Origin of the sequence: Halomonas marinisediminis (assembly GCF_004347715.1) — a bacterium.
Classification (GTDB): Bacteria; Pseudomonadota; Gammaproteobacteria; order Pseudomonadales; family Halomonadaceae; genus Halomonas; species Halomonas icarae.
In genome coordinates this window covers 1-56,939 of the sequence record NZ_SLTR01000010.1, presented here as the reverse complement: position 1 = coordinate 56,939, position 56,939 = coordinate 1, and the positions used below count along the sequence as shown (strand labels likewise).

At 64.7% G+C, this 56,939-nt stretch carries 51 protein-coding genes (1 of these 51 running past the window's edge); 23 read left to right on the top strand and 28 right to left on the bottom strand.

The window, feature by feature from the left end; translation table 11 throughout:
• Both pgl and zwf read right to left on the bottom strand, forming a co-directional pair.
• Nucleotides 1-213, bottom strand: partial view of a 6-phosphogluconolactonase gene (gene pgl, locus E0702_RS09035; RefSeq protein WP_132043014.1) — the start only. Its footprint begins 459 nt before the window's first position; the window shows 213 of its 672 coding nt (coding positions 1-213); the start codon lies at nucleotides 211-213; its stop codon lies beyond the left edge, outside the window.
• 2 nt (nucleotides 214-215) lie between these two features.
• Nucleotides 216-1,709 (bottom strand): glucose-6-phosphate dehydrogenase, encoded by a 1,494-nt coding sequence (gene zwf / locus E0702_RS09030; protein ID WP_132043012.1) that lies wholly within the window; start codon nucleotides 1,707-1,709, stop codon nucleotides 216-218.
• A gap of 227 nt (nucleotides 1,710-1,936) precedes the next feature.
• On the opposite strand from zwf, the gene E0702_RS09025 reads away from it, so the two are divergent.
• Nucleotides 1,937-2,797 carry a MurR/RpiR family transcriptional regulator gene (locus E0702_RS09025; protein ID WP_132043010.1) on the top strand — a complete coding sequence of 287 codons (861 nt, stop codon included), beginning with the start codon at nucleotides 1,937-1,939 and terminating at the stop codon, nucleotides 2,795-2,797.
• 96 nt (nucleotides 2,798-2,893) lie between these two features.
• Here the strand turns inward: E0702_RS09025 and E0702_RS09020 are convergent, their stop codons facing one another.
• The 7 genes from E0702_RS09020 to E0702_RS08990 all read right to left on the bottom strand — a co-directional run bounded on the left by E0702_RS09020 (nucleotide 2,894) and on the right by E0702_RS08990 (nucleotide 11,135).
• A complete protein-coding gene (locus E0702_RS09020) occupies nucleotides 2,894-4,492 on the bottom strand; it encodes a solute:sodium symporter family transporter (protein WP_132043008.1) in 1,599 nt (532 codons plus the stop codon).
• A gap of 220 nt (nucleotides 4,493-4,712) precedes the next feature.
• Nucleotides 4,713-5,087, bottom strand: coding sequence for a RidA family protein (locus E0702_RS09015; RefSeq protein ID WP_132043006.1), 375 nt, complete (start codon nucleotides 5,085-5,087; stop codon nucleotides 4,713-4,715).
• Nucleotides 5,088-5,130: 43 nt separating this feature from the next.
• Nucleotides 5,131-5,985 (bottom strand): universal stress protein, encoded by an 855-nt coding sequence (locus E0702_RS09010; protein ID WP_132043004.1) that lies wholly within the window; start codon nucleotides 5,983-5,985, stop codon nucleotides 5,131-5,133.
• 73 nt (nucleotides 5,986-6,058) lie between these two features.
• Complete coding sequence (locus E0702_RS09005) at nucleotides 6,059-7,546, bottom strand: SulP family inorganic anion transporter (RefSeq protein ID WP_132043002.1); 1,488 nt, start codon at nucleotides 7,544-7,546, stop codon at nucleotides 6,059-6,061.
• A gap of 262 nt (nucleotides 7,547-7,808) precedes the next feature.
• A complete protein-coding gene (locus E0702_RS09000; RefSeq protein WP_132043127.1) occupies nucleotides 7,809-8,687 on the bottom strand; it encodes a DMT family transporter in 879 nt (292 codons plus the stop codon).
• 104 nt (nucleotides 8,688-8,791) lie between these two features.
• Complete coding sequence (locus tag E0702_RS08995; protein ID WP_132043000.1) at nucleotides 8,792-9,598, bottom strand: slipin family protein; 807 nt, start codon at nucleotides 9,596-9,598, stop codon at nucleotides 8,792-8,794.
• 58 nt (nucleotides 9,599-9,656) lie between these two features.
• On the bottom strand, nucleotides 9,657-11,135 hold the full coding sequence (locus E0702_RS08990; RefSeq protein ID WP_132042998.1) for an NfeD family protein: 1,479 nt from the start codon (nucleotides 11,133-11,135) through the stop codon (nucleotides 9,657-9,659).
• A gap of 246 nt (nucleotides 11,136-11,381) precedes the next feature.
• On the opposite strand from E0702_RS08990, the gene E0702_RS08985 reads away from it, so the two are divergent.
• Entirely contained in the window at nucleotides 11,382-13,415 is a 2,034-nt protein-coding gene (locus tag E0702_RS08985; RefSeq protein ID WP_132042996.1) for a sensor domain-containing diguanylate cyclase, read from the top strand.
• 90 nt (nucleotides 13,416-13,505) lie between these two features.
• On the opposite strand, the gene E0702_RS08980 is transcribed toward E0702_RS08985, so the two are convergent.
• Nucleotides 13,506-14,213 carry a hypothetical protein gene (locus E0702_RS08980; protein ID WP_132042994.1) on the bottom strand — a complete coding sequence of 236 codons (708 nt, stop codon included), beginning with the start codon at nucleotides 14,211-14,213 and terminating at the stop codon, nucleotides 13,506-13,508.
• Nucleotides 14,214-14,430: 217 nt separating this feature from the next.
• Between E0702_RS08980 and E0702_RS08975 the strand changes: the two genes are divergently transcribed.
• Genes E0702_RS08975 through E0702_RS08960 form a run of 4 tightly spaced genes read left to right on the top strand, consistent with a single transcriptional unit; the run spans nucleotide 14,431 to nucleotide 19,157 of the window.
• Entirely contained in the window at nucleotides 14,431-15,534 is a 1,104-nt protein-coding gene (locus tag E0702_RS08975; protein ID WP_132042993.1) for a phosphotransferase family protein, read from the top strand.
• A 2-nt stretch (nucleotides 15,535-15,536) separates the two neighbouring features.
• Nucleotides 15,537-16,808 (top strand): ABC transporter substrate-binding protein, encoded by a 1,272-nt coding sequence (locus E0702_RS08970; protein ID WP_132042991.1) that lies wholly within the window; start codon nucleotides 15,537-15,539, stop codon nucleotides 16,806-16,808.
• Between the two features lie 37 nt (nucleotides 16,809-16,845).
• Nucleotides 16,846-18,525: an ABC transporter permease gene (locus E0702_RS08965; RefSeq protein ID WP_202597196.1), complete on the top strand. Its 1,680-nt coding sequence runs from the start codon at nucleotides 16,846-16,848 to the stop codon at nucleotides 18,523-18,525.
• Nucleotides 18,526-18,527: 2 nt separating this feature from the next.
• Complete coding sequence (locus E0702_RS08960) at nucleotides 18,528-19,157, top strand: ATP-binding cassette domain-containing protein (RefSeq protein ID WP_132042989.1); 630 nt, start codon at nucleotides 18,528-18,530, stop codon at nucleotides 19,155-19,157.
• On the opposite strand, the gene E0702_RS08955 is transcribed toward E0702_RS08960, so the two are convergent.
• A complete protein-coding gene (locus tag E0702_RS08955; RefSeq protein ID WP_132042987.1) occupies nucleotides 19,144-19,983 on the bottom strand; it encodes a sterol desaturase family protein in 840 nt (279 codons plus the stop codon). The two genes, E0702_RS08960 and E0702_RS08955, sit on opposite strands and share 14 nt — an antisense overlap.
• Nucleotides 19,976-22,171, bottom strand: coding sequence for an FAD-dependent oxidoreductase (locus E0702_RS08950; protein ID WP_132042985.1), 2,196 nt, complete (start codon nucleotides 22,169-22,171; stop codon nucleotides 19,976-19,978). The genes E0702_RS08955 and E0702_RS08950 overlap by 8 nt, the downstream gene beginning before the upstream one ends.
• 121 nt (nucleotides 22,172-22,292) lie before the next feature.
• On the opposite strand from E0702_RS08950, the gene E0702_RS08945 reads away from it, so the two are divergent.
• Nucleotides 22,293-22,982 carry a TIGR04283 family arsenosugar biosynthesis glycosyltransferase gene (locus tag E0702_RS08945; protein ID WP_205741912.1) on the top strand — a complete coding sequence of 230 codons (690 nt, stop codon included), beginning with the start codon at nucleotides 22,293-22,295 and terminating at the stop codon, nucleotides 22,980-22,982.
• Complete coding sequence (locus E0702_RS08940) at nucleotides 22,972-23,628, top strand: TIGR04282 family arsenosugar biosynthesis glycosyltransferase (RefSeq protein WP_132042981.1); 657 nt, start codon at nucleotides 22,972-22,974, stop codon at nucleotides 23,626-23,628. The genes E0702_RS08945 and E0702_RS08940 overlap by 11 nt, the downstream gene beginning before the upstream one ends.
• Here E0702_RS08940 and E0702_RS08935 read toward each other — a convergent pair.
• Nucleotides 23,589-24,362, bottom strand: a complete 774-nt coding sequence (locus E0702_RS08935) for a lipo-like protein (RefSeq protein ID WP_132042979.1) — start codon at nucleotides 24,360-24,362, stop codon at nucleotides 23,589-23,591. The genes E0702_RS08940 and E0702_RS08935 overlap by 40 nt on opposite strands.
• Nucleotides 24,363-24,592: 230 nt before the next feature.
• Here E0702_RS08935 and E0702_RS08930 point away from each other — a divergent pair, with 230 nt between their 5' ends.
• Together E0702_RS08930 and E0702_RS20060 are read left to right on the top strand one after the other, a co-directional pair.
• Nucleotides 24,593-25,207, top strand: a complete 615-nt coding sequence (locus E0702_RS08930) for a sigma-70 family RNA polymerase sigma factor (protein ID WP_132042977.1) — start codon at nucleotides 24,593-24,595, stop codon at nucleotides 25,205-25,207.
• Nucleotides 25,168-25,392, top strand: coding sequence for a zf-HC2 domain-containing protein (locus E0702_RS20060; RefSeq protein ID WP_306766909.1), 225 nt, complete (start codon nucleotides 25,168-25,170; stop codon nucleotides 25,390-25,392). Before E0702_RS08930 ends, E0702_RS20060 begins: the two co-directional genes overlap by 40 nt.
• A 264-nt stretch (nucleotides 25,393-25,656) precedes the next feature.
• Here the strand turns inward: E0702_RS20060 and E0702_RS08920 are convergent, their stop codons facing one another.
• From E0702_RS08920 to E0702_RS08910, 3 genes are all read right to left on the bottom strand, one after another.
• Nucleotides 25,657-26,277: a DinB family protein gene (locus tag E0702_RS08920; protein WP_132042973.1), complete on the bottom strand. Its 621-nt coding sequence runs from the start codon at nucleotides 26,275-26,277 to the stop codon at nucleotides 25,657-25,659.
• Between the two features lie 74 nt (nucleotides 26,278-26,351).
• Nucleotides 26,352-26,696, bottom strand: coding sequence for a hypothetical protein (locus E0702_RS08915; protein ID WP_132042971.1), 345 nt, complete (start codon nucleotides 26,694-26,696; stop codon nucleotides 26,352-26,354).
• A gap of 111 nt (nucleotides 26,697-26,807) precedes the next feature.
• Nucleotides 26,808-29,168, bottom strand: a complete 2,361-nt coding sequence (locus E0702_RS08910; RefSeq protein WP_165927511.1) for an amylase — start codon at nucleotides 29,166-29,168, stop codon at nucleotides 26,808-26,810.
• 255 nt (nucleotides 29,169-29,423) lie between these two features.
• Between E0702_RS08910 and E0702_RS08905 the strand changes: the two genes are divergently transcribed.
• Nucleotides 29,424-30,380: a sulfurtransferase gene (locus E0702_RS08905; RefSeq protein WP_165927510.1), complete on the top strand. Its 957-nt coding sequence runs from the start codon at nucleotides 29,424-29,426 to the stop codon at nucleotides 30,378-30,380.
• A 113-nt stretch (nucleotides 30,381-30,493) separates the two neighbouring features.
• On the opposite strand, the gene E0702_RS08900 is transcribed toward E0702_RS08905, so the two are convergent.
• The 10 genes from E0702_RS08900 to doeA all read right to left on the bottom strand — a co-directional run bounded on the left by E0702_RS08900 (nucleotide 30,494) and on the right by doeA (nucleotide 44,033).
• Nucleotides 30,494-31,177 (bottom strand): haloacid dehalogenase type II, encoded by a 684-nt coding sequence (locus E0702_RS08900; protein WP_132042967.1) that lies wholly within the window; start codon nucleotides 31,175-31,177, stop codon nucleotides 30,494-30,496.
• A gap of 159 nt (nucleotides 31,178-31,336) precedes the next feature.
• Nucleotides 31,337-32,764 carry an aspartate aminotransferase family protein gene (locus E0702_RS08895; protein ID WP_132042965.1) on the bottom strand — a complete coding sequence of 476 codons (1,428 nt, stop codon included), beginning with the start codon at nucleotides 32,762-32,764 and terminating at the stop codon, nucleotides 31,337-31,339.
• Nucleotides 32,765-32,844: 80 nt separating this feature from the next.
• Complete coding sequence (locus tag E0702_RS08890) at nucleotides 32,845-34,344, bottom strand: NAD-dependent succinate-semialdehyde dehydrogenase (protein WP_205741911.1); 1,500 nt, start codon at nucleotides 34,342-34,344, stop codon at nucleotides 32,845-32,847.
• A gap of 349 nt (nucleotides 34,345-34,693) precedes the next feature.
• Entirely contained in the window at nucleotides 34,694-37,477 is a 2,784-nt protein-coding gene (locus E0702_RS08885; RefSeq protein ID WP_132042963.1) for an aminotransferase class I/II-fold pyridoxal phosphate-dependent enzyme, read from the bottom strand.
• Between the two features lie 79 nt (nucleotides 37,478-37,556).
• On the bottom strand, nucleotides 37,557-38,555 hold the full coding sequence (locus E0702_RS08880) for a C45 family autoproteolytic acyltransferase/hydolase (protein WP_237561958.1): 999 nt from the start codon (nucleotides 38,553-38,555) through the stop codon (nucleotides 37,557-37,559).
• 47 nt (nucleotides 38,556-38,602) lie between these two features.
• The gene (locus E0702_RS08875; protein ID WP_132042961.1) at nucleotides 38,603-40,075 is read right to left on the bottom strand and encodes a biotin carboxylase; all 1,473 of its coding nucleotides are present in this window, start codon (nucleotides 40,073-40,075) and stop codon (nucleotides 38,603-38,605) included.
• 35 nt (nucleotides 40,076-40,110) lie between these two features.
• Entirely contained in the window at nucleotides 40,111-40,980 is an 870-nt protein-coding gene (locus E0702_RS08870; RefSeq protein ID WP_132042959.1) for a carbon-nitrogen hydrolase family protein, read from the bottom strand.
• 202 nt (nucleotides 40,981-41,182) lie between these two features.
• Nucleotides 41,183-41,656: an Lrp/AsnC family transcriptional regulator gene (locus tag E0702_RS08865; protein WP_132042957.1), complete on the bottom strand. Its 474-nt coding sequence runs from the start codon at nucleotides 41,654-41,656 to the stop codon at nucleotides 41,183-41,185.
• A 16-nt stretch (nucleotides 41,657-41,672) separates the two neighbouring features.
• A complete protein-coding gene (doeB, locus tag E0702_RS08860) occupies nucleotides 41,673-42,686 on the bottom strand; it encodes a N(2)-acetyl-L-2,4-diaminobutanoate deacetylase DoeB (protein WP_132042955.1) in 1,014 nt (337 codons plus the stop codon).
• 147 nt (nucleotides 42,687-42,833) lie between these two features.
• A complete protein-coding gene (gene doeA, locus E0702_RS08855; protein WP_132042953.1) occupies nucleotides 42,834-44,033 on the bottom strand; it encodes an ectoine hydrolase DoeA in 1,200 nt (399 codons plus the stop codon).
• A gap of 269 nt (nucleotides 44,034-44,302) precedes the next feature.
• On the opposite strand from doeA, the gene E0702_RS08850 reads away from it, so the two are divergent.
• The 9 genes from E0702_RS08850 (at nucleotide 44,303) to E0702_RS08810 (ending at nucleotide 53,049) form a co-directional block, all read left to right on the top strand.
• Nucleotides 44,303-45,238: a 2-hydroxyacid dehydrogenase gene (locus E0702_RS08850; RefSeq protein ID WP_132042951.1), complete on the top strand. Its 936-nt coding sequence runs from the start codon at nucleotides 44,303-44,305 to the stop codon at nucleotides 45,236-45,238.
• A 110-nt stretch (nucleotides 45,239-45,348) separates the two neighbouring features.
• Nucleotides 45,349-45,912: a nicotinamidase gene (locus tag E0702_RS08845; RefSeq protein WP_132042950.1), complete on the top strand. Its 564-nt coding sequence runs from the start codon at nucleotides 45,349-45,351 to the stop codon at nucleotides 45,910-45,912.
• Nucleotides 45,909-47,255 carry a nicotinate phosphoribosyltransferase gene (locus E0702_RS08840; protein WP_132042948.1) on the top strand — a complete coding sequence of 449 codons (1,347 nt, stop codon included), beginning with the start codon at nucleotides 45,909-45,911 and terminating at the stop codon, nucleotides 47,253-47,255. The genes E0702_RS08845 and E0702_RS08840 overlap by 4 nt, the downstream gene beginning before the upstream one ends.
• Nucleotides 47,256-47,381: 126 nt before the next feature.
• Nucleotides 47,382-48,125 carry a hypothetical protein gene (locus tag E0702_RS08835; RefSeq protein WP_240721703.1) on the top strand — a complete coding sequence of 248 codons (744 nt, stop codon included), beginning with the start codon at nucleotides 47,382-47,384 and terminating at the stop codon, nucleotides 48,123-48,125.
• A gap of 97 nt (nucleotides 48,126-48,222) precedes the next feature.
• Nucleotides 48,223-49,149, top strand: coding sequence for a lysine exporter LysO family protein (locus tag E0702_RS08830; protein WP_132042946.1), 927 nt, complete (start codon nucleotides 48,223-48,225; stop codon nucleotides 49,147-49,149).
• Nucleotides 49,150-49,241: 92 nt separating this feature from the next.
• Nucleotides 49,242-50,678, top strand: coding sequence for an ATP-binding protein (locus E0702_RS08825; RefSeq protein WP_132042944.1), 1,437 nt, complete (start codon nucleotides 49,242-49,244; stop codon nucleotides 50,676-50,678).
• Complete coding sequence (locus E0702_RS08820; protein WP_132042942.1) at nucleotides 50,675-51,388, top strand: response regulator; 714 nt, start codon at nucleotides 50,675-50,677, stop codon at nucleotides 51,386-51,388. Before E0702_RS08825 ends, E0702_RS08820 begins: the two co-directional genes overlap by 4 nt.
• Nucleotides 51,389-51,480: 92 nt before the next feature.
• On the top strand, nucleotides 51,481-52,167 hold the full coding sequence (locus tag E0702_RS08815; RefSeq protein ID WP_132042940.1) for a hypothetical protein: 687 nt from the start codon (nucleotides 51,481-51,483) through the stop codon (nucleotides 52,165-52,167).
• Nucleotides 52,168-52,287: 120 nt separating this feature from the next.
• Nucleotides 52,288-53,049, top strand: coding sequence for a DUF1499 domain-containing protein (locus E0702_RS08810; protein ID WP_132042938.1), 762 nt, complete (start codon nucleotides 52,288-52,290; stop codon nucleotides 53,047-53,049).
• A gap of 53 nt (nucleotides 53,050-53,102) precedes the next feature.
• Here E0702_RS08810 and E0702_RS08805 read toward each other — a convergent pair whose 3' ends face one another.
• Nucleotides 53,103-53,555 carry a hypothetical protein gene (locus E0702_RS08805; protein WP_132042936.1) on the bottom strand — a complete coding sequence of 151 codons (453 nt, stop codon included), beginning with the start codon at nucleotides 53,553-53,555 and terminating at the stop codon, nucleotides 53,103-53,105.
• A gap of 253 nt (nucleotides 53,556-53,808) precedes the next feature.
• On the opposite strand from E0702_RS08805, the gene dauA reads away from it, so the two are divergent.
• The 3 genes from dauA (at nucleotide 53,809) to E0702_RS08790 (ending at nucleotide 56,700) form a co-directional block, all read left to right on the top strand.
• Nucleotides 53,809-55,551 (top strand): C4-dicarboxylic acid transporter DauA, encoded by a 1,743-nt coding sequence (dauA, locus tag E0702_RS08800; RefSeq protein WP_132042934.1) that lies wholly within the window; start codon nucleotides 53,809-53,811, stop codon nucleotides 55,549-55,551.
• 93 nt (nucleotides 55,552-55,644) lie between these two features.
• Nucleotides 55,645-56,160, top strand: coding sequence for a TlpA disulfide reductase family protein (locus tag E0702_RS08795; RefSeq protein WP_132042932.1), 516 nt, complete (start codon nucleotides 55,645-55,647; stop codon nucleotides 56,158-56,160).
• A gap of 51 nt (nucleotides 56,161-56,211) precedes the next feature.
• Nucleotides 56,212-56,700 (top strand): CreA family protein, encoded by a 489-nt coding sequence (locus tag E0702_RS08790; RefSeq protein ID WP_132042930.1) that lies wholly within the window; start codon nucleotides 56,212-56,214, stop codon nucleotides 56,698-56,700.
• Nucleotides 56,701-56,777: 77 nt separating this feature from the next.
• Here E0702_RS08790 and E0702_RS08785 read toward each other — a convergent pair.
• On the bottom strand, nucleotides 56,778-56,939 hold a 162-nt coding region (locus E0702_RS08785), incomplete at its 5' end, for an aldehyde dehydrogenase family protein (protein WP_132041242.1).

Genomic DNA, 56,939 nt, shown 5'->3' with positions numbered 1-56,939 from the left:
CTCGCCCACCCAGCGTTCGTCGGCCAGGGTAACCTGGACCCGCTCCCAGGGTAGCCGGCAGGCGGCCAGCGCGGTGAAAAACGGTACCGGCGTCGAGCCACCGGAGACCACCAGCAGGGCGTGGTCATGGTGCTCAAGATCGGCGCGCAGGGCCTCGGCCACCGCCTCGGCCAGCTGCCGGGCAAGCTGTTCACGTGGAGAAACGTTCGTCATGTTCAATAATCCTCATACCAGCTGCGGCCATCCTGGGTGATCATGGCGATGGACGCGACGGGTCCCCAGGAGCCAGCTGGATAGCGGCGAGGCGGCTCGTCCCGGTCTTTCCAGGCAGCGTTCAGGCTGTCACACCACCGCCAGGCGTACTCCACCTCATCGCGACGCACGAAGAGATACTGCTGCCCCTTCATCACCTCGAGCAGCAGTCGCTCATACGCATCGGGAATCCGCGTCTTGGGAAAGGCGCTGTTGAAGTCCAGGTGTAGGGGGCCACGTCGCAGCCGCATGCCCTTGTCCAGGCCACTGTCCTTGGTCAGCACCTCCAGGGCAATCCCCTCCTCGGGCTGCAGGCGGATCACCAGCTTGTTGGCGGCGAGATCACGCTGGTCCGGATCGAAGATATAGTGAGGTTGCTGGCGGAAGTGGATCACGATCTGCGAGAGCTTCTCGGGCATGCGCTTGCCGGTGCGCAGATAGAAGGGCACCCCGGCCCAGCGCCAGTTGGCAACGCCGGTCTTCATGGCCACGAAGGACTCGGTATGGCTCTCGGTATTGGCGCCCTCCTCTTCCAGGTAGCCGGGCACGCTCCTGCCGTCGATGGTGCCGGCGATGTACTGGCCGCGCACCACGTCACGCCCCAGCATGTCGTCGGTGAAGGGCTTGAGCGCCTTGAGTACCTTGACCTTCTCATCGCGGATGGCGTCGGCATCCAGGTTCGCCGGAGGATCCATGGCGATCAGGCAGACCAGCTGCAGCAGGTGGTTCTGGACCATGTCACGCAGCTGGCCGGCATCATCGAAGTAGCCCCAGCGCCCCTCGATACCGACCTGCTCGGCCACGGTGATCTCCACATGCGAAATATGGTTCTGATTCCACTGGGTGCCGAACAGCGGGTTGGCGAAACGCAGCGCGATCAGGTTCTGCACCGTCTCCTTGCCCAGGTAGTGGTCGATACGATAGATGCGGGATTCGGGAAAAACGGCGCCGATGGCGTCGTTGATCTCGGCAGAAGAGGCCAGGTCGTAGCCGATCGGCTTCTCGACCACCACGCGTGACTCGTCATCGAGGCAGCCGGTGGACTCGAGGTGCCGGCAGATATCGCCGTAGATCCTGGCGGCCACCGAGAGATAGACCACCATCGGCCGCTCGGCACCCTGACGCCATTCATGGATGGCGGCATAACCCTCGGGGTGGGTAAAGTTGAGCTGCAGGAAATCGAGACGCGCCAGAAAACGCTCCAGGGCCTCACGATCAAGCTCCTCGGCCTTGACGCGGGTCTTCAGCGTCTTTTCGACCTGCGCTCGAAAGCTGTCCCGGTCATGCTCCTGTCGGGCCAGCCCCAGCAGACGAGTGGCGGGATCCAGCAGCCCTTCACGCTCCAGATGAAACAGTGACGGAAACAGCTTGCGTTGGGCCAGGTCGCCGAGTGCGCCGAACAGCGCCAGATCAATTTCGGTGCTGATCGCCTCCCCGACTTGGTTGTGTCGACTCATCCCCACCCCCTTTCGTTAACTTACAAAAAAAATACGCACACGGCGCAGAAAAAGCAAGCACCAATAGTAATCTTACAAAAACAAATAGCTCGTAGGCCACCTCTTGTGGCCTAACACCGGGAGGGCGAGCTAGGATAGCCACCACCATGTAGTTAAATCACCACATTTTCCACCATCGCGCCAACTCGCGGCCGCGCGCCGCCCCAGCACGGAGAGCTCGCCCCCCCATGGCCCGTCACGACCTGATCGATCGCATCCGACAGCGCCTCGAGGAACTCAACCGCTCCGAACGCAAGGTCGCCGACGTGATTCTCGCCGACCCGGCGGCCGCTACCGGCATGAGCATCGCTACCCTCGCACAGGCCGCGTCCGTCAGCGAACCCACCGTCAATCGCTTTTGCCGCAGTTTCGACGCCAAGGGCTATCCAGACTTCAAGATCAAGCTGGCCCAGAGCCTGGCCAGAGGCACTCCCTATGTCAGCCAGGCGGTAGAGCCCGACGACAACGCCGCCGACTACACCCAGAAGATCTTCGGGGCCACCATCGCCGCCCTGGATGCGGCGCGTCGCCAGACCGACGTCACCCGCATCGAGCGCGTGGTCGATTTCCTGATACAGGCCAAGCAGGTTCACTTCTTCGGCCTGGGCGCTTCGGGTGCCGTGGCCCAGGATGCTCAGCACAAGTTCTTCCGCTTCAACCTGCCGGTCACTGCCTATATCGACGTGCTGATGCAGCGCATGGTGGCCTCCACCTGCCATACCGGGGATGTCGTGGTGGTCATCTCCTGGACCGGCCGCACCCGCGAGCTTGTCGACATTGCCAGGCTGGCACGCGAGAACGGCGCCGTGGTGCTGGGCATCACCGCGCCAAACTCCCCCCTGGCCCGGGAGTGCAGCGAGACCCTGGAGGTCGCGACCCCCGAGGATACCGACTACTACATGCCCATGACCTCGAGAATGATCCAGCTGGCACTGATCGATGTGCTGGCCACCGGGGTCACCCTGCGTCGCGGTGAAGACTTCCTCGGCCACCTAAAGAAAATCAAGGATAGCCTTCAGGATACCCGCTACCCCGGTAGCGACGACTGACCCCCATCGACGCAACGCCGCCCCACCGAGCTTCGGCGGGGCGGCGCTTGTCTCTGACAGCAGAGGGGGATCAGCAGAAGGATGCTGGCTTGCGTCTTATACGCCGGCGAAGGCCGCGTAGATCACCACCACCAGCACCACTAGCACGATCCCCACGGGCACGGCTCCCTTCCAGGGTGTCAGGTCCACTGCTTTCACGTCCTCATGTACCCAGGCGGTGTCACGTGGACGCAGCTTGCCAATCAACAGCATCATCGCCACCAGCAGCACAAAGACCAGAGTCACGAAGTGGAACTCATGCATGATCACGGGCAACTTGTTGAAGGGCGGCACGAAGTAGCCGGCGGCGATCAGCAGACAGCCCCCGATCAGCGCAATCTTGGCTGCCATGGGCGGAACCCGACGGGTAAGTAGGCCTACCAGCACCACCGCCAGGATGGGGATAAAGTAGATGGCATTCATCTTCTGCAGATAGCCGAACAGGCTCTCCTGCCCCGCCAGCAACGGCGCGATGATCATGGTCACTACCGCCATGACCCAGCCGAACACCTTGCCCGACTTGACCACCTGCTCCTCGCTGGCCTCCTTGTTGAGCACCCCCTTGTAGATCCCCAGACTGAAGATGGTCGTGGTGCTGTTGAGTGCCGAGTTGAACGACGAGAGGATGGCACCCACCATCACCGCGGCGAAGAAGCCCGTCAGGTATGGCGGCAGTACATTGAACACCAGCTGGCCATAGGCCTCATCGGCGCGCACCCCCTGATCGGCGTAGAGGTGATAGGCGATGATCCCCGGCAGCACCAGGTAGAGCGGCCCCAGAAGCTTGAAGAAGCCGGTCAGCAACACGCCCTTCTGGCCCTCCGCGAGGTTCTTGGCCGCAAAGGTGCGCTGGATGATCTGCTGGTTGGTCGTCCAGTAGAAGACATTGATCAGAAATACCCCGGTAAACAGGGTAAGGAAAGGCACCTGCTGGTCGGCGCTACCGATGGAGTTGAGCTTCTCCGGATTGCTTGCCTTGAGGGTATTCCAGCCCTCCAGCACGCCACTGCCATCACTGACCGCCTGAAGGCCGAAATAGACGATCACGAAGCCACCAACGAGCAGCCCCACGCCATTGATGGTGTCGGAAACCGCAACGGTACGCAGCCCACCGAACAGCGCATAGACGGCGCCGATGATGCCCACGATCCAGACGGTCAGCCACAGCAGCAGGGTGGGCGACTGAATGCCGGTAAGCCCCTGCAGATCGAGCATGCCCTGCAGTCCCATGGCCCCTGAATAGAGGATGATGGGCAGCAGGATCACCGCATAGGCGATCAGGAAGATGATGTTGGTGATCAGCTGGGTGCCACGGTCGAAGCGGATCTCGAGCAGCTGCGGCAGCGTCGCGATACCGCTTCTCAGGAAGCGAGGCAGAAAGAACAGAGCCAACGCCACCAATGCGATGACGGCCACCACCTCCCAGGCCATCACGCTCAGGCCATCGGTGAAGGCAGCGCCATTGAGACCCACCATCTGCTCGGTGGATAGGTTGGTCATCAGCAGCGACCCCGCAATCAGCGGAAAGGTCAGGGTGCGGCCGGCAAGGAAGTAACCCTTGGTGCTTGAGTGGTCGTCACGGCGCGTGATGCGCCAGGTGATGAAGGCGACCAGTCCCGTGAAGAACAGGAAGGACGCCAGGGTGAGGGCATGCATGGGGGAGCCTCTCTATCTGTCGGTGTCGGGGCCCGACCACAGCCGGCCGGAATGTCTGACATTAAGAATTGTCACGCCATTCTAGCCGGATACCCCTTCGTCAATATTCGACTTTGGTCAAAAACAGGACGAAACCTTTGTTAATCTTACCAAGCTGAGAGCTGCTAACACTTCGCGCCGGAGCGCACCCCGCCAGGGGCGACACCCGGGCGCCAGGGCCTCAGTAGCTGTAGTCGATCGAGGCCACGGCGGCGGTAACGGTGATCTCGACCTTGAGCTCATCGGCCGGCATCGGAGCACAGACGCAGGTACGTGCCGGGGCGTGGCCGGCGGGAACCCAGGCGTCCCACACCGCGTTCATGGCGGCAACGTCATGACCATCCTTGAGATAGATGGTGGCCGTCAGCAGGCTCTCACGATCGCTGCCCACCTCCTTGAGCAGCGAATCCACACGGGCCAGCATGCTCTCGGTCTGGGCGGTGATGTCGCCATGGCGTGCCTCGGGGCCGGCCACCTGGCCGCACAGGTAGGCGATGCCGTTGTGGATGACGGCACGACTCATGCGTGCCTTGGTGTCGTAGCGGTTGATCGTCATCGTCTTTCTCCTCATGTTGGCGGTTAGAACCCTTGCTACGGGATCAGCGCAGCAGCAGCACCGGCCCTCGGGCATTACGCAGCATGGCGGTGGTGGTGCTGCCCACCAGCAGGTGGCGAATGCGCGAGTGGCCATAGGCCCCCATCACCAGCAGGTCGATGTTGTGCTCCTGCTTGTAGGCGCGCAGGGTCGCCTCCACCTCGCCGGCGCGGATGGCGCCCTCGGCCTCGTGACCGGCCTCGCGCAGGGTCGAGAGCGCCCAATCGAGCTGCGAGCGGTTGTCGCCGGTCTCGGCGCCGACGATCACCACGTGCACCGGGACGCCGTCGAACAGCGGGCTTCGGGCCAGCATCTCGACGCCCTTGCGGGTGGTCTTGCTGCCATCGAAGGCGAGCAGCACCCTTTCGGGACGACGGAAGGTATCCGGCACCATCAGGATCGGCCGATGCAGGGTGCGCACCACTCGCTCCAGGTTGGAGCCCAGATGGCCGCTGTCCTGGTGGGCGGTCTCACCGCGCTTGCCCACCACCAGCAGACGGATCTCCTCCTGAAGCTCCTCCAGGGTCTCCACCAGGGTACCGTTGCGCTGGCGAACGGCGGGATCATCGACACCGCGCTCGACAGCACGCTCCCTGGCCGCCTTGAGCATCAGCCGCCCCTGTTCCTGGGCCACCTTGGCGCGCTTCTCATCCAGCTGGGCCAGCTCCTCCAGCAGATGCTCCCGAGCGCCCAGGCCGAGGTTGCCGGACAGGTCCGTCTCGGCGGTCTGGGGGTGGTTGTCATTCACATGCAGGAAGGTCAGCGGAGCCCCCAGCGCCTGGCTGGCCCAGGCGGCGTAGTCGCACACTCCCTCGGAGAACTTCGAGCCGTCAATGGCGGCCATCACCTGTTCTGTCATCGTCTTGTCCTGAAGCTGGCGTTGGTATCCATTACGTTAGTACACCATCGTTCTACATCATCCTGCCGACGGGTCAATGTCCGCCCATCAGCTTCTCGACGGCCTCGGGGTCGTCATGCACCGCATAACGATCGACGATGGTGGCACTCGCCTCGTTGAGGCCGACCAGCTCCACCTCGGTACCCTCGCGGCGGAACTTGATCACGATGCGGTCCAGGGCCTGGACGGCGGTAATGTCCCAGAAATGCGCGCGTGACAAATCGATGGTGACCTTCTTCACGGTCTCCTTGAGGTCGAAGGCACTGCCGAAACGCTCGGAGGAGGCGAAAAACACCTGACCCACCACCCTGTAGACACGATGACCCTCCTCGGGGGTCTCGGCGCCAACGTAGAGGATATTGCCCACCTTGTTGGCGAAGTTCATGGCGGCGAGCAGCACACCGACGAAGACACCGATCGCCAGGTTATGGGTGCCTACCGTCACGCCCACCGTGGCCAGCATGACCATGTTGGTGCTCATGGGATGCTTCTTGAGGTCCTTGATGGAGCTCCAGCTGAAGGTGCCGATGGAGACCATGATCATCACCGCGACCAGGGCGGCCATGGGGATCTGCGAGACCCAGTCGGCGAGGAACACCACCATCAGCAGCAGCACGACCCCGGCGATCAGGGTAGAGAGGCGCGTCCGCCCTCCCGACTTGATGTTGATCACCGACTGGCCAATCATCGCGCAGCCCGCCATGCCGCCGATCAGGCCGGTGCCGATATTGGCCAGGCCCTGCCCCTTGCACTCACGGTTCTTGTCGCTGGGCGTATCGGTCAGGTCGTCGACGATGGTGGCGGTCATCATCGACTCCAGCAGGCCCACCACGGTGAGCATGATCGAGTACGGCAGGATGATCATCAGCGTCTCGAGATTCAGCGGCACCTCGGGCCACAGGAAGACCGGCAGGGTATCGGGCAGCTCGCCCATGTCGCCGACGGTGCGAATCTCCATGCCGGTGAGCAGGTAGACCGCGGTGAGCACCAGGATGCAGACCAGTGGCGAGGGGACCGACTTGCCGATCTTCGGCAGATAGGGGAAGCCGTAGATGATCGCCAGTCCCATTGCGGTCATGGCATACACATGCCATGTCACCCCCGTCAGTTCCGGCAGCTGGGCCATGAAGATCAGGATCGCCAGGGCATTGACGAAACCGGTTACCACCGAGCGCGACACGAAGCGCATCAGATCGGCCAGGCGCAGATAGCCGGCGATGATCTGCAAGACCCCGGTGAGCAGGGTGGCGGCCAGCAGGTACTGCAGGCCATGCTCCTTGACCAGGGTGACCATCAGCAGTGCCATCGCCCCGGTGGCCGCCGAGATCATGCCAGGCCGCCCTCCGGCGAAGGCGATGATCACCGCCATGGAGAAGGACGCATAGAGTCCCACCTTGGGGTCGACCCCGGCGATGATCGAGAAGGCGATCGCCTCGGGGATCAGCGCCAGGGCAACGACGATTCCCGACAGGGTGTCGCCCTTGAGATTGGAGAACCAGCTCTGTTTCATCTTTTCGTACATGCTGCGGTCCAGTCAGGAGTGATTGGAAGGCCATGAGGCGTCAGGGGACGTGCCGTGGGCATGCCTCCCTGCCTCATTCGAGCGTCAGGGATGGGCACGCCGGGTGGACACCGGAGCGCCCGGGAATCACGCAGGGGGAAGGGAGTGAGCTAGGGCGGCGAAGCCAGCCCTGCCGGACGCATCAGATTGTGCTGGAGCATCATCAGACGAAGGTCCAGTGCTTGTGTAAGGTCCAGTGTTTGCGTGAGACAGGGCGCGGATTCTAGCAGAGCCCATGTTGCACTGCATCCCGAGTGCGCTGGCGCCGCTCGACCCGTCGATCGACCAGCCCCTTGAGCAGCAGGCTACCGAGTACCAGGGAGCCACCGGCAAACGCCGCCGGCGACGGGCGCTCGCCGAGCAGCCACCATACCCAGAGCGTGCCGACCACGACCTCCAGCAGCATCAGCAGCCCCACCTCGGCGGCGGGCAGGTAGAGCGGGCCACGCTGGAGCAGGGTGAAACCCAGAGGCAGCAGCCCAAGGCAGAGCACCAGCAGCCACGCCAGGGTCGTGCCGGCGGGCAGCGTGATGCCCGGGCCTGAGACGCCGTAGAGCACCGCGGTGGCCGCCACGATCACTCCCGCCAGGGTCAGCATGGGGCTCATGTCGACATCCTGGCGCGTCCGGCAGAGGGTAAAGTTGGCCGCCATCGCCGTGGCGGCAAGCAGCGCAAAGGCGTTGCCGCGCCAGGAGCCGACACCCGCGTCGTCCAGGGCGATCAGGGCAATACCTACCAGGCAGGCCAGGATAGCCAGCCAGGTACGCCGCGGCAGGCGCTCATGGAGAAAGACGCGGGAGAGCAGTGCGGCGATCAGCGGTGCCCCGGCGAGGATCATCAGCACGTTGCCGGCACGGGTGTACTGGTTGCCCAACACGAAGCCGAATGTGGAGAGGCTGAACAGCAGTGCCACGCCGATACCGGTCCAGCCACATCGCCGATAGGCCGCCGCCGCTCCCCGTCCGTGGCGAGCGAGCACAATGGCGAGAAAACCGAGGGCGGTAAGTAGTCCCCGCCACACCAGGATCTCGGCGTCCGGCAGGCCGATCAGCTTGATCAGCAGCGCATCGGGGGAAATCAACAGGACCCCGCCACCGGTCATCAACAGCCCCTGCTGGCGGCGATTCAGATGGGATAGTGTCAAGGCAACCTCATGGACAATACGGGCGCCTCAGCATGCCACGGCCAGCCGGCCGTGGCACGGGGTCAGGCGGAATCACCGTTGCCGTCGGATGCCCGACCGGAGGCGCCCTCCCGAGCCGTCGCTGACGCCTGCATATGCTTGAAGGCCTCCATGATATCCATGGGCAGCGGGAAGACGATGGTGGAGGCGTTCTTGTTGCTCATGTCGCTCATGGTCTGCAGATAGCGCAGCTGTAGCGCCGCCGAGTTCTCGGCCATGACGTTGGCGGCCTGCACCAGCTTGCGCGAGGCCTGCAGCTCGCCCTCGGCGTGAATCACCTTGGCGCGACGCTCCCGCTCGGCTTCGGCCTGGCGGGCAATGGCGCGGATCATGCTCTCGTCGAGATCGACATGCTTGATCTCCACGTTGGCCACCTTGATGCCCCAGCTTTCGGCAGAGGTGTCGATGATCTCCTGAATATCATCGTTGAGCTTGTCGCGCTCGGAGAGCATCTCGTCGAGGTCGTGCTTGCCAAGCACCGAGCGCAGGGTGGTCTGGGCCAGCTGGCTGGTGGCGAGGGTGTAGTTCTCGACCTGGATGATCGCCCTCTCGGGGTCCACTACACGAAAATAGAGCACGGCGTTGACCTTTACGGTGACGTTGTCCCGGGAGATCACATCCTGTTCGGGCACATCCATGGTGACCACCCGCAGATCGACCACCTGCATCTTCTGGATGCCCGGAATGATGATGATCAGCCCAGGCCCCTTGACCGCCTGGAAGCGTCCCAGGAAGAACACCACGCCGCGTTTGTACTCGGGCAGGATGCGAATCGAGGCCGCCAGCAGCATGATAAGCAGAACGACCGGGACGAGATAGGAAAGCAGCATGGTGTCGGCTCCTTGGTTGGGCCGGACGATGCGGATCATCGACCGTGCCGGACAAGCCTCAGGGCAATGAGGCCAGCGGTTCGACCTCCAGGGTCAGCCCGTCAACCGCGGTGACGCGGACCGACTGCCCGCGGGCGAGCGGCGTGGGACTGCGTGCCCGCCAGCGTTCACCCATCAGGCGTACGTGGCCCTGGCCGGTGAAGTTCTCGAGGACCAGCGCCTCGCTGCCGACCAGCTCCTCATGGCCGGTACGCGGCGGACGACGCCGCAGGCCGAGGAAGCGAGTCACGACCCATAGCATCAGGCCTGCCGCGAGCAGCGCGATGCCACCGATCATCGGCAGCGAGATGTTCAGAGTGTCCGCGTCCATCAGTATCACCGATCCGATCACGAAGGCGACGATGCCGCCGAAGCCGAGAATGCCGAAACTGGGCATCAGTGCTTCGCCCACGATCAGCCCCATTCCCACCAGGATCAGCGCCAGGCCGGCGTAGTTCACCGGCAGCACCTGGAAGGCGAACAGCGCCAGCAGCAGGCAGATGATACCGATGGTGCCCGGCACCAGGCTGCCGGGGTTGGAGAGTTCGAAGATCAGGCCATAGAAGCCAATGATCATCAGGAAGTAGGCGACATTGGGGTTGGTGATCACGGTCAGCAGCTCGGTGCGCCAATCCGGATCGAAGCGTTCGACGACCAGGTCCGCGGTGGCAAGGGTGCGCTCCCCGTTATTCATCACCACCGTGCGACCGTCGAGCTGGCCGAGCAGGTCATCGAGGTTTCGAGCCACCACGTCGATGACATTCTGCTCAAGCGCCTCCCGGGCGGTAAGATTGACCGCCTCGCGCACCGCCTGCTCGGCCCAGTCGGCGTTGCGGTCGTGGCGCTCGGCCAGCGAGCGGATATAGGAGACGGCATCCTCCAGCACCTTGCGCTCCATCGCCGTCTCGCCGCGACGCTTGTCCGGCGCCCCCTGTGCGGTCTCGCCTGGCATCGACTCGCCCTCGTCAGGCGTGGTCTCAGCCGCATCGCCGTCGCGTTCCGCGGTGTCGGCGGAGCCGTTCGATTCGGGTTCAGGCTCACCCAGGCCCGGTAGCCCGCCCCCGCCTAACTGCACCGGCGTCGCCGAGCCCAGATGAGTGGCCGGCGCCATGGCAGCGACGTGGCTGGCATAGAGCAGATAGGTACCGGCACTGGCCGCCCGAGCCCCCGCCGGCGTGACGTAGAAGGCCACCGGCACCTCGGAGGTGAGCATGGCGCGGATCATGTCGCGCATGGCGGCATCGAGCCCCCCGGGGGTATCCATCTCCACCACGACCAGCTCGGCATCGGCCTCGGCGGCACGCACCAGGCCGCGTCGAAAGTAATCGCTGGTGGCCGGCCCGATGGCACCCTCCAGGCGCATCACCATCGCAGTGCGCTCGCCCTGCTGGGCCTTCACGGCGGCCTGGCCGAGCAGCAGCAACATCCCAAGGGCCAGGCAGGCGAGGCTGAAAATCATCGCCGGATGCCGAGAGGGCGACACTCGCCACGCTTGCATGGAAACCTCCTGCGGAGGGCTGATGCCTCGAGATGCGCCACAGCGAAATAATTCAACATCTACCGATATCAAGCATAGCAGGACACCCTACTGCATGCGCCGAGCACCCGAGCCCTGATCGTCGCCATCGCCTTGCCCCTTCAGTCCGCTCCCCAGGCACCTGCAGCAGCAACGCCCCCGAACTCGACAAGCTATTTCAACGCGGTAACTGGCGCCAAGCCCCGCTCGCTGGCAGCATACTCGTCCATGACCACTACCCCTTACGGCGACGGACGAGGTTACAGGACTCGACGCCTTGGCTGGCTGAGCCACCCCCTGACATCTCCGCTACTCACGTTGCGCGGCCGCCTGCTGCTCGGCGCAGGTACACTGTGGGCGGTGCTCTGCGTGACACTGTTGACATACGGCTGGCAAGCGGGTCAATTGCTGGTGGATGAGACCAACCGTCAGCATCTGCGTTATGAGGCCGAGCTGATACGCAACTCCATCGTCCACCAGGTCAGCGAGCGCCTGCAGGCCCTGGAACGCCTCGCCCAGCATATCCCCGAGCCGACCGATCGCGCCCTCGCCACGCCCCAGGTCCATGCCCTGGTACCCTACTTCGAGGCCCTGGCACTGTTCGACTTAGAGAGTCGGATCACGGATGCCTGGCCCACCCGCAATGGAATAGTGGGGGCCCGCTTCCCCGACCGGGACTATGCGCGCTTCATGCACGCCTTCCAGCAGCCCCACGTCAGCGCTCCCTTCGTGAGCCGAATCAGCGACCAGCCCATGGTGATGATGCTGGTGCCGCTGCATGATGCCGAGGGGCGCTACACAGGCTTCCTGGGTGGGTTAGTCAATATCGACCAGAGTCGGCTCTTCAAGGGCTTCGAGAGCCTGCGCCTTGGCGAACGCGGGCATGTCACCATCACTACCGCAGCCGGCCAGCGCCTCTATCATCCCAAGCAACGCCAGGCTATCGTCGAGTTGCCCGACACCCTCCCCCCGGCACTCGACCGGGCCCTCCATGGCTGGCAGGGGGAGGCCGAGGAGACCACCATCAGCGGTGAGCCTGCGCTGGTGGCTTACCGTCAGGTCTGGCCGGCGGACTGGATCGTCGGCGTGCATCTCCCCAAGGTTCAGGCCGAGGCGCCCTTGGTTGCCGGCATGCGTCGGATCACGCAGCTGGCCTGGTGGGCGCTATTGATGGTGCTGCCGATGGTCGGCCTCCTGATCTGGCTGGCACTGCGCCCGCTGACCCGGCTGGCCAGGCAGGTTCTTGAGCTTCGCGACGGACAACGCCACCGGCTCGAGATCCCCACCCGAATGCCGGAGCTGCGTCGGGTTATCGATACCCTCAACGAGACCGAGCAGGCCCGCATGGCTAGCTTGCAGGACCTTACCCGTCGCAGTGCCATGCTAAATGCCACGCTGGCGGCCTCTCCTCAGGGCATGTTCGTTACCGACCCTCAGGGTCGGCTGACCTTCCTCAATGAGGCACTCCACGAGACCCTCGGCTCTTCCGTGCCGCAGACGCTTGAGAGCTGGGCCGACCGCATCCATCCCGAGGAGCGCGACCCGGTGCGAGAGGCCTGGCGACAGAGCCTTGCCGAACAGCAGGACTTCATGCGCCAGTTCCGTTTCGTGGATCACGAGGGCAGGCAGCGCTGGCTGGATATTCACACAAGTACGATACAGGTGGAGGGAGAGTTTATCGGCGTCGCCGGAGTCGTTCGCGATATTACCCAGCATCGCCGCGATGACGCGCTACGCCGCTGGGAGGCGGAGCACGACCCGTTGACCCGACTCCTCAACCGACGCGGTCTGACACGCCGGCTGGAAGAGGCACTGGTGGATTGGCAGAAGACTGGTGATCAAACGGCGGTACTGCTCTTCGATCTCGACCACTTCAAGCCGATCAATGATCAGGGCGGTCACGCCCTGGGGGACCGCATGCTGCAACGCGTCGCCGAAACGATGCGAGGCGTGGCACGCAACAGCGATCATGCGGCACGCCAGGGTGGCGACGAATTCGCCGTGCTGCTGACGGGCTGCCGCCTCGACCAGGCATTGACCCTCGCCGAGGTGTTGCGGGAGCGAATCGCCTCTCTCTCGATCGAACACCAGGAGCATCGTTGGCAGGTCACCGCCAGTATCGGCATTTCCTGCTTCCAACCGGGCGACAGAAACATCGATGCCGTGCTCGCCCGGGCCGATGCCGCCAGCTATCGCGCCAAGCAGAGCGGTCGCAATCGCGTCATTACCGACGAGGAGGTGCCCCAGTCTGGCACCGGCTAGCCGGTACTGAATCTCGGACCCAGCAACAGGGATTGCGCCCAAGATCCAGCCGGCTGTCCGGTGCCAGGAGAGAGCCGCCAGCGGAGGGGATCACAGATCGTGAGACTCGCCGGCGAAGCGGCGCTGCACCTCGACCATATAGGCCGCAAGCGAGGTCAACGCTTCGCTCCCCCAACCCAGCGGCTCGGCCTCCATGGGGGCGACCATGCAGACCTGCACCATCTCGTCGGCGTGAACCTCGGGCATGCCGAACCGGCTATCGGCCATGGCCACTCGATGGGGGAAGGGCTGCTCGAAGGTAGCCTGATAACCGACATCCTCGCCATCGCTGCCATGACAACTGGCACAGGCCAGGCCGTTGCTGCTCAGGGAGTCGTCGTAGTAGAGCGCCTCACCCTGGGCCAGCAGGCTGGCATCGTTGGCGCCATCCTCGCTGTAAACTGGCGTATAGCCTTCCGGCCGTTTAACGGCCTCCCTGCTATCGGCTTTAGCAGCTTCGGCTTCACCCTCTGCCTCACCTTCTCCTTCACCCTCTGCCTCTCCTTCGGCCTCCCCCTCAGATTGCGCCTCTGCCTCTGCTTCCGCTTGCGCCTCGCCCTCCACCTCACCCTGGGCCTCGGCATGGGCGCTGGAGAGGAACAGTGAGAGAGTGCTCGGGCCAGAGTCGCTGCTCTCATTCTCCATGGTGGCCTGCAGTGAGACGCCCGCCGCCGCCAGCACCAGCACGGGGGCCGTGCAGGCCAGCTGCCGACCCAGGCGACCCAGCAGCCGGTGTCTCTTGTCGTTATCGTGTGACATGGTGCTTCTCCTCGATGGTTGCCCACAGGGTCATTGCCCACAGGGACAAGGGATATTGATACTCTCCCGATGACGTTCGTCGCCATGGGGACCGCCACCCTTAGGCGATACGTCTTGGTAGGAGCCGACCCGGCGAACCTTACGGCTAAAGGCTGTAAGGATCTCTGCTTCGCCACGACACTCCTGACAGATCGATATCATTCCAGCGAGGAGGCCCATGACAGGGACCACGAGCGAAGCGAGACCCACCGAGACACGGGACGCACAGAGAGAATGCCTGGCCGAGGCGCTGGTCAGGCAGGGCTATCGGGAGGCGATACGTGAGCTGCGACCGATGGCCGATACCGGGCTGGCCCATCACCACGTCTGGCTCATTCGTGACGGCGACGACTGGGTGGCACGGCTCCCCAAGCAGAGCCAGCTGGGCCTTGCGGCAGGCGCCAACCTGGACTATCAGGCCGCCTGCTTCGAACGCGCCGGCCCCTCCGGCCACACGCCATCCCTGCAGGGCGTGCTCACCCCATCGACAACGCTGCCTCGAGGCGGCCTGCTGGTGGATGCCGTACACGGGCGGCCGGCTCGACTGCCCGACGACCTGCCGGCGATCGCCGAGGCACTCGCCGCCCTGCATGGGCTGCCGTTGCCGCCCGCCGAAGCACGTGCCCCGCTGCTGGCACCGGCCGATCCCTGGGCCGCCATGCGCGACGAGGTGACGACCCAGGCCGAGTTCCTCGACCAGGCCGGACTGTCTGCCGAGGTGGTGACGATGGTGCGAGAGGAGCTGGGCTCCCTGCCGAGTGAACTTGAACGCGGCGAGGCGTCGAGACCCCGGCTGATCAGCTTCGACGCGCACCCGGGCAACTTCCTGATCAATGCCGAGGGTCGCGCCGTGCTGGTCGACCTGGAGAAGTGCCGCTACGGGCTCCCCGGCTTCGACCTGGCCCACGCCAGCCTCTATACCTCCACCACCTGGGACCCCAACAGCCATGCCGTGCTCGGCATCGGCGAACTGGCCGACTTCCACCACCGCTGGATGAGCCGTACCGGCATCGGCGAGCTCGATACCCTGCTCACCTGCCGCCGTGCCATGTGGCTATGGTCGCTGACCTGGTGCGCCAAATGGCGTGCCAGTCATGATCGCACCCGAGACGCCGGGGCCCGCGGCGAGGACTGGTCTGCCGAGCTCAGCGATGACGCGCTGATCGCCCATGTGCGCGACAGGGTCAACCACTACCTCTCCCCCGCCGTCATCGACCATGTCCGGCGCGAGTTCGACGCGCTGTCCACTGCCCTCTCGCACGCTCTGGAACAGGATGCCTGACCATGCTCCAATATCGCCCCGCCCGCCTGACCACCGCGCTGACCTGCGTTTCTCTCGGCCTGGCGTCGGCCACACCGCTGGCGGCCAGCCCCAATCTCGATGACTGGCAGGCCGTGCGCGAGCAGGCTCGTGGCCAGACGGTCTACTGGAACGCCTGGGGCGGCGACACACGCACCAATGGCTATATCGCCTGGGTCGCCGAGCGGATGGCCGAGGACCACGGCGTCGAGGTCGTGCACGTCAAGCTGGATGACACCAGCACCGCAGTCTCACGGGTCATCGCGGAGAAGGCGGCGAACAATCTGGGCGATGGCAGCATCGATCTGATCTGGCTCAACGGCGAGAATTTCGCCGCCATGCGCGAGCACGAGCTGCTGTATGGCCCCTTCACCGAGGCGCTGCCCAACTTCGCCCTGACGCGCCCTGCCGACAACCCCGAGGTGATCACCGACTTCACCCTGCCCACCGAGGGCTTCGAGTCACCCTGGGGCAAGGCGCAGATCACCTTTTACTATGACAGCCATGAGCTTCGCGGGGATAGCGACGAGCTCCGCGGAGACAGCCAGGAGGTGGAGAATCCCCCTGGCAGCATCGAGGCGCTGCTCGACTGGAGCCGCGCCAACCCCGGGCGCTTCAGCTACCCACGCATTCCCGACTTCACCGGCAGCACCTTTCTCAAGCAGGCGCTGATCGCCCTGGCCGACGATCGCCAGCCCCTCTATGCGCCGGTGGAGGAGAGCGACTTCGCCACGATTACCGCCCCGCTATGGGACTACCTGGATGCCCTGCACCCGCATCTGTGGCGGGGCGGGCGACAGTTCCCCAACTCGGGGCCGGAACTGCGCAGCCTGATGGGGGCCGGCGAACTCTCCCTGGCGTTTACCTTCTACCCCTCGGAACCGGCCGCCGCGGTCGCCGACTTCGAACTGCCCGCCAGCACCCGCAGCTATGTGCTCAACGACGGCACCCTGGGGAACGTCCACTTCGTGGCGATTCCCTTCAACTCGCCAAACAAGGCGGGTGCCCTGGTGCTTGCCGACTTCCTGCTTTCTCCCGAGGCCCAGGCCCACAAGCAGGATCTCGCCGTCTGGGGCGATCGCACGGTGCTCGACGTGGCCCACCTGGACGACGCCACCCGCCGACGGTTCACCATCGATGCGGACAGTCCCGCCATGCTCCCCCCCGAGGCCCTGTCGAGGACCCTGCCCGAGCCCCACCCCAGCTGGATGACGGCCCTGCAGGAGGCGTGGCAAGCGCGTTACGTCGCACAGTGAGGCAACCCACACAGGAATTCGGGAGGCAGCGGACGCCATGCTGCTGCGCCTGATGCCAACGGTGGTGCTCGCCTTGCTGGCCGGGCCCATCCTGGCCGGGGTGGCGATGGTGCTGCTACCGGCTTTCGGCCATCTGCCCGCACTGGGCGGCGAGACGTTCAGCCTGGCCCCCTGGCGCGAGTTGCTGGACCAGCCGGGGCTGGCACGCTCGGTGAGCATCAGCCTGGCCAGCGGCCTGATCACCACCGCCCTATCACTGGCCGCGGTGCTGCTGTTCCTGGCCGCGGCCGCCGACACCCGGCTCGACCGCTGGCTGCACCGCGCGGTGTCACCGCTGCTGGCGCTGCCCCATGCCGCGGCGGCCTTCGGCCTGGCGTTCCTGGTCGCTCCCTCGGGGCTGCTGGCGCGGCTGTTCTCGCCGGGGCTGACCGGCTGGGAGCGGCCGCCGGACCTGCTGATCGTTCAGGATCCCTGGGGCCTCGGCCTGATGGCCGGCCTGGTCATCAAGGAGATCCCCTTCCTGATGCTGATGAGCCTGGCGGCTCTCCCCCAGCTCGACGCCCCAAGACGAGTGGCCCTGGCCCGCTCACTGGGCTATCGGCCCACCATCGCCTGGCTAAAGGGAGTCGCCCCGGCGCTCTACCCGCTAATTCGCCTGCCGGTCTACGCGGTGATCGCCTTCGCCAGCTCCGTGGTGGATGTCGCGATGATCCTGGGGCCGACCCTGCCACCGACACTGGCCGTCTCGATTCTCGAGTGGTTCCACGACCCCGACCTGGAGAAACGCTTCCTGGCCTCGGCCGGCGCCGTGCTTCAACTGGGGGTCACGCTTACGGCTCTGCTTGTCTGGTGGGGACTGGAGTGCCTGGCAAGGCGACTGGGCCGAGGCTGGGTGGTGAACGGCCGGCGACGCGGCGGCGAGCACTGGCTAAGCCTCACCGGCCGCGGTTTTCTGGTCATCACCACGCTCACCGCCGGGCTGGGGCTAGGTGGCCTGGCGCTCTACTCCGTCGCCGGCTTCTGGCGCTTTCCCGAGACCCTGCCGACCACATTGACCCTGGGGCACTGGCAGACCGCGCTTCCCTTGCTGGGCGGCCCCGTGACCAATACCCTGATCATCGCGGCAAGCGCCACCCTGCTCGCCATGCTGCTGACCCTGGCGACACTGGAGAGTGAACAACGTAGCGGCCGGCGCATCGCCGGCCTGAGCCTGCTCTATCTGCCGCTGATCGTGCCCCAGATCGCCTTCCTGTTTGGCCTGGTGGTGCTGATGGAGACCCTGGGAATCCGCGCCCGGCTGGCCCTGGTGATCCTTGCGCACCTGCTGTTCGTGTTGCCATATACCTTCCTGTCGATGGCCGAGAGCTATCGCTGCTTCGATCCGCGCTGGACGCGGCTCGCCCTGACCCTGGGCCACTCCCCCAACGCCATCTTCTGGCGGGTGAGACTGCCCATGCTGCTGGCGTCACTGCTGACCGCCGCCGCGGTGGGCATGGCGGTCAGCATCGGGCAGTATCTGCCCACCCTGCTGCTGGGTGCCGGACGCATTGCCACCGTCACCACCGAGGCGGTATCCCTGGCCAGCGGCGGCAACCGTCGCGTGATCGGCGTCTGGGCACTGGTTCAGGCCGCACTGCCGCTGCTGGGTTTCATCATCGCCATGGGCCTGCCCCGGCTGCTGTGGTCAAACCGTCGTGGCATGCAAGGAGCACCTTGAAGATGACATCCCACACCCTGATCCTCGACGAAGTGCGGCTCGCCCTGGGGGGGCGGACGCTGATGGAGATCGATGCCGTCATCGGCCCCGGCGAGGTGCTGACCGTGATGGGCCCCTCGGGCGCCGGCAAGTCGACGCTGCTGGCCATGATCGCCGGATTCCTCGATCCCGCCTTCGAGGCTCGGGGGCGGGTATGGCTGGGGGCGCGCGAGATCACCGCCCTGCCCGCCGAGACCCGCGGCATCGGCCTGCTGTTCCAGGACCCCCTGCTGTTTCCTCATCTCACGGTGGCTGGCAACCTGCGCTTCGGCATGCCCCGTGGAGTAAAACACAGGACCGCTCGCATCGAGCAGGCTCTGGAGGAGGTGGGCCTCGCGGGCTTCGGCCCCCGTGACCCGGCCACCCTCTCCGGTGGCCAGCAGGCGCGCATCGCGCTGCTGCGCCTGCTGCTCTCCGAGCCGGCCGCGGCGCTGCTCGACGAGCCCTTCTCGAGGCTCGACCGCCAGCTGCGTCACGAGGTGCGCCAGCTGGTCTTCGACCGGCTGCGACGCGCCGGCCTACCCAGCCTGTTGGTGACCCACGACCACGAGGATGCCGAGAACGCCGGCGGGCCGGTGATCACTCTCGGCTGACTGGCTTGCCCTCCGGCTGTGGCTTCGGCCGGCGGAAGGGTTGGGTAAGCATATGGCCCAGGCGCAGTTCGCGGGGGTCCCGGAAGACTTCGAGGCCGATCGTCATGCCTAGGTGCCCCTCCTCAGGCTGAGCGCGATAGGTACCGAACAGGCGGTCCCACCAGGAGAGGTTGAAGCTGAAGTTGCTGTCGGTCTCATGTTGACGCCAGGAGTGGTGAACCCGATGCATGTCAGGCGTCACCACCAGCCAGCGCAGCCAACGGTCGAGCCGCAGCGATAGGCGCACATTGGCATGGTTGAACAGCGAGCTGGCGTTGAGGATCACCTCGAAGAGCAGCACCGCCACCGCCGGCGCCCCCAGCGCCAGCACCACCACGACCTTGAGCAGCATCGAGATCAGGATCTCCAGAGGGTGAAAGCGTAGACCCGTGGTGACATCGATCTCCGGATCGGCGTGGTGCATCCGGTGCAATCGCCATAGCCAGGGTACGGCGTGGAAGAGGCGATGCTGGAAATAGATGACGACATCCAGGGCCAGCACACAGAGCGGCACCGACAGCCACCAGGGCACCCCCAGCCAGGGCATCACCCCCCAGCCATGGGGCGCGATGGCCAGCGCCACGCCCACCGCCGCCAACGGAAAGACCAGACGCAGCGCCAGGGTGTCGACCACCACGATCAGCAGGTTGGCGGGCCAGCGACGCCGCCGGGACACTCGCTGCTGGCGACGCGAGGCCACCAGCTCCCAGCTGGCCATCGCCAGCAGCACGCCGGCGAAGGCCACCAACCGCAGCCAGGGCTCATGTTGCAGCAGGCCCTCAGGCATCAAGCGACTCCTTGCATCGACCATTGACCGGTTCGCGTTCTCCGCGCCGCCAGGCAAAGTAGCGCGCCAGCCACCCCAGCAGGCGCTCCGGTTTATGGGCATGCTTCCACACCCCGGCGGTGGCCTTCACCGCTTCACTGCGGGTGGGGTACGGGTGGATGGTGGAGAGCAGACGGTTGAGGCCGATCCCGCGGGTCATCGCCAGGGTGAAGGTCGCCAGCATCTCTCCGGCCTCGGCACCGACGATGGTAGCCCCCAGGATGCGGTCGCTACCGGGGCGAGTCAGCACCTTGACGAACCCCCGGGCCTCATCTTCGGCCAGGGCGCGATCCAGCTCACCCAGCGAATAGCGGGTTACCTCGACATCGAGGCTCCTGGCGCTAGCCTCGCGCTCATTGAGCCCGACCCGCGCGATCTCCGGTGAGGTAAAGGTGACCGCCGGCAACGCCTGGTAGCTGACCCGAAAGCGCCTGACCTCTCCGAACAGGGCATTGACGCTGGCGTGCCAGGCCTGATGGGCACCGGCATGCGTCAGCTGGTAGGGCCCCACCACATCGCCACAGGCCCAGACATTCGGCAGCACGCTACGCAGCGTCTCGTCCACCTCCAGGGTGCCGTTCTGCCGGGTATCGACTCCCAGCGCCTCGAGGCCCATGCCGCTCACATTGGCTTCGCGGCCCACGGCCACCAGCAGATGGGTTAGAGGCTGACGTGAGATGTTGCCATCAGTATCGGCCACCTCGAGGGCATGACTCTCGCCGTCGGCGACGAGGCGCAGCGCCCGGTGCCCCAGCAGCAGCTGCACCCCCTCCTCCTCCATGGCGGCCTCAAGTTCCCTGGCCACCTCGGCATCCTCGCGGGGCAGGAGCTGATCGGCAGACTCCACCAGAGTCACCCGGCTGCCCAGCATGGCAAGACTCTGCCCCAGCTCACAGCCAATCGGCCCCCCCCCCAGCACCACCAGGCGCTCGGGCAGCGTATCGAGCTGCCACAGATTATCGGATGTCAGCACCTTCACCGTCTCGATGCCGGGCAGCTCGGGCACCCGCGGTCGCGCACCACTGGCGATGATCACATGTCGTGTGGTCAGGGTACGCTCCCCCTCGGGCGTCTCCACCCTGACTTCCCAGGGGCTCGTCAGCCGCGCATCGCCCTCGAGCACATCCACACCCAGGCCACGATAACGCTCGGGACTGTCGTGGGGCTCGATGCTCTCGATGGCGCCCCGAACATGGGTCATCACCGCCGCAAAATCCACGCTGGGTTCCGCTACCCGGACGCCATAGCGCGCCGCTCGCCTTATCTCCCGGACCGAGCGTGCCGCGCGAATCAGCGCCTTGGAGGGCACGCAGCCGGTATTGAGGCAATCGCCCCCCATCCGCTCCCGCTCCACCAGGGTCACTCGAGCGCGCACGGCGGCGCCGATGTAACTGGCCACCAGCCCCGCCGCGCCCGCGCCGATCACCACGATGTCACGGTCGAACCTGCACGGACGCCCGTAGCGATGGACCAGGGCACGGCGCCGAACCAGCGCCACCATGCCCCTGGCAAGCCAGGGAAAGAGTCCGATCAGCACGAAGGAGAGCAGCAACGAGGGTGACAGGATATCGCCCAGTGACTCCAGGTCGGCCAGCTCACTGCCGGCATTCACGAACACCACGGTGCCCGGCAGCATGCCCAGCTGACTGACCCAGTAGAAGGTGGTCAGCCGCATGCGCGTCAGGCCCACCACCAGGTTGATCACGAAGAAGGGAAACAGCGGAATCAAGCGCAGGGTAAAGAGGTAGAGGGCACCCTCGCGTCGAATACCGGCATTGATGCGCTCCAGCTGGTGGGCATAGCGCCGCTCCAGTGGTGCGCGCAGCAGGGTGCGCGCGATCAGGGCCGCCAGGGTCGCCCCGATGGTACTGGCAAAGGAGACCAGCAGCAGCCCCCAGCCCAGGCCGAACAGGGTACCGCTGAGCACCGTCATCAGGGCCGCCCCCGGCAGGGAGAGCGCCGCCATCGCGACATAGAGAAGGAAGAAGCCACCGATCACCGTTACCGGCTCTCGCGACAGCCAGGCATGAAAGCGCGCCTGCTCGGCCTGCAGTACCTCCAGGGTCAGGTAATCATTGGCGCCGGAGAGAAAGAACGCCACCACCAGGACGACGATCAGCGCGAGCAACAGCAGTCGACGTGAACGCATCGGGCCTCCTCGGGCCTGAAAGGACAAGAGAATAAAGGAAAGGCGAGAAACAAAAACCTGAAATTGAGTCGTCGGTGGTACGGTATCCTTACGCTTCACTCCCATGAAGGCCATGGAGACGATGCCCAGTCCACCCCTGAGCCTGATCATTCCCGTGCTGAATGAGGCCGCAACGATCACGACCACCCTGCGCGGGCTTGCCCCCCTGCGCCAAGGTGGCACGGAGGTGATCGTGGTCGATGGCGGCAGCCGGGATGGTACCCCTGAACTGGCCCGGCCTCACTGCCAGGAGGTGATCGACGCCCCCGGCGGGCGAGCACGACAGATGAACCGCGGGGCAGAGGCGGCCTGTGGCAAGATCCTGCTCTTTCTGCATGCGGACACTCATCTGCCCGACAGTGCCGATCACCATATCCGTCAGGCACTCTCCCGGGAGCGCTGCTGGGGGAGGTTCGACATCCGCCTGGAGGGTAATAGCCGACTGCTGCCGATGGTGGCACGCGCCATGAACCTGCGCTCGCGACTGACCGGTATCGCTACCGGCGACCAGGCGCTGTTCATGACGCGCGCCGCCTTCGAGGCCGTAGGGGGCTTTCCCGACCAGCCACTGATGGAGGATATCGCCATCAGTCGTCGCCTCGGGCGACTCTCTCCCCCGGCCTGCCTGCACTCGAGAGTGACCAGTTCCGGTCGCCGCTGGGACAGTCAGGGCCCCTGGCGCACCATCTGGTTGATGTGGCGACTGCGCTGGCGATACTGGCGAGGAGCCCCACCCGAGACACTGGCCAGGGAGTATCGACATGTGCGTTGAAGGGGTAGCCGGCAGGGTCAGGCTCACCATCATGGCCAAGGCCCCGATTCCCGGAAGCGTCAAGACACGCCTGATGCCGGGCTGCGGTGCCGAAGAGGCCGCCCGGATCCATGCGGACCTGCTGCGCCACACCCTGGCCGTGGCCTGTGCGGCCCTGCCGGCGAAGCGGATCACGCTGTGGACGGCCCTCGAGCATGAGCACCCGCTGTTTCTCGAGCTGGCGACGAAACATGGCATCGCCCGGCATGCACAGAACGAAGGCGACCTGGGGGAGCGCATGCGATTCGCGCTGACGCCGGGGCCGGCGATGGTCATCGGCAGCGACTGCCCGACACTGACGCCCGAACTGCTGCACACCTGTATCCAGGCACTGGCGACTCACGACGCCGTCTGCCTGCCGGCAGAAGATGGGGGCTATGCACTGCTCGGCCTTCACGAGGTCCATCCCAGCCTTTTCACCGATATCGACTGGGGTAGCGAGCGCGTCATGACCCAGACCCGCCAGCGGCTGGATGCCCTGGGCTGGCGCCTGGCCTGCCCGGCCACCGTCTGGGACGTCGACCGCCCCGATGACCTGAGGCGCTGGCGACAGGCTTCCCGCAGCCCTTACACCACCTCACTTTCTCCATCGGATGACGCCCAGTGAAGCCGATGAGGGTCGAACCCTGCGCCGAGACCCGGCTTGATGATCTGGAAATAGGGCGACAGGTCGAAATCGCGAGGCGTAAACAGGCTGAAGTGTCGGCGGCGGAAGACGCGGCGACGACATTCGGCGCAGCGCTTCTCGTCCCTCAGCCACTCCTCGATGGGAAGAATGGGGTAGTTGATAAACTGGAACGCTTCGGCAAGCAGCGTCGAACAGATTGCACGGGTCGGGTCACCACTACCCAGTGCCAGCATCCCACGCCGCCAGGGGACGGGCACCGGTGGGAGCGGCATCAGGTAGCGTGCCAGGTCGAAGATATTACGCAGATCATAGCGATGACCGACACGCTGCGTTGCATGTTCGATCAGTTGCTGGATGTCGTTATCGGCGAGGCCAACGGGGCGGCAGATCCGCAAGGGATAGCCACTGAACTCATCGTAACCGACCAGACGGACCCCCTCGGCCAGATCCGCCTCGACGAAGGCGGTTCCGGGGTAGCCCCCGGCGCGTAGCGCCGCCTCAGGGCCGACAAACAAGGCCGCATGGGACCAGGAGGACTGGGTCAGGTACTTGATGACGGTGCTCAAGCGTGAAGACCCCTCGATCAGCAGGACATCGCCGGGAAGCAGGCAGCTCCATACCTCGCCAACCGTCGCCGACTGGGGCCGATGCCACGGCCTGGGCCTCGACAGCCAGCAACTAATGCGATAGCCACACCTCTCCAGGGCTTTCATCTCCCCCTCCACACCGGCCTCTATGGATCAGTATCGTCCAGTACGCTAGTTTTTTGTCGCTCGAGACAACGTAGGCTTACACTCATCGTGAAGGAGGCTTGCAAGCAGAGCGTGGTGCCGCCGATGAGAGTCTGGTGACGAAATCCTGTAATGGTTCCCACGGTTCGGCGACGAAAGGGGCGCACCAGGACTTCCTGCGCTGCTCTCCCCAGATACTGGAGACAACCCTTATGGAAGACCCGGCCGCGAGCGGGGGTGACAGGCTTGCCAAGCAACGATCGATACGCCTGGAACGCCTTTCATCGATCAGACCCAAGCTGGTCTCTTTCGCCAGGATGCATCTGCGCGACAATGCCATGGCAGAGGATGCCGTTCAGGAAGCCCTGATGGCAGCCATCGAGAAGGATGCCACCTTCGCGGGTCGTTCCGGCTATGACACCTGGGTGTTTGGAATATTGAAGTACAAGATTCTCGACATCATGCGCTACCAGAAGCGCCAGGGACGCCTGCAGCCTCTCGATGACGAGGAGAGTGATGAGGTCATCGATCGACAGTTTCGAAAAAACGGGCGCTGGGAAGCCCATTCTCGTCCGGCAAGCTGGGGGGATCCTGACGCCGTCATCGAAAGCCAGCACTTCTGGAGGGTGTTCGACGCCTGCATGATCGCACTGCCGGAAAACACTGCCCGGGTCTTCTCGCTGCGCGAGCTGATGGGGCTCTCTACCGAGGAGATCTGTGGGCTGCTCGAGATTCGAGAAAGCAACTGCTGGGTGATTCTGCACCGTGCACGGCTACGTCTACGCCAATGTATCGAGAAAGGCTGGTTGGAAGGAGAAACCGCATGATGATGTGCAAAGAGGCCTCTCGGCTGATGTCACTCAAGCACGAACGCAGCCTTACCTTTCAGGAAAGGATGTCGCTTCGGTTCCATCTGTCGATGTGCGGCGCCTGCAGGCAGTGTGACAGGCAGTTCAGGCTACTTCATGAGGCCTGCAGGGGCTACGGGATTGACCATGAGGTGGATCCGTAGACGACGGGCGCTGACGGCCCACCGGTGCCTCACTCCTCTGTCTTCACCGGCCTTCCGCCTGCGCCATCACCGGCATCGCCACGAGCATGCTCATTGCCGCCCCGATCAGATACTTTCTCATGACACTTTTCTCCTGCAAATGAGTCCCCAGGCTGTCCGAGGCCCTCACGTATAACAGGAACACGTACGTATCGTTTCAGGCCTGTTATCTCGACAGCAATATGATATTAAACTCACATTGGAGGTGTGCGAAATCCTGACCCGTCACGATAGATCCATGAAACCTCTCACCTTCCGCAAGGCATCGCTCCCATGCAATACGCTTGGCGAGTCTTTATCCTCCATGGCCTGCCGGCGCCAATGACGCAGCGTGGAGGGATGCACACCGAAATCGGCGGGCAGTTTCACTCCGAGCTGCTGTGCCAAAACTCGAAGCAACGCCATATGGTGCACGGTGTGGCTGGTCAGAAAGGCCAACTCACGGGCCAGGCTGGTGGTCAACAAGAGAGCTTCACCCTCTTCATCGATCGGGTATTTCAACTGCAGTGGCGTGGAGGCGTGCTCGCCTAGCATGGTCAGCCTTGCACGAATCTGGCCCAGCCACTCTAGGGCCACGGCCGGTTCCTGCTCCAGCTCGGACTCCCGGACGCGCGCTTCATAGTCGATACAAGAGCCATCGATTCCCTCCAGCAGCGCCCGATAGTGATCCAGGATATGGCGTACATGACGCCCCAGGGCCTGCCGACCCTCGGCATCGAAGCCATGTCGATACGCTAGCGGAGTGATCTCCAGCAGCAAGGTCTCCAGCTGGTGAAGGCTACAGCGATTCTCCTCGACCAGTCTATCGACTCTATCGACACAGTCTCGCAAGTGGGTCTCGTTCATGTGCCCTCCTCTCGGTTACCGAGGGATATCGATACCACGCCGGCCCGGAAGGCCGGCGCAGCGGTTGCTCGACATCAATAGGTGCCTTCCCCCTCGGCTTCTGCCTCTCCTTCCCCTTCGGCTTCCGCCTCTCCTTCCGCTTCAGCTTCCGCCTCTCCTTCGACTTCGGCCTCACCCTGCGCCTTATCCATGGCGTGCGCGCCAGCCTCGGCACCCGCTTCCGCACCGCCTTCGGCATGGGCCTCGGCAAGCATCAGCGGCGCCTCCTGGCCACTGGTATAGACGGCCTCATCGGGCTCTGCGGCCACCGCCTGCATGGCGGCACCGCTGGCAACCAGTGCCAGGGCAGGTGCCGCATGGCCCAACCGACGACCAAGCCGTGCGATCAGGGTCCGGCGTTGCTTATCAATCTCAGTCATGACATGACCTCCATCGTGGTTGCAGTAGCAGGCCAGCAATGCGCCTGCCATCGAGTGACGAAGCGTGTAAGTGACGCCTCGCCATGCTGGACCGCCAGGCGGCCCAACGACTCATGCCTCGATCGACGCCTTGCCGGCCGAGGTGACACCTGACTGGAGAAGCATGGCGAAAAGTCCTGAACCATCCTCGGAAAGGCACACTATTTGCCGCGACACCCCCTCGAGCCACGAATCGAGGCGTGCCATCAGGTCGGCCGAGGGCACGCCACCTTCACATGAGTGGCAACGCGGCAGCAGCGCCGCCAGGGCATCGAGTCGAGTCTGCGGCAGGAGCCCGGCGGAGGCGTCATCCTGGTTCGTTTTCAGCGTCACCAGGCGCAGCGACGTGGCCCCCTGTTCCGCGCTGCCATCATCCGACATCTTCCCGCGGCCGGTGAAGGGAAGCCCCAGGGGCTCGACATGCACGGTGTCGTCCTGCAATGTCAGCCTAACACCACGGCTCAGCGCCTCTCCCAACGAAGACGTCAGGGCCTCGCGACAGGACTCATCATCGACGGCCAGCAACATCATCTCCCCGGGCCGTGGCTGCCAACAGGCCACGTCAAGCACCGGCTCGCCGGAGCGTGCGGCCAGCCTCAGCAGCAGGGTGGAGAGCGCCGGCACCACCTCCGCCAGCGTCAGGCGACTCGACACCAGACGACTGCCCTCGGCCAGCGCATAGCCGGCGGGGGCCGCAAGCAGCGAGAGCCACGGCAGCTGCCCCGCCTCCTCCGGTGGCAGGGGTTCGAGCCCTACACCGAACGCCTCGACCAGGCGCTGTTCGATCGCGGCATCGGCGATCCGCAGCGCCCAGGCTCGGCCATCATGGCGAAGCTTCACGGCAGCCGGCTCGGCATCAGCGGCAACCTCCGTCTGTGCCGTCTCGCTTCGAGCCGAGGGGGCCTGTACAACCGCCTCTGTTGTCTGGCAGAGCAGCCCATCACGACACCACTCCCCCAGGGTTTGCCACACCTGGCGACGCAGTGCCATGGGCTCGGGCGGTTCGGTACTGGCGGACCGCAAGGCTTCGGCGATGGCATCGGGGTCAAGCCCCTCGGTCGCCAACAGCCAGATCAGCGCCGCGGCATCATTGGGACGATAGAGCCTTCCGGTGTCGGCGGCGTAAAGGGCCAGGCTGTCGGCCTCATGCAGCTCGATGACCCGGCGTCGAGCCAGGCGTGGACGGGGCATGGCACGCCCGACCAGCGCCTCGGCGAGCGTCATATCCGCCAGCGATGGCAGCGAAAAGAAAGGCAGGTAGCGCTCGGGGCTCGCCGAGGGCAGCAGTCGCTTGAAACCACCGGCGCGTGACGCCTCGGCACGGGCCTCGGCAAGCAGCGCCGAGGGTGAGTCAGTCTCCGGCTCCGGCGGAGCCTCACCGGCAATACCCACCAGCCGCAGCATGTCACGCACCAGCTCCCCCTTGATGCGCTCCTCGGCGATACCGCCATCCTCGGGCGCCGCGCAGGTGCCCAGCGACGGGCTCAGGTTGCACTCCAGTATCCACGGCTTGAGGTCATCATCGATCATGCAGTCGAGACCCAGCAGCTCGTAGCCGCCGCGCGGATCGGCACCCGCCTCGGCGGTGCGGCGGCGCAGGGCATCCACACCGGAGATGGCGGTCAGGGTTACCAGATCCCCGATCTTCGCGAAGAGGGCCTCGTCGTCGTGGCCCTGGTCACGCAGCCAGCCGCGATAACGCGCGAGATCGATAAACTCCACCGGCACCTCGACACGCGTGTTCAGGGCGTTGATATCGGGATTGGTGAGCTGGCTGTAGGGGTTGTCGGCGTCGTCGGGATCCCACGGTTCGGAAGCCAGCTTGGCGAACCCCTGATGGTAGAGATAGAGCCTCAACGGGGTCAGTGAGCTGATCAACACATAGAGACGCAGTACATACTTGTGCCCGCGGATGGTGTGGGGGCGATCCAGATACTCCTGGACCAGCCAGTTCGGGCTGGGAGGGGCCTCGGCGGCGTCACGCAGCACCCTCACCCCCTTGCCCTTGGAGGCATTGGTGGGCTTGAGAATCCAGCGTCTTTCCGGCTCCGCCAGGGCCGCCCGCTGCAGGGCATGATAGTCATGGGGCATTACCCAGGTGTGGGGAAAGAAGTTCAGGCGTGACAGCAGAGGATGCCCCTTGTTGTCACCCACGCCTTCACCGACTCTCGCCTTCATGCTGGAAAGGCTCTCATGCAGGCGACTCTTGACCGTCAAGGCGGCATTGCCGGGAAAGTGATTGAGCTTGCGGTGCGCCGACACCCGACGAAACTGACTCGGCGCCGGCATGCCGGTCACCCAACCCGCATCCCAGGTCGTCTCGTCGCCCTCCACCCATCCCTGGGTCTCGAGAGCTTCGCGAAAGAAGCGATCCTGCTCGGCGGCGCGCTGGCCACTCAACCAGAAGTGCCGGGTCGTGGAGTGCTGGGGCATGCTCGGGTCTCCTCTGCACCAGTCGGTAGTCCTGGATTGCTGCTGACTTGGTCGTGGCGAATTCACACTCCTTACAGGAATAGCAACACGATCGCTGGCTGTCGCCTTCGAGGGATGAGGTCTTCGCAAGAGAGTCGCCGTGCATCGGGTCGATATACCCATTGGGAATAGTAGTGTCGACAAGCATTCTTGGCGAAGGAGCGCCGGATCGTTGCAGCATGGAGGCAGCCCCTTTCCGACGACGAGGTACCCTCCATGTGGACTCGACTCCTGATCGCCGCCGGCACGCTGGCCATGGCCGGTCACGCCCATGCCCAGCTCCCCTCTCCCCTGGTCGACGCCGAATGGCTGAGCGACCAGCTGGACAACGATGACCTGGTGGTACTGGATGTTCGCTCCAGTATCGACAACGGTGGCGATCGCGCCTCCTTCGAGGAGGCCCGCATCCCGGGTAGCCGCTACTCCAACTACACCGACGCCGGCTGGCGCGAGAGTCGCGACGGCGTCGCGGGCCTGATGCCCGATATCGAAGCGCTCGAGACCCTGATCGGCGAGCTGGGCATCGACAATGACGACACCGTGGTCGTCGTCTCGGCCGGCACCGGGGCCACCGACTTCGGCAGTGCCGCACGGGTCTACTGGACCTTCAAGGCACTGGGCCACGATGAGGTAGCGGTACTCAACGGCGGCTTCGCCGGCTGGCAGGCCCAGAACTTCGAGGTCGCCAGCGGCACCCCTGACGCCCCCGAGGCCACTACCTTCGAGGCCAGCCTGCAGGAGGCGCTCCTGGCGACCACCGAGGAGGTGGAAGCGGCCATCGAGGCCGGCGAGGCGCTGGTGGATGCCCGCCCGGAGGACTTCTACACCGGCAAGACCCAATCACCGGCGGCACGTGCCCCCGGCACGATTCCCGGCGCCGTGAATCTGCCTCACCACGCCGCCCTGATCGAGCGTGATGGCGCCTACTACCTCGACCCCGAGCGCCTCATGGCCAACATCGAGGCACTCGGCCTGGACCCGGAGGCCCCCACCGTGGCCTTCTGCAACACCGGCCACTGGGCCGCCAGCGGCTGGTTCCAGCTCAGCGAGGTCGGCGGTCTGGAACAGGTGGCCATGTATGATGGCTCCATGGCCGAGTGGACTCAGGACGATGCACGCCCGCTGCAGTTGGCCGAGCGCGGCACCATTACCGTTGGCGAGGCGCTCGACTGACCCACCACCCTCGACACTACCTCGACACTATCGCGACACTATCGCGAGGGTATCCACTACTCCCTCTAGGCCCCGCCGCAGGTCTCCGCCGCGGGGCCGCTGCGCATCCACGTTCAGGCGAGGCGTTCGGCCAGGGTCTCCAGGTCACCGACGGTCAGGTCCGGATCGATGCCCCAGGGATCGAACGGGGCCTCGGCGCTGCGCCGCACCCAGGCCGCATGCAGGCCGGCATGACGAGCACCGATCACGTCGAAGGGGTTGCTGGAGATCAGCCAGGTGTCACTCGGCTCACTCTCGAGTCGATGGCGGAGGTGGGCATAGACCGCCGGGTCCGGCTTGAAACGCTTGACCTCATCCACGCTGATTACCGCCTCGAAGTGGTCGCGGATACCGGCCTTCGCCAGCAGTCCCTCCACCGCCTGAGTGGTGCCATTGGAGAAGGCCACGCAGGTAACGCCCGCCTCGCCGAGGCGACGCAAGGCGCCGGCGACATCGGCGAAGGCCGGAAGCTGGGCATAGACCTGCATCAGGTGGTCACGATCCGCCTCGGAGAGCCCCGCCTGCAGGGAGCGGTCGGTGAATACCAGGGCTTCCTCGGTACACTGACTGAAGGGCACATAGCCCCCCATCAGCCCACGACGAAAGCTGTACTCCAGCTGTTTCTCCCGCCAGCGGCGCGAAAACTCCGGAGCCAGCGCCGCCTTGCCCAGCGCGCCGAGGCGTTGCTCCAGCTCGGTGGCGACGCCGTGGGTGTCGATCAAGGTGCCGTAGACATCGAAGGCGAGGACCTGTGCCATGGAAAGCGCTCCTTCTGTACGAATCGATCCTCCCGAGGGTGTGCCAGCACAGCGGCCAAGGCAAGCGCCATTTAATCCACTGCCATCAACGACGTCGCCGCGGGACGGGCCCGCGGCGACGAGGTGGCCCTCACGGGGCCGGGCAGTTCACATGACCGATCAGGCAACCGGTGCCGTCAGCGCCTTGAGCGCGCCCTCACGCACCAGCTCATCGGTGACCCGATCAACCGCCCGGCGGGTGCGCGCGACGATCTCATCGACCTGATCACGGGTGGCGATCAGCGGCGGGGCAAAGCCGAGAATGTCACCCTGCGGCATGGCACGGGCGATCAGGTTCTCCTCGAGGGCGGCGGCGGAGATACGCGCCCCCACCTTCAAGGCCGGGTCGAAGTGCTCTCGCTTCTCAGGATTGGCGGAAAACTCCAGCGCCGCCAGCATGCCGACGCCACGCACATCGCCGACGATGGGGTGATCGCCGAAGGCATCTGCCATGGCCCGCTGCAGGTAGGCACCGGTCTCGGCGGCATTCTCGGTCAGCTTCTCGCGCGCGATGATCTCGAGGTTGGCCAGCGCCGCGGCACAGCCCAGGGCATGACCGGAGTAGGTCCAGCCATGGCCGATCGGGCCGTACTCGCCGGTGCCCTGCTCCAGCACCTGCCACACACGATCCCCGACGATCACCCCGGAGAGCGGCTGGTAGGCGCTGGTCAGGCCCTTGGCCACGGTCATCAGGTCCGGCTTGATGGCGTAGTGATGGCTGCCGAAGTCGGCACCGATGCGACCGAAGCCACACACCACCTCGTCGGCGATCAGCAGGATATCGTAGCGGTTCAGTACCGCCTGGATCGCCTCCCAGTAGCCTTCCGGCGGCGGCACGATGCCACCGGTCCCGAGTACCGGCTCGCCGATAAAGGCCGCCACGGTATCGGGCCCCTCGGCCAGGATCATCTCCTCGAGCCTGGCCGCGCAGTGGGCCGAGAACTCGCGCTCGCTCATGCCCTGCTGCTCGGCACCGCGATGATAGTAGTAAGGCGCCTCGGTATGCAGGATACCCTCGAGCGGCAGGTCGAACTGGTCGTGAAACGCCTTGAGGCCGGTCAGCGAACCCGTGGCCAGGCCCGAACCGTGATAGCCCCGCTGGCGAGAGATCACCTTCTTCTTCTGCGGACGTCCCAGCACGTTGTTGTAGTAACGCACGATCTTGAGCTGGGTCTCGTTGGCATCGCTGCCACCCAGGCCGTAATAGACCTTGGACATGCCGGGCCCGGCGAGCTCGATGATCTTCTCGGAGAGCGCGATCTGCGGCTCGTTCGAGTGCCCTACATAGGTGTGATAGTAGGAGAGCTCCAGAGCCTGCTGGTAGATCGCCTCGGCCACCTCGGTGCGTCCATAGCCGATATTGACACAGTAGAGTCCGGCGAAGCCGTCGATGAATTCACGTCCATCCTTGTCGCGGATGGTGATGCCCTGTCCACCGGTGATCACACGGCCCGGTGCCTTGCCATGGGCGAAGTCGCGCAGGTGAGAGGAGGCGTGGAAGGTCACCTTGCGGTCGCGGTCGATCAGGTCCTGGTGCTGCTGGTTCATTGCATTCTCTCTCGTTGGAAGACTCCCCGGCGCCCCGCCAGGGAGGATGTTTATCGATTTCAACTACAGGAACTTGGAAGCTAGCTCCCCGACACGGAGCCCAGGGCGCCGAGGCAGTAGTACTTGGTATCGAGATACTCATCGATGCCTGTCACACCGCCTTCACGACCCAGGCCCGACTGCTTGACGCCGCCGAAGGGCACCGGCGGGCCGGTCATCTTCACCGAGTTCACCGCGACCATGCCGTACTCCAGGGCACGCATCAATTTCCAGATACGGCGAATATCGTGGGTATAGAGATAAGCCGCCAGGCCATACTCGGTGTCGTTGGCCATCTCGATCGCCTGGTCGTCATCCGCATAGGCGGTGATCCCGGCCACCGGCGCGAAGGTCTCTTCATTCCAGACCTTCATGTCGCGGGTCACCCCGGTGAGCAGTACCGGCATGAAGAAGTTCTCCCCCGGCGCCTCCTGCTGGTCGCCGGCCACCAGGGTGGCGCCCTTGGCCAGGGCATCCTCGACGATGCCGGCGGCCTTCTCGACGGCCTGCCGATGGATCAGCGGCCCCAGGTCCACCTCACTATCCAGGCCATTGCCCACGGTCAGTGCCGCCATGCGCTCGGCGAAGTGCTCGACGAACTCATCATGAATCGACTCATGGACCAGGATGCGATCGGCGGCGAGGCAGTCCTGGCCGGCGGTCTGAAACTTGGCCGCCACCGCGGCGAGGGCCGCCTCCCGTGGGTCCATGTCGGGCCCGACGATAAAGGGCGCATTGCCCCCCAACTCAAGGGACACCCGCTTGACGGTATTGGCGCTCTGTTCGAGCAGCAGACGGCCGACCCGGGTGGAGCCGGTGAAGGAGACCGCCTTGACGCGCTCCTCCGCACACAGGATCTTCGAGACCTCGGCGGGCTCGCCCAGCACCACATTGAAGACACCGGCCGGGATACCGGCGCGCTCGGCCAGCTCCGCCAGCGCCAGCGCCGAGTACGGTGTCTCACCGGCGGGCTTGACGATTACCGTGCAACCGGCCGCCAGTGCAGCGGCGGCCTTGCGAGTGATCATCGCCAGCGGAAAGTTCCACGGCGTGATCAGTGCGGCGATGCCCACCGGCTCCTTGATGGTGCCCAGGGCCGCATTGGGAATATGGCTCGGGATCGTCTCGCCGAAGGTACGCTTGCCCTCTTCGGCAAACCAGCGCACGAAGCTCGCTCCATACTCCACCTCGCCACGGGCATCGGGCAACGGCTTGCCCTGCTCCAGGGTCATGATGGTCGCCAGATCCTCACGATTGGCCTGCAGCAGGTCATACCACGCCAGCAGGCGCTCGCAGCGCTCATCGACACGCAGGGCACGCCAGTGTGCAAAGGCTGCCTCGGCAGCATCCACCGCCATACAGATCTGGTCTGCCTCGAGCCAGGGAATATGACCGATGACCTCGCCGGTGGCGGGATCCTGAACCACTTCCTCGCGGCCCCCATTGCCGTGGGTCCACCTGCCATCGACATAGGCGTACTGACGGAACAGACGCGGATCCTCGAGCATGGTGGATAACGACCCGGACAGCTTCATGTTCATGCGACACCTCCCCTGACTCACCGGCGTGGATGGCACCGGCGATATTACGAAGTCCGGCGCGGCTCCGGGCGCCGAAAAAAGTCCGGCGCGGCTCCGGGCGCCGAAAAAAGTCCGGCGCGGCTCCGGGCGCCGAAAAAAGTCCGGCGCGGCTCTGGGCGCCGAAAAAAAGTCCGGCGCTAGGCACCGAAACAGTATTGAAACGACAGAGCCGCCCGGTTGCATTCGGTGCGGCTCGATGGAGTCATGATAAAGGAGAGTACAGAACGGGAGTTTTCGTTAACCGGCGAGAAAGATAAGAGTTTTTTTGTCTTTGACCAGGAAGATGGCCTTTTTTCTGTCGCCCCGGGATTCAGCCTGGCGACGGATTGCTCAAGGCCTCTTCGGTGAATACCAGCAGCCCGAGCTCGGGCCGGTAACCATGAATCTCGGTCACATCCAGGGCCTGCAGGAAGTGGAGGATCTCCGCGCTGATCACCTGCCCCGGCACCAGCACCGGAAAACCCGGTGGATAGGGAATCACGAAGCTCGCCGAGACCACGTCGCGGCCATCATGCATCTGGGCCTGCAACTCGCCGTTGTCGAAGCGCAGGTACTCGGTATTCTCATCATCGTAGCTCAGGAAGTAGGCGCGACGAATATCACCCTCCGGCGTGTGGTTATCAGCCGCCGGCCGGAAGGCATTGTGGAAGCGACTGAAGTCCGGCAGGGGCGGTAGCTCACAGGTCAGCGAGTGGACACGGTTCTCGATGATCTTGCGCTCGGGTCGACTACTCTCCTCCCAACGGTACTCGAACTCCTTGGCCAGTTTGATCAGGACATCAAGCAGATAGGCAATAGCTCCCCTCGAGGTGCCGATATTGGTCATGAACAGCACGGTATTGCGCGAAGTCTTGTTGATCTGTATGCCGTACTTGTTCATCAGGTATTCGTTCTTGAAGGTGTCGCCGTCGATGCCCGTGGCGCCGATGGCGATGGTGATACGGCTGGGATCGACCACAAACTCATCGTTGGCCCAGGCCTCCTCCATCTTGTTCCAGCCGGTGGCCGGATCATAGAAGGTCTCTACGCCCGACTCGCGGTACTCCAGCGGCACCATGTCCCTGTTGATCAGCACTCGGAAGTATTTCTGCAGTAGCGGATGCGTATAGAGCTGTTCGCGCAGTGACAGCGCTGCCTCGACCTGGGCATGTACCAGCTCGAATCCCTCCATCTCGGCCTGCATGCGACCCACGTCCAGCGAGGCGATGATCTGGTAGTTCGGCGAAGTCGAGGTATGGGTCATGTAGGCCTCGTGGAACGGTGCCTCGACCTTCTGTCGATAGTCCTGATCCCAGACATGAATCATCGAGCCCTGACGCAGTGACGTCAGGGTCTTGTGGGTGGAGTGGGTGGCATAGGCGCGGATGCGCACCGCATCGGGGTCGGGCTTCAGGCGCCGCTCGAGCCAGGTGGCATCGTCGTCGGGATCGAGGCCATCGAACTCGGCCTTCCAGGCGTCATACTCCTCGCGATAGGCGGCGCTGCGGTAGCGATCACGCAGGGTGCGGGCGGCGTGCATGGCCGTGCGCGGCCGATAGGTCGGGTTGAAGCCGGCGAAGGCGAACCAGGCCTCGTCCCACAGGAAGACCAGGTCAGGCTTGATCGCCAGGCACTCCTCCATCACCCGCCGCACGTTGTAGACCACGCCGTCGAAGGTGCAGTTGGTGAGCAGCAGCATCTTGACCTTGTCGAGCTGGCCCGAGCGCTTGTAGCCGAGTAACGTCTTCTTTATCTCGTGCAGCGGCACGGCTCCATACATCGAGTAATCGTTGAGGGGATAGGAGTCGAGGTAGCTGACGTGAGCACCGGCCAGCACCATGCCGTAGTGATGCGACTTGTGGCAGTCGCGATCGATCAGCACGATGTCCCGAGGCTTGACCAGCGCCTGGACCACGATCTTGTTGGCGGTGGAGGTACCATTGGTGACGAAGAAGGTCTGGCGTGCTCCGAAGGCCCTGGCGGCGTATTCCTGGGCCTTCTTGATCGGCCCGTAGGGCTGCAGCAGGGAGTCGAGCCCACCGGAGGTTGCCGAGGTCTCGGCGAGGAAGATGTTGATGCCGTAGAAGTCGATCATCTGCCCGGCCCAGTGCGAGCGGGTGACCGACTTGCCCCGGGAGATGGGCATGGCATGGAAGACCCCGGTCGGCTTCTTGCTGTACTCGCGCAGGGCGTCGAAGAAGGGCGTGCGGTAGCGATTGTCGATGGCCCGCAGGATGGTATGGTGCTGCTCGATGTAGTCCGTCTCACGGTAGAAGATCCGATTGAAGTGACGGATGTCGCGACTGGCCGTGGCCTCCACATCGCCGCTGGTGACCAGAAACTGATCGATCTCGGGACGCAGCTCGTGGATCATCGAGCTGAGCAGGATGCTGCGTTCGGCCTCGGACTGCTGCTCCAGAGACTGCTCGGAGAGCCCTTCGAGATAGCTGCGCAGGGCGCTAAGGTTGTACTTCGACTTGTAGGGAAACTCGTAGCGGATCAGGCAGGCCTGGATGTTGGGATTGACCAGCACCGCGATCAGCGCATCCTCGAAGCTTCTTACCGTGACCACGTCATAGACGAAGCGATCCTCGGGGCGACGCATGCTGTGGAAGGCCTCACGGACCACCTCCTCCTCCGGGGCCGAGAGGTTGTCGACGATCAGCAGCTCGAAGTAGGGTTGGGCCGAGCTGTTGGAGGCGGGGTGGCCACGCCGCAGCTGCGCCAGGGCATCCAGAGTCTCAAGCTCCTCGGCGTCGGCATCGGTCTCGGAGAGGTCGACATGACGGCGCCGATAGGACTCACTGATCAGTGCCCGCACCAGGCGCTTGACCACCTTCTCCAGAAGCCCGTACTCCTCGCGGTCGAACAGCGCCCAGAGGTGACGAAAGTCCTCCTTGGAAGGAAAGGCATGGTAGTCCTCGATGATCTCGAGCCGCGTCAACTTGACGTCTATCGCCTTGATCAGGTTCTTGGCCCGACCCTCGTCATTCAGGCGCACCAGCATACCCAGGTCGCGCTTCAGCGCATTCCAGGTATCGGCACGCAGCTGGGAAATCTTGTGGTAGAAGCCCAGAGCCGTGTAGGGCGTCTCGGTTTGCGTCAACTCTTGCATGGCAACACCCATCCATGTTCGTTGTTATTGTCACGCGGCGCTGCGACGAAGCGACGAAGCGACGGGTAACGGGCCGGGATCAGCCGGCATACAAGCCTCGCGCACCATAGCGCACGGTGATTCGCTCCTCGGGGAAGTGGTCGAAGCCCAGCTCGAGGGTCAGGCCGGGCCAGTGAAACTGCGCGCGCCCCGTCATGGGTCGATAGATAGCGGTATAGACGGTCCCCAGGCCGCGGCGATAGTCATGGCGGAACAGCGGCGGTGATGCGAAGGCAGCGATCAGCCGATCCTCGGTGGTAGCCTCGTCGGCCACCAGGATCGACAGCTGGCGCTCACGGATCAATGTCTCCGAGGCCAGGGCGTGGGCGTACCATTCGATCTTCTTCTGGTGATTGGTCGCCACCGGCACCCGCCGGATGCTGGCAGGGCGGTCCGGGCCGATCATCGCCGTGACGTAACGACCGGCGGCGTCGGCCACGGTGATGTTGTAGGCCATGTGGGTGGGAATGCGCGCCAGTACGTCGGACGCCTCGGGTACGCTATCGCAGAACTCCAACAGGTAGCGCAGGATGATCGGCGCGCCGAAGCCCTGGCCCACGGCCTTGCTGCCGCCGAAGGCCAGCGACACGGCGAGTCCCCGATCATTCATGCCGTCCAGCACACCCCACAGGCAGTCGGACATGGCGATTACCCTCCTCGCGTTCCAGCGGGTGTAGAGGATGGTTCCTTCACAGAGCTCCGGGGGATAGTCGTAATTGCGCGCCAGCAGCGTCGACGCGGGGCTCGCCAGCACCGCCTGAGAGCAGCCGGTGATGTACGGCGGCGGCTGGTAAAGACTCAGAAAGCGCGCGGCGAGATCACCACCACCGGCCAGCTCACAGAGCATGCGATAGGTATCGAGAAGCTCTGGCATGTACTTTCGCAGCGCGTTGTAACAGGCGAGGTAGCCAGGCCGCTCACGCTCCCCTTCGCTCAGGTACCACTGCTCGTAAGCCGGCCAGTGGTGGCCAAACAGCGCCTGCCAACGAGGGCCTGCCGTCTCCTCGCGTACGGTCCGAAAATCGAGCATCTTGTTCATGTCGCCCGACAGCGCCTCCCGCGACGAAGGGGAACCGATCCCGGTATTCACAGGATCTTGAAGTTGCCGCCGCCGACGGCATGGCTGACGGCCACCTCCTCCACCACCGGATCCTGCAGCGACTGCCCGGCGTACTCACCACGGATACCGTCGATCCAAGCCTTGGCGCGTTCAGTAAGCTGGAAGTCGTCATCCATCAGGCGTCCACGGGTGATCAGGATGCCGAGGTCTGCGCCCTCGTAGCGGAAATCCCCCGCTCCACTGATGCGCAGGAAGAAGCCCTCGCTTTCATCTTCGGCGGCGTGGGGGTGATAGTTGTAGTGGTCATAGTCAATGCTGCCGTCACTGGCCATTTTCCAGACCCCGGTGCGTGGCGCCCGGGTCAGCAGATCGACGCTTTCGTCGGTGTGCTTGATGACCAGCTGGCTCCAGCTGTCCACGCTTTCGGGATGCGCCCAGCGCTCGTTGATCTCGTTGATATCGAGATCGAAATCGACGTCGGAGAACTCCAGCAGGTGGAACAGGAACAGCGGGATATCGGAGTGAGCGAAAGCCGCCACATTGGTCAGCGAGCTGGCGCCGGTGACACGTGGGTTGAGCTCACCGAGATAGACCTCGCCGTTGTCCATGTCGATCAGGAAGTCGAGCTCGAAGTAGCCGCGATACCCCTCCTCGCGCAGCGCCTCTCCGAACTGGAAAGTGTACTCCCGGGCCTTGTCGCGTACCGACTGATCGAAGGCGCCGGCGAACATCTCGTTGCCACACCAGCCGCCCTTGTAGGGCGTCAGCGTCTTGAAGCCAACCAGCTCGGTCATCAGTGGGCCGACCACGGTGCCGCAGCGGGTGGCACAGGCCTCGATGGCCGAGCCACGACAGTTGATGCGCTTCATGATCTTGACCTCGGACTCGGCCTCGATCTCCTCGGCGTGCTTGTAGTAGTCGTCTTCGTTGGTGATGAAGAAGGTAGTGTGACCGGAGTCGCCGAAGGCGGTCTGCACCACCAGGTCGTCGCCGAGCTCCCGGCTCACCTCGCAGAGCTCCTGGTAGCTGCCCACCCGGGCCAGCACGTTGGGCACGCTGGGCACGCCAGCCTTGTTGCCGATGCGCACGGTCTCGATCTTGTTGTCCATGCGCGAGCGCAGCTGGGCCGGCGGGAACGCCACCTTGAGGCCGAGCTGCTCGCAGATCTCTTCGGTGTGCTCGTCGAACATCAGGAAAGCCGCTACGCCGGCATTCTCCCCCTGGGCACGGGACTGGATGAAGTCGATGACCTCCTTGTGCTCGAGGAGGTAGTTGTTGATGTCCTCGATGCTCTCGAAGTCGCGCGGGAACTTCTCCTTGGGCACGAAGACGTTACGCTGCTGGCCCTCAAAACAGTCGATGTAGTTGATATGGCGAAAGTTGCCCACCCAGTCGCCAACCCCCAGCAAGTTGAAGTTGGTGGCCGAAATGAAGTAGATCGGTTCCTTGTTATTGAGGAAGTGGCGGCGTACGTCGGCAATAGTTGTTATTTTGCTCATCGTGATCGCTCCATCGTTGTGGGGAAGGCGTGGGATTAATACTCCTCGATATCGGCTCGCACCGGCTTGGCCAGCGGGCCCAGGGTGTCGAGGTACGGGCTAGAACCAGTCTCACTACGATACAGTGAGAAGTCGACCGTACGGTCACGGAAACTCTTCAACGGTTGGCCCAGGCCACGCAGTCCGGTCTCACGCTCGCGACGCACTCGGCTGATGTCGACTTCGATGGGCATGACTTCCTCACCGGTGCCCGCCTGATGAATGACGTCGCCGGAAGGTCCCACCACGATGGAGCGGCCGTTGCCGAGGACGCCGGCACCATTGATATCGAAGAAGTAGCACTGGTTGACCGCCGCATTGGTGCGGGCGATGGACAGCTCGATGTCACGATCGATGGTATCGGTCATGGTCGGATGCAGGATGACTTCGGCCCCCATGGCAGCCAGCGTGCGGGTGGTCTCGGGGAACCACATGTCGTAGCAGATCGAGACTCCGAAGCGAGCCACGTTGGGCACATCGAAGGTCACGAACTCGGCGCCGCTCTCGACGCCCGCCTCGTAGGGACGGAAGGGAAACATCTTGCGAAAGCGCGCCACTACCTGGCCGTGGGGGTTGATCACCGAGAGGGTGTTGAAGATGCCATTTTCGGTCTGCTCAAACATCGAGCCAGGAATCAGCCAGATACGATGCTGCTCGGCGACCTGGCAGAACAACGCCTCGGCCGCGCTAGGCATCGGTTGCGCATGGTGCGGCGACGCCCCCAAGGGCATCAGCTCGCTGAAGAGAACCATCTGTACCTGCGGAAAGCGGCTCATCAGCATGTCAATCCGGTGGCGCATGGCCTCGGTATTGTCACCATGGTGCAGGGCATGCATCTGTACCCCTGCGATCGTGAAATAGGTCATAAGATCTCTCTGCTTCAGGCGATTTTGATCACTTCCGGGGCATATTCAAACACGTACTGGCACCGTCGGTGGCATGCCGGCAGAATCGCCCGGCCGAATGAGCTCTGCTCACCCTTCTGGTAGCAGCTTATGACACATATACCGATGTAACATCAACGCAAACATCTCGTTCAGCCGAATAAGCGTTCGGCCGAGGCATCGCTCAGCCAAGATCCTTGAGGCAATCTCCGGGAACAGGACGCTTGACCGCCTTGGTGACAATATAGGTGAAGTAACGCTCGATGCCGGCATCGCCAGTCAGCCAGCCATCGATCAGACGCTGATAGGCGTCGATGGAGTCGGCCTCGACCTTGATCAGGTAGTCGACGCCACCGCCCACCGCCACGCACTCGGTCACCTCGGGCGTGGCATGCACCAGTGCCTCGAAGCGGGCGAAGCTCGCAGCGTTATGTGCCTTAAGCTCCACCTGAACCCACACCGGCGTGCGTCTCACCAGTGCCTCGGCATTGATGCGAGCGCTGTAACCCTCGATGATGCCGGTCTTCTCCAGCCGTCGCACGCGCTCCCAACAGGGGCTGACCGAGAGATTGATCGCCTCGGCCAGCCGGGACTTGGTGATGCGCCCATCGCGAGAGAGGATCTCGAGAATCTTCAGATCATAACGGTCAAGTTTCATCGTGATGCTGGCCGCCTCAATCCAGGGAGTCGACGATATCGGCGATCACCGCAATGGTATCGCCCATGTTGACCAGCGCCGGGTGGCGCCGCGCCGCCAGTACACCGCTGCGGCCGGCGTAATACTCTACCGGTGCGGTACCGCTGCGCGTCATGTCGTAGACACGCGCCACCACCTCGCCCTTTTCGACCCGCTCGCCCAGGGCAAAGCAGAGCTCCAGCACACCGCTATGCTCGCTCTGTACGTAGCAGCTGGCATCGGGCATATCGAGATAGACCTGAGGCTCGGCGGGCATCTCCACCTCCCCTTCCAGCAGGCCATAGTGGACCAGAAAGTTGCGCACACCGCGCTCGGTGATGGCCAGGCTCTCCGGGGTGGAGGTGCCGCCGCCGCCCAGTTCTGTCGCCACGAAGATCTTGCCCTGGCTCTCCACCGCGGTATCGAACAGCGCGGCGGCGTCGAGTTCGAACATGATCATGGCATAGGGCGCACCGAAGGCCTTGGCACCCTCCAGGGCCTTGCGCTGCTGCTCGGGGTCATCCAGCACGTGAGAGGCTCCGAAGGGGATGATGTCCAGGGTGCGCCCACCGGAGTGCAGGTCGAGCACCACATCGCTCATCGGCACCATCACCCGAGTGAAGTAGTCGGCGATCTTCTCGGTCACGCTGCCATCCGGGTCACCGGGGAAGCTGCGATTGAGGTTGCCACCATCGAGGCCGGAAGTTCGCTTGCCGGCCATCACCGCCGGCTGGTTCATGCATGGCACGATGATGACCCGGCCGTTGACCTCCTCGGCCTCGAGCGCGCTCGACAGCTTGAGCAGCGAGGTGATGCCCTCGTACTCGTCACCGTGGTTGCCGCCGGTCAGCAGCGCCGTGGGGCCCTCGCCGTTCTTGATCACGGTAACCGGGATCATCACCGCCCCCCAGGCGGAGTCGTCCACCGAGATGGGCAGCTTGAGAAAGCCGTGCTGGACGCCGTCGGCGTCGAAGTCGACGGTGGCGCTGATGGGGCTGGGACGCTTGGTCATGGTTTACAACTCCTTGTTCGCATATGGCACAGGCATGGTGGCCTTGGTGTCACTCGAGGCTGATCTGGCGGCAGATTCTTAATTCCCTCTACGATCTGCCCCCAGCGCCCCTCGTACATGTCGAAGCTGGTCAAGCTTCCTGCCTTCTCAACGCACAAAGAGCTGGCGCGGGAAGTTGGCCAGGGTCTCGCAGCCGCTCTCGGTGATCAGGATGCTCTCGGTGATCTCCAGGCCCCAGTCGTCCTCCCACAGGCCAGGCATGAAGTGGAAGGTCATGCCCGGCTGCAGAATGGTCTCGTCGGAGGGGCGCAGACTCATGGTCCGCTCGCCCCAGTCCGGCGGGTAGCTGATGCCGATGGGATAGCCACAGCGCGCTCCGCCGCGGTCGAAGCCGTACTTGTCCATGGCCGCACCCAGCGCCATGGCGATATCCGCGGTGCGATTGCCGGGCCTGGCCACCTCGAGTCCACTCTCGATGCCCTCGAGCAGCGCCGATTCGGCACGCACGAACTCCGTCGGAGGCTTGCCCAGAAAGACCGTCCGCGACATCGGCGCATGATAGCGCTTGTAGACCCCGGCGATCTCGAAGAAAGTACCCTCGCCCTTGCGAAAGGGCGTATCGTCCCAGGTCAGGTGTGGTGCGGCGGCATCCTGGCCAGTGGGCAGCATCGGCACGATGGCCGGATAGTCACCGCCGAATACCCGACCATGCTCATCTCGGTACCCCTCGATGGCCACCCGGTAGATCTCCGAGACCAGCTTGCTCTTCGGTAGCCCCGGCTCGATCACCTCGAGAATACGCGAGTGCATGCCCTCGACGATCTTCGCCGCCACCCGCATGTACTCGACCTCCTGGGGCGACTTGATGGCACGGCACCAGTTGACCAGACCATTGGCATCCATGAAGCGCGCGTGGGGCAGCTCGCGCAGCAGGCTCTGATAGGCCTTGGCGGAGAAGTAGTAGTTATCCATCTCCATGCCCACCACCCCCTCGTGCCAGCCACGATCGGGCATGATCGACTGGGCCAGATACTCCATGGGGTGCATGTCCGGATTCTGAACATAGTAGTCCGGATAGTAGGTAATGTTGTCCGCATCGATCCAGCAGGTGCGCAGAGCCCCGTTGGCATCCATGCGACGGCCATACCATACCGGTTCGCCCTCGAGTCCGACCAGCACGCACTGATGCACATAGAATGACCAGCCGTCATAGCCCGTCAGCCAGGCCATGTTGGAGGGGTCACTGACGATCAGCACATCGATGCCTCGACCGGCCATCTCGGCACGCACCTTCCACAGCCGGGTGGCATATTCCTCTCGAGTGAAGGGCAGGTTTACCTGGGTCATTGGGCCACTCGCCAAAGCAACGTCAAGAAAATCGGCCCTCTCGACGAGGAGAAGGCCGGGCCAGGGTCATGATCACTGACGAGATGCCTGAACGATTTCGGGTCGCACAGTCGCACCTGACAGTGGAGGGTGCCCCATAGCATGAAGGTTACTGCCTACCCATGGTAGAGGGTCAAGCACTTCCTTATGTTGAGAGCTCGGAAGTAACGGGCTTGTTCATGGTCACCACTCCAGAGATGATGGAGGCATCACGTCATCCGGGAGGAAACATGAAGGTACTGGTCCACAACGACGAGCCCGAGCGCTGGCAGCAAGCACTGGCGGCCCGCCTCCCCGAGGCCGAGATATTCACCAGTGCGGCACCGGCAGCCAAGCGTCGCGAAGCCGACTATCTGGTGGCGTGGAAGCCTCCGGCGTCACTGCTGAGCGAGCTCGTGGCGCTCAAGGGCATCGTCAACCTGGGCGCCGGGGTGGATGCCCTGCTGAACAATCCCGAGCTCCCGGCCGGAGTGCCCATCGTCAAGCTGCGTGACGCCGGCATGGCCGAACCGATCGGTGATTATGTGCGCTATGGTCTGCTGCACTTCCAGCGTGACTTCGATCGCTACCGTCGCCAGCAGCATGCACGAGAGTGGCGGGAGCACACCATGTGCGACAAGGCCGACTGGCCGGTAGGCGTGCTGGGGCTGGGGGCCATCGGCGCCAGGGTCGCGACGATGATCGCTGCCGACGGCTTCCCGGTCCATGGCTGGAGCCGATCGCCCAAGCATCTCGACGACATCACCTGCCACCACGGCGATAACGGCCTGGAGGCGCTGCTGAGCCAGGTGAAGAGCCTGGTGCTGCTGCTTCCCGATACTCCCGCCACCCGGCACATCATCAATGCGCGAACCCTCGCCCTGCTGCCCGAGGGCGCCAGCCTGATCAACCCGGGGCGAGGCACCCTGATCGATGAGGCCGCCCTGCTCGAGGCCCTCGGCGACGGCACTGTCGAGGGACGCCTGCGCGGCGCCCTCCTCGATGCCTTTCCCGAGGAGCCCCTGCCCGAGACGAGTCCGCTCTGGTGCCATCCCCGGGTGTGGGTGACCCCGCACATGGCCGGGCCGACACCACTGGAGGTGGCTCTGGATCAGGTGGTCTCGGCGCTGCGGGCCTTCGAAGCCGGCGAGCCCCTGGAGACGGTGGACCCCGGGGCCGGCTACTGAGGAGCCCGTCAGGCCCTCCTCCCCCACGGGGTTATGCCTTTGTTACACGAGCCTCGACTCAGAAGGTACGCTGATAAGTGAGCCAATCACCGGCTTTTGGGAGGAGCATTATGACGCCTATCGACTACACGCCCAGTGACGCCCTGCTGGTCGTCGACATGCAGAACGACTTCTGCGAGGGTGGCGCCCTGGCGGTTGCCGGAGGCAGCGCCCTGGTGCCGGCGATCAATACCGAAATTGCCACGGCCCACGCGACGGGGGCCCTGATCGTCGCCTCACGGGACTGGCACCCCGTCGACCACGCGAGCTTCGAACATCGTGGCGGCCCCTGGCCCGTGCACTGCGTGCAGGACACCCCGGGGGCGGCCTTCCATCCCGAGCTCGAGCTGCCCGACGACACGATCCGCGTCAGCAAGGCCACGGCCTTCGACGCCGACGCCTACTCCGCCTTCGACGGCACAGGCCTGGCCGGCTATCTGCGCGACCGGGGCATCGACCGGGTGATCGTGTGCGGCCTGGCGCTGGACGTCTGCGTCAAGGCCACGGCGCTCGACGCCTGCCGGGAGGGCTTCGCGGTGCGCCTGCTCGAAGCCCTCAGCGCCGCGGTGAATTCCGAGGCGTTAACCGAAGTGCGCGGTGAGCTGCAGAGCGCCGGCATCGAGGTGCGCCCATGAGCAAACTGCCCCCGCTGTCGGTGGACGAGGAGGAGCTGGCCCTGCTCACCGACTTCTACCAGCTGACCATGACCCAGGCCTGCTGGAAGGAGGCCATGGACGGGGTCGCCACCTTCAGCCTGTTCTTCCGACGGCTGCCGCCTGAGCGTCGCTTCATGCTCGCCTGCGGGCAACAGCACGCCGCGGAACGGCTGGCCCGGCTGCGCTTTACCGACATGGCGCTTACGCGCCTGGCCGACACCGGCCTTTTCGAGGCGGGGTTTCTCGACTGGCTGGCCCGCTGGCGCTTCGAGGGCGACATCTGGACCCTGCCCGAGGGCACGCCGGTGTTCGCCAACGAGCCGCTGCTGGAAGTGGAGGCGCCTATCGCCCAGGCCCAGCTCCTCGAGAGCCTGGCGATGAACCTGGTGCAGCTGGAGACGGTGCTAGCGTCCAAGGCGGTGCGCATCGTGCTGGCGGCACGGGGCCGGCCGGTGGTGGACTTCGGCATGCGCCGCATGCACGGCATCGATGCCGCGGTGCGCGGGGTTCGCGCCTATCGCACCGCGGGGCTTGCCGGCACCAGCAACGTGCTCGGCGGATTGCGCCACGGCATGCCGCTTTCCGGCACCATGGCCCATAGCTATATTCTCGCCCACGATGATGAAGAGGCCGCCTTCGCCGCCTTCGCTCGCCACTACCCGGACACGACCCTGCTGGTCGATACCCACGATACCCTGGAAGGGGTGCGCAAGGTGATCGAACTGATGAACGCCGAACCGGGCATCCGAGTGGGTGCCGTGCGCCTCGACTCCGGTGACCTTGGCCAGCTTGCCCGGGAGACCCGGGCGCTGCTCGATGCCGCGGGGCACCAGGAGGTGAAGATCGTCGCCAGCAGCGGGCTGGATGAGTGGAAGATCGCGGCCCTGATCGAGGCCCGCGCTCCCATCGATGCCTTCGGGGTGGGCACCGAGATGGGCGTCTCCTCCGACGCTCCGGTCATCGATCTCTCCTACAAGCTGGTGGAGTACGCGGGAACCCCACGACTCAAGCACTCGCCGGGCAAGATCAACCTGCCCTGCCCCAAGCAGGTCTATCGCCGCCGGGACGCGCAAGGCCGCTACCTCGGCGACGTCATCGCCCTGCGCGATGAGACAGGCGTCGAAGGCGAGGCACTGCTGCATCCCATGGTGCGCGGCGGTCAACCGATCGAGGAAGGGATGGCCCTGGCCGAAGGGGCTCGCGAGCGAGTCAGTGACAGCCTGACTCGTCTTCCCGAGGAGCTGCTGCGACTGGAGGCTGGGCACGGCGACTACCCGGTCGAGCTCTCGTCGGCCCTGGAACATCTCCGCTCCATCACCTGATGCCCTTGCCTGATAGCGTCGCCGGCAATGCGGCATCTTCACGTCAAGGGGAACTTCAGGACCCACAGCGACCTCTTATCGCCAAAGGCCCTGCGGGCCACTCAGTTCCCATGATGGAGAGCGTCCATGCCCCAGCGAGCCATACGATGGTCCCGGCGCGGCGGCCAGTTGGCCCTATTTGCGCCCTGGCTGCTCGCCTGCCTGCCGCTGATGGCTCTGGCCAATGCACCGACCACGCCAGCCCAAAACGGCGCCGCTCCTCGGGCTGCCGCCGTCCCCTCAATAGCCTTACGCCCCTTCGCCGCGCGTTACCGGCTCGAGGTCGAGGGCTGGCCGGCCGCCTATGTCGACCATCGCCTCAGCCGTGAGGGTGACTACTGGGAAAGCCTGATGGAGACCGATATACGGGTCGCCCGCGGCAGTGAGCGCAGCCGTTTCATGATTCAGGACGAAGGAATTCAGTCACTCTATTACGCCAGCGGCTACGCACTGCTGGGCGTCGGCGACAGCTATCAACTCGATGCCGAGCCACTCGAGGCACTGCCAGATCGTCAGACGGCACTCTTCACGCTCTCCCGCCGCATCATCGGCGGCGACTGTGCCGACAGCCCCTGCGATATCCGCTACCTGGATCACAAGGGGCGCGAGGAGCGTCTCAGGGCCCACACTCAAGGCCGCTCACGGATCACGCTACCCGCGGGTAGCTTCGAGACGATCACGGCCGAAGCCTGGGAGGCCGACAAGCCGAGCCGCCGGCTGCTGTTTCGATTCCACCCCGAGGTACCCGGGCTGCTGCTGTCGGTCGACTATCACCGTGATGGCAAGCGCCGCAGCCAGCTGAGACTGAGCAGGCTAACCCTCCCTGACTAATGTCGCTTCAGCGGTTGGGCGCCTCAAGCCCGCCTGCTAGAGTAGCCGCTTTTCGAGACGCCGCCACGGGGCGGCCAATATAGGGAAGGGAGTCTCCATGCTGAGCGGCCTGTTGATCGTGCTGCTGCCCCTGGTAGTGGGTTACCTGATACCGGTCCGTCACCCCACCGTGTTGACGGCGATCAACCGGGGAGTCAATGCCTCGGTCTATGGCATCCTGCTGCTGATGGGCTTCAGCCTCGCCGGCCTCGATAACCTCGCCGGGCAGCTGTCGCGCATGGGCGGACAGGCGTTGACGCTGTTCGTGGTGACGTCGGCCTGCAACCTGGTCGGTCTCTGGTGGCTGTCGCGCCGCCTGGGGCTCACCGCCGACCCCGCCCGTGTGGTGCCCGGCGCCCCGACCAGCAAGCTCGCTGCCATGGCCGGCTCGCTGGCCCTGGTCGGTGTGGTAGTCCTCGGCGTGGCACTGGGGCTGGCCGCCGATCGGCTGACCACCCTGCCGCTCCACGCCATGGCCGAGACCCTGGCCGAGTGGGTGCTCTATATCCTGCTGGCCCTGATCGGCTGCCAGCTGCGCAACTCCGGCATGCCGCTGCGCCAGATCCTGCTCAACCACCACGGCCTGGCCATTGCCCTGACCCTTGCCGCCACCTCGCTCGTCGGCGGCCTGCTCGCCGCCCCACTGCTGGACCTGCGCTGGAACGAGGGGCTGGCCATGGCCGCCGGTTTTGGCTGGTACTCCCTGTCGGGCATTCTGGTGGGCGACGCCCTGGGGCCGGCGCTGGGCGGTGTCGCCTTCTTCAACGATCTGACCCGTGAGCTGGTCGCCTTCGTGCTGATCCCGCTGGTGATCCGCCGACACGCCGCCCTGGCCATCGGCTACGGCGGCGCCACCTCCATGGACTTCACCCTGCCGGTGATCCAGCAGCATGGGGGGGTCGGCTGCGTGCCGGTCGCGGTGGTCTCGGGCTTTCTGCTCTCCCTGCTGTCGCCGCCACTGATCCTGTTCCTGCTGACGCTGTGAGCCTCCTTGCACGGGGTTTGCACATTGCATGACGATTGGCTGCGCCGCCCGGGGTTATGCTGTTGGCCCATTCCGCCCGCGGTGAGGCAATCATGCGCCTGACTCTGCCACGCCCCGCCATTTCCCGGCTGGGCATCAAGCTGTTCGTGGTCATCCTGTCGGTCAATGTGGCCATCTCGGGCCTGGTGTTCCTGGCGGTGTCACGAAGCCTCGACCAGGGCTTCCTCGAGTATCTGGACAAGACCCAGACCCAGCGCGCCGAGACCCTCGTCAAGGGCCTCGCCGATGAGTGGTCACGCCGCGGCGACTGGCAGTGGCTGCGTGCCTCGCCCCGAGCCTGGTATCGTCTGGTGCGTCACCAGCTATGGCCAGGTGCCGGCCCTCCGCCGATGGGGCTGGAGCGGCGACTGGGCGACCCCAAGGACTTCGTGCTTCATGATGCCGAGGGGTTGCCGGTGATCGGCCTGCCCCCCAACAACGACGAGGAGGCCGCCACCCTGCGCTGGTTGCCCATCGAGCACGAGGGGCAGCGGGTCGGAACCCTCGGTTACCGCCCGCCGGAGCAGCTGATGGCCCGCATGGAGCACGTCTTCCTGACCCGCCAGCAGCGTAACCTGGGCATCATCACCGGCGCCCTCGGCCTGGCCTCGCTGCTGCTGGCCGGCGGTCTCTCCTGGTGGCTGGGGCGCCGTACCCGCGGCATGGCCCAGGCCACCCTGCGCCTGACCGAAGGGGATTACAGCACCCGCCTGCCAGAGCGCGGTCGTGATGAACTGTCTCGACTCTCGCGTGACTTCAATATCCTCGCCGCCACCCTGGAAGCCAGTCGTGAGGCGCGCAGTCGCTGGGTCTCGGATATTGCCCACGAGCTGCGCACACCGCTGGCGGTGCTGCGCGGAGAGATCGAGGCGATGCAGGACGGCATCCGGCCCCTGGAGCACGAAAGCCTGCACTCGCTCTCCCAGGAGGTGAAGCAGCTCGAGCGTCTGGTCGCCGACCTGCGGTTGCTCTCGCAAAGCGATGCCGGCGCCCTGGAGGTTCAGCTGGCACCACTCAATATCGCCGACAGCTTGCGCCAGCGTCTCGACGAAGGCAGCGGCTGGCTCGACGACAACGGCCTTACCCTGACGCAAGACATCCCCGAGTCGGCCTGGATCCGTGGTGATGCCAGCCGGCTGAGGCAGCTATGGAGCAACCTGCTGGATAACACCTGCGCCTATACGCACCCCCCCGGCCAATTGCACGTCAGCCTCGAAAACGGCCCTGGTGGCGTCCGAATCCTGTGGGATGACAGCGCACCGGGAGTCCCGGACTCCCAGCTGTCGCGGCTCTCCGAACGCCTCTACCGGGTCGAGGGGTCGCGCAGCCGGGCTAGCGGTGGCAGTGGTCTGGGACTCTCCATTGCCACCGCCCTGGTAAAGGCCCACGGCGGCCGGATGACCGCTGCCCCTTCGCCACTGGGTGGGTTACGCTGGATCCTGAGCTTCCCGCCTCTCGATGACGCCACGCTCAAGGAGAAGAGAGCATGACCTCGGCCGAGCACCCTCAACGCATCCTGATCGTCGAGGATGAACCCAAGATCGCCCGACTGGTGGCCGACTACCTGGCCGGCAGTGGCTTCGAGCCCCATCACCTGGACCATGGCAACAGCGTGTTACCGTGGCTGGAGGAGACGCGCCAGGCCGCCGAGGGACCGGCGCTGGTGCTCCTCGACCTGATGCTGCCCGGCACCGACGGCCTAACCCTGTGTCGCGAGATCCGTCAGCGCTGGCCTGCCCTGCCGGTGATCATGCTTACCGCCCGGGTCGAGGAGGTCGACCGCCTGCTGGGGCTCGAACTGGGCGCCGATGACTACATCTGCAAGCCGTTCAGTCCTCGAGAGGTCGTCGCCAGGGTCAAGGCGGTGCTGCGCCGCACCCAGCTGGCCAATGAGCCTGACGCCCTGGGCAGTGATCTGATACTGGATGAGGAGGGCTGGCGTGCCCTGGCGGATGGTCACGACCTCGCGCTTACCGCCGTGGAGTACCAGCTGCTCAAGGTGATGATGCATGCCCCGGGGCGTATCTTTTCCCGTGACCAGCTGATGGACCATATGTACCGCGACCACCGCATCGTCTCCGAGCGCACCGTCGACAGCCACGTCAAGAAACTGCGCAGAAAGATTGCCGACATATGGCCCGAACGCGAGGTGATCCGCTCCGTCTACGGGGTCGGCTACAAGTATCAGCCCGAGGAGTGAACTGCACCACCTTTGCACCTTCGCTGCATGGCCCTTGCACAGGACCGGCGCAAGGTAGACCTTGTCAACCCATAAGAAACAGGAGTCTCCTCATGCAGACCAGACGCTACCGCAAGATGCTTGCCCCCGCCCTCCTCGCCATGGCGATCGCCCCGCTGGCACTCCAGGCCAGCGCTGCGCCCGGCGACGGTGAGCGTGCCGAGAGTCGCCAGCAGTGGCAGGAAGCCCGCGCCGAACGCCACGCCGAGAAACGCGCTGAACTCTTCGAGCGTGCCGGACTCGATGCGGAGACTCGCGAAGCGCTCGAGAGCGCCCACCGTGAACATCGCGAAGCGATGGCCGAGCTGCGCGAGGAGCATCGTGAGCGTATCGAGGAGTTGCTCAGTGACGAGCAGCGGAGCGCTCTCGACGAGGCACGCCGCGAGATGCACGAGGAGCACCACGCCAGCAGGCACCAGCCCTCGGCCGAGGACCTGCAGCACCGCATGCGTGCGATGGTCGACGGCTGGGACCTCTCCGACGAGGAGCGTGACGAGCTGCGCGAACTGCGCCAGGCTCACTATGCCGAGATGGCCGAATTGCGCGATCGTGACTTCGACTCCCGTGAAGAGCGTCGCGAGGCTTACCAGGAGCTGCGCGACGAGCACCGAGCCGCACTGGCCGAGCTGCTGACCGATGAGCAGTTCGAGGAGATGCAGCAGACCGCCCGCATGGCCCACGGCAAGCGGCACGGCCACCAGGCTGGCAATGGCAATGGCAATGGCAATGGCAACGACTGATACGCTACGCTGAACCAGTAGTGGAAGAGGGCCGGGGCACACCCGGCCCCCTTTCATACTGGCTGATGACTGCTGGCTGATGACTGCTGGCTGATGACCGATAGCTACCGGATCCTGCCAATGACGACTGACCGCAGACACCAGGGACCGGCCTTCAAGGTGGCCTTGGTCGGAGGCATCCTCACCACCCTGGCGGCCCTGGCGATGGCCCTGTCTGGCCCGGCCTATCGCATGGATCTGCTTACTCTGGGAAATGCCTTCGGCCTGCTGCGCTACGGTGCCTTTACCGCCCTCGGCGCTGCGGGACTGGGTCTGGTGGCTCTGCTGATTGCCCTCGTCACTCGTCGCGCCCTGCCCGCCCTGCTCGGCTGCCTGGTGATACTGGCCGGTGGAGCGCTGGTCGCCATACCCTGGCTACAGCTTCAGCAGGCCCAGGCGGTGCCGCCGATCCATGATATCACCACCGACATGCAGGACCCGCCCGCCTTCGTGGCTCTGGTCGAGGCACGCAGGGCCGCGCCCAACGCGGTGGAGTATCCCGGCGAAATGACCGCACAACAGCAGCGAAAGGCCTATCCGGCGATCCAGCCGCTGATGCTCGATGCGCCTCTCGAGACGGTACGGGAGGCCGCCGAAGCCGGGATAGCCAGTACCGGGTGGGACATTGCCGCGGTCAGTGACACAAGAATCGAGGCCACGGCAACCACGACCTGGTTCGGTTTCAAGGATGATGTGGTGATCCGACTGAACGAGACGGATGAGGGCACTCGAGTAGACATGCGCTCCGCCTCCCGGCTGGGGGTCAGCGACGTCGGCACCAACGCGGCGCGCATCCTGACCTTTATGGACGACCTGGTGCGACGCCTGGAGTCGGCTGACTAATCTTTCGGGGCTCGCCGTTGGGCCGACCGACAGCGCCAGGCCGGCCCGACACGTTATTCGAAGGTGGCACAGACGTCGGTCTGCTCCGCTGGCCGATGAGTTTCCTCATGCGTCAGTGCTTCGCTGGTCGCCTCCAGCGATACGCTCCACTGATGATCGGTGCCCTTGGGGTCACAGGCCCCTTCGCTGCCGCCACCGAAGTTGGAGTCGATCCAGTAGTGCACCTCGTAGCTGCCGTCCCCCTTCAGCACGCCGGGAAAATCAAGCGAGAAGGCCGGGGCCTCATCGGCGGAGACGGTACCGGACTTCGTGGCTATCACGTCGCCGGTGCCTGCATCGACGACAGCCGCATGGACCTCCTGGCCGCCATGCGCCCCATTGAAGGTCCCATCCCCCTCGAAGGTGAGATCATGGCCATCGTTGGCCATGATCAGGGGAGCGGCGAACAGCAGGGAAAACAGCATGCACCGTAGCGGAGTCTTGCCAGTAAGCGTTGAAGTGGTCATCTTGCACCTCTTGAGCGTATCCAGATGAGCGATCAGGCCCTGTGGGCCTGAACCCAGCGTAGTCCATTCTCGTTACCACCTCGCTTCATCCTGGCAATGCTCCGGAGGAATCAGAAGAGGAACAACGGGCTAGCATTCAGATAGGCCCAGGTCTGGTTCACCCGTATTGTCAAGCGAGCCAGGCAGCCTTGCGGCATCGCAACATAAAGGCGTAACGTAATAGCTCCGCTCTTTAGCAAGCAAAGGAGTTGCCATGTCTCGCTCCTCCGATAACGAGGGTTACCGGGTTCCGCTTCCTGGCAGCGCCCTTGTTGCCGCCTGGCGCCGGGGCTACGGCCTGGCCGAGCTGCGTCGCGACCTGCTCGCCGGGTTGACCATCGGTATCGTCGCCGTCCCGCTCTCCATGGCGCTGGCCATCGCCACCGGCGTTCCCCCCCAGCACGGCCTCTATACCGCCATCGTCGCCGGCGCGATCATCGCCCTCACCGGCGGCTCGCGCTTCAACGTCTCCGGCCCCACCGCCGCCTTCGTGGTGATCTTGTTCCCCATCGTCGCCAACCACGGCATCGGCGGACTGCTGATCGCCACCCTGATGGCCGGACTGATCCTGATGGCCCTGGGCCTGGCGCGACTGGGTAGCCTGATACAGTTCGTCCCCTACCCGGTGGTACTGGGCTTTACCGCCGGTATCGCCGTGGTCATCGCCCTGTTGCAGCTGCCGGACTTCCTGGGGCTCTCGCTCGAGCTTGGCGAAAGCACGCCGGGCAATGCGCTGCGAATCCTGAAGGCGTTGTCCGAGCTGGCCCCCGCCGAGCTGAGCATCGGCCTGATCACGCTCGCCACCCTGGTGCTGTGGCCGCGGCTCAAGCTGCCGGTTCCTGCCCCGCTGGCAGGGCTCGCGGTGGGTACCCTGGCGGCCCTGGCCGCGGGAGCCGCCGGCATCGAGATCGACACCATCGCCTCGCGCTTCAGCTGGACCCTTCACGGCGAGAGCGGCAGCGGCATCCCGCCTTTCGCTCCGAGCCTGGTGCTGCCCTGGCAGCTTCCCGGTCCGGACGGCACTCCGCTGGTGGTTGACTTTGACCTGATTCGCGAACTGCTGGGCCCGGCTCTCGCCATCGCCATGCTGGGCGCCATCGAGTCGCTGCTGTGCGCCGTGGTGGCCGATGGCCTTACCCGCTCCCGCCATGACCCCAATGCCGAACTGGTGGGCCAGGGGTTGGGCAATATCATCGCGCCCTTCTTCGGTGGCATCACCGCCACCGCGGCACTGGCACGCACCGCTACCAATATCCGCAGTGGCGCCTTCTCTCCGCTGGCCGCCGTCATTCATGCCCTGGTGGTACTGCTGGCGGTAGTACTGCTGTCGGGAGTGCTGGCCCTGGTGCCCATGGCGGCACTGGCTGCCCTGCTGTTTATCATCGCCTGGAACATGAGCGAGGCACGGCACTTCGCCCACACCCTGAAGAGTGCCCCGGCCAGCGATGTTGCCATCCTGGTGATCTGCTTCGCGCTGACGGTGGTGTTCGATATGGTGCTGGCGGTGGCGGTGGGCATGGGACTGGCGGCGGCGCTGTTCATCCGTCGCATGGCCGAAGTGACACAGACTCGTCGGCTCGACGAGAGTGATCATGACGGCAACATGGACCTGCCACCGGGAGTGGCTCTCTACGATATCGACGGCCCGCTGTTCTTCGGCGCCGCCGAGAAGGCGATCTCGTCGCTGCAGGTCGTCGATAGGGAGATCCGCGTGATGCTGCTCGATATGCATGATGTGCCCAGCCTCGACGCCACCGCCATCGTCGCCCTGCGGACCCTAGCCGAGGAACTGCATGAGCGCGGCATCGGCCTGGTATTCGTGGGACTGCCGGCCCCGCTGATCCTCAAGTTGCGCCGCGCCGGCCTGCACCGTGAAGCGGGCCGATTGGCGATGGTGACCAACCAGGGCCATGCACTACGCCTCGCCGAACGCTGGCTGGCGGGCTCATCGGGCTAGGCCACCCGGCTGCGTAGGGTCCAGGGGAGACTGGCCGTCAGGGTAACTTCTCGACCATAGTAAGAGGACCCACGGCCACTCGATGAGGTCACCATGGCCGCACTACCCGACTGGCGGGTGAGCCGCTGGCTCAACTGCGACACGCCCCTGACGCTCGGTATGCTGCGGGGGCGCGTGGTACTGGTCCATGTCTTCCAGATGCTCTGTCCCGGCTGTGTCCTCCACGGCCTGCCGCAGACCCAGCGGATTGCCCGCCGGCTGGTCGATGTTCCGCTGAGCGTGGTGGGGCTTCACAGCGTCTTCGAACACCATGACGTGATGACGCCCCATGCGCTGGCGGTCTTTCTGGCCGAGAACCGCTACGCCTTCCCGGTCGGCGTCGATACCGCCAGCCGCGATGACGATCCTCGACCATATACGATGCGCGCCTGGGCACTGGAGGGCACTCCCACCACGCTGTTGATCGATATCCGCGGCCGGCTCCGCTACCGTCACTTCGGCATCGAGGAGGATCTGACGCTGGGCGTGCATCTGGGCCAGTTGCTGCAGGAGGCCGAAAGGCTCGGTGCGAGCGGACCCCAGGGGACGGCGGACGACGCGAGGAGGTAGAATCACGCTGCCGCCAAGAGAAGACTCTCCTCGATACCGACAGGATCCCCAATGCCTCGAGTTCGCTCCCGCCCTACCCCTCTGCTGATCCTGGCCACACTCTCCTTGTTGCTTGCCGGCTGTGGCAACGACAACGAAGTGGGCGATGTCTCGCTGGGCCTGTTCACCACCAAGGACATCAAGATCGAGAGCCTCACCGACCCCAAGGTTCCCGGGGTGACCTGTCACCTCAGCAATATCGAGGCCGACCTCGACTTCGCCGACCCTTCCGACAGCAGCCTTGCCTGCCGCCAGACCGGTCCCATCACCCCCGCCATGCTGGCGGATATCGACACCTCGGCGAGTGGCGAGCTGCTCTATCGCCGATCCAAGAGTGTACTGTTCAAGAGCCTCAAGGTGCGCCGCATCTTCGACGCCGACAACCAGACGCTGCTGTATCTGGTCTACAGCACCAAGGAGACCAACGGCAGCTTCAAGCATGCCCTGAGCAGCGTGCCACTCTGGAACACCCAGGCCTGGCAGGCACCCGTCGGCGAGTAGGGAGGGGGTCGGCCACGCCGGATGGCGCGGCCGACGGGATCGAAGCCATTCGGAGCAGCGCCCCGAATGGCATGAGGTTAGAAGAAGCCCATCGGATTGATGTCGTAGCTGACCAGCAGGTTCTTGGTCTGCTGGTAGTGCTCGAGGGCCACCTTGTGGGTCTCTCGACCGACGCCGGACTTCTTGTAGCCGCCGAAGGCCGCATGCGCCGGATACTGGTGGTAGCAGTTGGTCCATAC

Coding starts and splice junctions, on each gene's coding strand:
- zwf (WP_132043012.1), bottom strand. CDS start 1,709: ATGAGTCGACACAACCAAGTCGGGGAGGCGATCAGCACCGAAATTGAT.
- E0702_RS09025 (WP_132043010.1), top strand. CDS start 1,937: ATGGCCCGTCACGACCTGATCGATCGCATCCGACAGCGCCTCGAGGAA.
- E0702_RS09020 (WP_132043008.1), bottom strand. CDS start 4,492: ATGCATGCCCTCACCCTGGCGTCCTTCCTGTTCTTCACGGGACTGGTC.
- E0702_RS09015 (WP_132043006.1), bottom strand. CDS start 5,087: ATGACGATCAACCGCTACGACACCAAGGCACGCATGAGTCGTGCCGTC.
- E0702_RS09010 (WP_132043004.1), bottom strand. CDS start 5,985: ATGACAGAACAGGTGATGGCCGCCATTGACGGCTCGAAGTTCTCCGAG.
- E0702_RS09005 (WP_132043002.1), bottom strand. CDS start 7,546: ATGTACGAAAAGATGAAACAGAGCTGGTTCTCCAATCTCAAGGGCGAC.
- E0702_RS09000 (WP_132043127.1), bottom strand. CDS start 8,687: ATGACCGGTGGCGGGGTCCTGTTGATTTCCCCCGATGCGCTGCTGATC.
- E0702_RS08995 (WP_132043000.1), bottom strand. CDS start 9,598: ATGCTGCTTTCCTATCTCGTCCCGGTCGTTCTGCTTATCATGCTGCTG.
- E0702_RS08990 (WP_132042998.1), bottom strand. CDS start 11,135: ATGCAAGCGTGGCGAGTGTCGCCCTCTCGGCATCCGGCGATGATTTTC.
- E0702_RS08985 (WP_132042996.1), top strand. CDS start 11,382: ATGACCACTACCCCTTACGGCGACGGACGAGGTTACAGGACTCGACGC.
- E0702_RS08980 (WP_132042994.1), bottom strand. CDS start 14,213: ATGTCACACGATAACGACAAGAGACACCGGCTGCTGGGTCGCCTGGGT.
- E0702_RS08975 (WP_132042993.1), top strand. CDS start 14,431: ATGACAGGGACCACGAGCGAAGCGAGACCCACCGAGACACGGGACGCA.
- E0702_RS08970 (WP_132042991.1), top strand. CDS start 15,537: ATGCTCCAATATCGCCCCGCCCGCCTGACCACCGCGCTGACCTGCGTT.
- E0702_RS08965 (WP_202597196.1), top strand. CDS start 16,846: ATGCTGCTGCGCCTGATGCCAACGGTGGTGCTCGCCTTGCTGGCCGGG.
- E0702_RS08960 (WP_132042989.1), top strand. CDS start 18,528: ATGACATCCCACACCCTGATCCTCGACGAAGTGCGGCTCGCCCTGGGG.
- E0702_RS08955 (WP_132042987.1), bottom strand. CDS start 19,983: ATGCCTGAGGGCCTGCTGCAACATGAGCCCTGGCTGCGGTTGGTGGCC.
- E0702_RS08950 (WP_132042985.1), bottom strand. CDS start 22,171: ATGCGTTCACGTCGACTGCTGTTGCTCGCGCTGATCGTCGTCCTGGTG.
- E0702_RS08945 (WP_205741912.1), top strand. CDS start 22,293: ATGCCCAGTCCACCCCTGAGCCTGATCATTCCCGTGCTGAATGAGGCC.
- E0702_RS08940 (WP_132042981.1), top strand. CDS start 22,972: ATGTGCGTTGAAGGGGTAGCCGGCAGGGTCAGGCTCACCATCATGGCC.
- E0702_RS08935 (WP_132042979.1), bottom strand. CDS start 24,362: ATGAAAGCCCTGGAGAGGTGTGGCTATCGCATTAGTTGCTGGCTGTCG.
- E0702_RS08930 (WP_132042977.1), top strand. CDS start 24,593: ATGGAAGACCCGGCCGCGAGCGGGGGTGACAGGCTTGCCAAGCAACGA.
- E0702_RS20060 (WP_306766909.1), top strand. CDS start 25,168: ATGTATCGAGAAAGGCTGGTTGGAAGGAGAAACCGCATGATGATGTGC.
- E0702_RS08920 (WP_132042973.1), bottom strand. CDS start 26,277: ATGAACGAGACCCACTTGCGAGACTGTGTCGATAGAGTCGATAGACTG.
- E0702_RS08915 (WP_132042971.1), bottom strand. CDS start 26,696: ATGACTGAGATTGATAAGCAACGCCGGACCCTGATCGCACGGCTTGGT.
- E0702_RS08910 (WP_165927511.1), bottom strand. CDS start 29,168: ATGCCCCAGCACTCCACGACCCGGCACTTCTGGTTGAGTGGCCAGCGC.
- E0702_RS08905 (WP_165927510.1), top strand. CDS start 29,424: ATGTGGACTCGACTCCTGATCGCCGCCGGCACGCTGGCCATGGCCGGT.
- E0702_RS08900 (WP_132042967.1), bottom strand. CDS start 31,177: ATGGCACAGGTCCTCGCCTTCGATGTCTACGGCACCTTGATCGACACC.
- E0702_RS08895 (WP_132042965.1), bottom strand. CDS start 32,764: ATGAACCAGCAGCACCAGGACCTGATCGACCGCGACCGCAAGGTGACC.
- E0702_RS08890 (WP_205741911.1), bottom strand. CDS start 34,344: ATGAACATGAAGCTGTCCGGGTCGTTATCCACCATGCTCGAGGATCCG.
- E0702_RS08885 (WP_132042963.1), bottom strand. CDS start 37,477: ATGCAAGAGTTGACGCAAACCGAGACGCCCTACACGGCTCTGGGCTTC.
- E0702_RS08880 (WP_237561958.1), bottom strand. CDS start 38,555: ATGAACAAGATGCTCGATTTTCGGACCGTACGCGAGGAGACGGCAGGC.
- E0702_RS08875 (WP_132042961.1), bottom strand. CDS start 40,075: ATGAGCAAAATAACAACTATTGCCGACGTACGCCGCCACTTCCTCAAT.
- E0702_RS08870 (WP_132042959.1), bottom strand. CDS start 40,980: ATGACCTATTTCACGATCGCAGGGGTACAGATGCATGCCCTGCACCAT.
- E0702_RS08865 (WP_132042957.1), bottom strand. CDS start 41,656: ATGAAACTTGACCGTTATGATCTGAAGATTCTCGAGATCCTCTCTCGC.
- doeB (WP_132042955.1), bottom strand. CDS start 42,686: ATGACCAAGCGTCCCAGCCCCATCAGCGCCACCGTCGACTTCGACGCC.
- doeA (WP_132042953.1), bottom strand. CDS start 44,033: ATGACCCAGGTAAACCTGCCCTTCACTCGAGAGGAATATGCCACCCGG.
- E0702_RS08850 (WP_132042951.1), top strand. CDS start 44,303: ATGAAGGTACTGGTCCACAACGACGAGCCCGAGCGCTGGCAGCAAGCA.
- E0702_RS08845 (WP_132042950.1), top strand. CDS start 45,349: ATGACGCCTATCGACTACACGCCCAGTGACGCCCTGCTGGTCGTCGAC.
- E0702_RS08840 (WP_132042948.1), top strand. CDS start 45,909: ATGAGCAAACTGCCCCCGCTGTCGGTGGACGAGGAGGAGCTGGCCCTG.
- E0702_RS08835 (WP_240721703.1), top strand. CDS start 47,382: ATGCCCCAGCGAGCCATACGATGGTCCCGGCGCGGCGGCCAGTTGGCC.
- E0702_RS08830 (WP_132042946.1), top strand. CDS start 48,223: ATGCTGAGCGGCCTGTTGATCGTGCTGCTGCCCCTGGTAGTGGGTTAC.
- E0702_RS08825 (WP_132042944.1), top strand. CDS start 49,242: ATGCGCCTGACTCTGCCACGCCCCGCCATTTCCCGGCTGGGCATCAAG.
- E0702_RS08820 (WP_132042942.1), top strand. CDS start 50,675: ATGACCTCGGCCGAGCACCCTCAACGCATCCTGATCGTCGAGGATGAA.
- E0702_RS08815 (WP_132042940.1), top strand. CDS start 51,481: ATGCAGACCAGACGCTACCGCAAGATGCTTGCCCCCGCCCTCCTCGCC.
- E0702_RS08810 (WP_132042938.1), top strand. CDS start 52,288: ATGACGACTGACCGCAGACACCAGGGACCGGCCTTCAAGGTGGCCTTG.
- E0702_RS08805 (WP_132042936.1), bottom strand. CDS start 53,555: ATGACCACTTCAACGCTTACTGGCAAGACTCCGCTACGGTGCATGCTG.
- dauA (WP_132042934.1), top strand. CDS start 53,809: ATGTCTCGCTCCTCCGATAACGAGGGTTACCGGGTTCCGCTTCCTGGC.
- E0702_RS08795 (WP_132042932.1), top strand. CDS start 55,645: ATGGCCGCACTACCCGACTGGCGGGTGAGCCGCTGGCTCAACTGCGAC.
- E0702_RS08790 (WP_132042930.1), top strand. CDS start 56,212: ATGCCTCGAGTTCGCTCCCGCCCTACCCCTCTGCTGATCCTGGCCACA.